The following is a 55881-nucleotide window of genomic DNA, read 5'->3' on the forward strand; positions in this document are numbered from 1 at the left end:
GGCGAAGTTCCAAAACATGCCTGACCCGGTCTGATCTGTTACCGATGTCCTGAGACACCGAGTGTTACCGATGTCCTGAGACAGAAGTGTCACCGGTGTCTTGAGACATCACACAGTTAAACAGAAGGTGCAGTTCCAATTTTCCTCGGAACTGCTCATTTCACCATCCGAGGTAATTCTTAGCTATAGATTCCGATCGACAGAAAGTATGACTCAGACCCTTCCGTCCGGTTATGTCTACTCGTGATAGTTGCTCTTGAACCCCAGCGAATGACGCTGGTCTTGATTTGGTTTTTTTGAACTGAACATAGCTGGATCTAGCATAAACAGTCCTCCGGCCACTGGCAGGAACATCAATGCAGGTAACCAGTTTGCGAAAGCCAGCAAACCGAGGGCAACCAGTAGGACCACAAGTGCGGAGATCTTAGTTAGGTCCTTCATCAGTCTGTGCTCCAAACAATGCATCGCCGGGGAATCATCGAACCATATTCCTTATGGCTCGGAGTCTAACCCCACAGATAGTGGGAAGCAATAGTTAGTAAATTGGGCTACCAAATTGAGCCAGCCAATTTTCATAGATACAACCTTGCTCTGAATCGGCGGCATACAGTGGTACCCCGGGCTAAGTTCAAGCACAATCCCCGCTCTATCTCCATCGAATCCCTTCGGGGAAGTCGCCGCTCTGCATCGGTTGCACACAAAATCTCATTGCCGTCCCGCAGAGGGTTCCCCCAATGGACTAAATTCATGGCTCAGGAATGAGTGCAACAGGGTATTACCCAGCTTGAAGCAGCCCCAGCGGACAAGAAAATTGAAAGCTACGAGCCACAAAGACGGTACTGAGGTAGCCTTTCATTAACATCAGCTGAAGGGTTCAAACATGGGTATCCGCAAGGTTTTCGCAGCAATGATCTTTCTCGGTGCGATGGTGTCGATCAGTGCATGTTCAGGACATACAGGAATTCAGGCATTGGAGCGCCAGGCCTCTCCCGAGGACATCCTTCCCGACGCTATCGAACTCGCTGACCCCATCAACAGGGAAAGCTCACGATTACTAACCACCCACGAACAAGTGCAGTATTTCGTTGCCACGGCCAATGATTCCGCGGACGGTTGCATCATCGTTGTTCCCCAAGGAGCAGACCCCGAATGGTTCGCCGGCTGTGGCTTGCTGGGGGCAACCGACGTGATTGTCACCGCGTCGACAACACCCGGCAACAAGGCGGCGACTCTGGTCAGGGATGACGCGGACACACGAGCGCTGGAATCCGAAGGATGGACGAGGATCCACGACAATATCCTCATCCCCAGCCCGTAGCCAAGATCCTTGGACTTCTGGGCTGCCATGCTGACGCGGACACCAGCCGAAGATCTTGACCTGTTGAGGAGAACAATCGATCGGTGGGCGCCGTCAAATTTGCCCAGTAGGGGTTCCTCTTGCGGGCGGCTCGGCGCAGTGCTGAGGACTACGGACAAAAGTGCTGAGGACTTCGGAAACTGACAGAACCCCGGCGACACGCCGGGGTTTTTTGTTTCAGAAACGTCTTTCAAAACTGATTCATTGCACAACCTGGCTGTGTACCGTTTTTGATATGGCAGTCATTGGATATGCGCGAGTTAGTACGCGCGAGCAGAACCCGGAGTCGCAGGCGGCCGAGCTGCGCGCGGCCGGAGCAGGGCAGATATTTACTGACCGTGGGGAGTCGAGCAGGGAGGCTGCGCGGCCGCAGTGGGTGGCATGCAAGGCGCAATTGAAGCCGGGGGATACGCTGATCATCCGCGCCCTGGATCGCGTGGCCGGTGAAGAGCGAATGGCCATTGAGATTATCCGCGAGCTGGGGGAGCGTGGCGTGAGGATCAAAAGTCTTACTGAGCCGTTTTTTGGACGTGGACATATCTACGCCGATGGGCGAAGCCATTGTGGGCATCATGGCGGTTATGGCGCAGCTGCGCGTTTCTATGATCCGGGAGAACACCCGCCGGGGTTTGGCGCATGCGCGCGCCCAGGGCCGGGTAGGAGGCCGGCCGCGCGTCATGGATGCAGACCGCATCGACACGGCGCGGCAGCTGCGCGAAGAGGGGAAGAGTTATGCGCAGATCGGCAAGATTCTTGGTGTCAGTGCAGCGAGTATTTACCGTTCGTTATCGAGCGAAAATCGTTGATTCAGAAATATAACTAATGTTATATTGGAAGTGAAGGAATTTCTATTTTGAGGTTTAGGAGGTTGTTATGAGCCAGCTGATGGAACGTCCGCAGCATGATGAAATGCGTGCGCGGCTGCTGAAAGCTCGGCAGCGTATGGAAGTTGATTCGCTGGACTATAAGCGGACTTTGAAGGCTGCTGCGGGCGGCATGACTCAGAAAGAGATGGCGGCGCTGCTGGGCATGTCTCAGCCAGCGGTGGCGAAGGCGTTGCAGCGTGCCCAGGCGGTACCGGAAGTGGTGGGCGAGTTCAACGCTGCAAGTCCTTATGAGGTGTGCCAGCGGTACGCGGCCGGGTTTATCGACCGTGAGGAGCTGGTGCGTGTGCTGGTCGCGTGGCCGTACAAGCCGACCCCTTGGGCGAACGAGTATGGTGAGTACGAAGAGAGCCTGGACGGTACGTGGGAAGAAGTAGGCGACGCACTGCGGCATGAGCTGATTGATGCAGCTACTTACGATGAAGTGTTGACGAAGACGGCCGATTAGGCGGCGAGCAACCGAAGGGCGGATCGTTGGCTAACGACGAATCAATAGAACGACATTACGCGGCCCTGCGCCAGGTGCTGGCTGATCCTGATATGAATCCGCGCGGGGCATACTCGACGATCAGACAAGGGCAGTATTTCATCCAAAGCGGATCGCGGCCTCGTGCCACATCGGAACGGGAACTCTTGCACAAGAAGTGGATGCAAGAAGTGATTGAGGACTCTGCTAAGCGCGGAGAAATCAAGCACGAGGGAAAAGCTATTGTGATGGCTGGGCCGCCCGGAGCTGGCAAAGGCACTGTGCAGCGCGAACGCTTGAATGATGTTCCTGGTTACGTTCAGTGCGACCCGGATATTTTCAAGGAGAAGATCATCCAGCACGAGCTGGATAGCGGAAACCTGGATCGTCTGAAAACGCCATTGGTGAAAGAGCTTGAAGCCCAGGGGCACAAGTTCGCTCCAATGGAGTTTGCTGCGTTGGTGCATGAAGAATCGTCCATGCTCAGCGCCAAGCTACAGAAAGACTTGCGCAAGGACGGCACGAACTATGTCATTGATACGGTGCTCAAATCGCAAGGGTCGGCGCAGGAAGTTGCCGCTACCTTGGACAAGCGCGGCTACACCTACGATGTGGTGAGCGTGCAGGCCTCATTCGAGGAGTCCAAGGCCGGAATTTATGGCCGGTGGCAGGCCGGGCGCGATGCTTTTGAACGCGGAGAGAGTCAGCTTGGCGGCCGTCCGGTGCCATCTGATTTTGCGAATAATTTGGTCACGCCGGAGGGCAAGTCTGCTACCGAGGAAGCGGCAAGGTGGTTGGCTGAGAATGGCAAGGGGGTTGCCAGTTTCAAGCAGTTCCGTCGAGGTTCTGCGATCCCTGAGATTGATCAAGTGAAGCAGGATGGCAAGCTCATGGCGCGTCGTGCAGCGACGGCACGGCAAGGTTTTCCCAAGGGCCACGGGGTGCCGAAAACTATCGGGAAGTCTAATCGAGCCGGTCGGGATCGAGGTACTGGAATCGGAGAATAAAGTCCGATCGATTCAGGGAGCTTTATCCTGGCGGGTTGCCATTACTAGAGGCCGTGCACGGGCCGCGATCACTCGTCGTAAGTGAACTCAGGTACCGCAGCTTGTGGCTTGTGTGCGGGCGGTCGATTGGTTCCTGCTGTCCATCATGTGTGCGAAAAAAGCAGCGGAGCGGGAGGGCTTTTTTCGTGCCCATGTGGGCAGGAGGCTACCTAACGTAACCAGGTTTAAAAAGTGGGCCGGTACTCACCTTTGGGTGAGTGCCGGCCCATTGCTATGTGCTCGTTCAGCTCTCTGCTGGTGCAGTCGTTTGGTCGGCCTTTTTGCGAGGCCGGCGACGGGACGGCGAGCCGATTTTGTTCAGCTCGGTTTGCGTCCATCCCTTCTTCAATGCAGCGGCGAAAGCTTGCTTTTCGGCGGCCTTGGCTTGCTCTAGCTGCTGCTCGGCTTCCACACGCGCGGCGACGGCTTGGGCGATGTCGTTGGCGGCTTGCATGCGCAGGTCGTTTTGCGCTTGGAGCTGTTCGAGGATGCGGCTTGCTGCGTCACTCATGGCTTGAACCTTCCGATAGGACTGCGCCACCTCGGCTAGGCCGATCTGGCGAACTTGTGATGCTTCCAGCGTAGCGCGGGCATCTTCTGATGCCAACGCATGTTGCACCCGCTAGAGACGAAGTGCCCCGCCGAGAAGGCGGAGCAAGCTATAAACTTAGGTGCCCTAAGTTGCTTGTGTCCTTGAACTGTGGTTCTGCGGGTGGGACAATCGACCTATTGGGTCGATTGGTGTTGCACTGGGCTGGGAGGTTGATTCGCATGGCTCGCTTCGATTCGCGCAAGCGTCAGCCGAACGCGACTGGCGGCCGTTCGGTGCGCCGCGTGGTGAAGCTGACCCTTGAGCAGAACCTCGCGTTGCAGGTCATGGCCGACGAGCTTGATGTCTCTGTTCCGCGGTTGTTGGTGGAGTCCACGTTGTCGCAGTCCCGTGGAGAAACTGCTGCCGAACGCCACGAGCTGATCACTTCCTTGTTCTTGTTGCAGCGTGGACTTGCCGCTGCGGGAAACAACATCAACCAGATCGCCAGGGCGACGAATGCGACCGGTGAAATCAAGGGCGAGCTGCACGATTCTTTGGAACATCTGCGCGCGACGGTGGCGCGCATTGATGAGGTCTTGGAGTCGTTGAAGATCGTGGGGGAGCCGGCATGATCCCCAACGTCACTCGTGGTGGTCGCATGGCTGGTTTGATGAACTACCTGGTTGGCCCTGGACGTTCCAACGAGCACGAGAACCAGCGGTTCATTGCCGGAGATGATCGGGTGACTTTCGCCTACGCGCCAGGTGCTGAATTGTCGAAGTACGATGCGTTTGAAATTGCCGAGATGCTGGATGCTCCACGCAAGCTGCACGGCACCGAAGTGACCAAGCCGGTGTATGCGAAAGACGAAGAATCCGGCGAGTTCTTGAAGGATGAAAACGGCAAGAAGATCCGCACCGGGTCGAAGGATGCGCACGTATGGCATTGCTCCTTGGCTGTTGAATCCGGGTACGGTTCAGTGCCCGATGAGCAATGGGAAAAGATTGCGGCATCCTTCGTGGAAAAGATGGGTTTCATTGACCCGGACGGCGCAAAATCCTCGCGCTGGGTTGCGGTACATCACGGCGCATCGAAGAACGGCAACGACCATATTCACGTAGTGGTGTCGATGGTTCGCGAGGACGGAACCAAGGCGAGCACGCACAATGATTTCCACCGTGCCCAGGTCGCGTGCCGCGAGCTCGAATTAGAGTACGGATTGCCTCGGTTGGAGTCCCAGGAACACGGCAAGGGTCTGGCGGGGGAGAAGCCAGCAGAGCGTGCGAGGGCCGAGCGCGGGAACAATGCTTTGTCGGATAAGTTCGAGCTGCGTCGCCGTCTGCGTGCAGCACTCTCCACAGCGAACAGTGCCGAAGAATATGTGCGCCATGCGCAGGATCTGGGCGTGCGTATTGCTCCGAGTTTCAAGGCCGGATCGAACAGTGAAGTGCGTGGCTATCGGGTGTCTTTGGGCGAACGCGGCAGCGACAACAAAGTGATTTGGTACGCGCCATCAAAGCTGGATTCCACTCTTGCCTGGAATGATATTCACGCCAGGTTCGGGAACAAGGATCGCGTGGCCGGGGATGCCTATTTGGTGTCCTTGCATTCATCGAACCAGTCCCGGGAGCACCGCAAGGCAGTAGCTCGTCCGGTGTCTGTTCAGCAGTTGGAACGGATGATGAGCCACAAGACCGGGCCGGATACGCTGGCGAACATTTACGCCCGCTTGTCGTTGCAGTTCGAGCGCGGCAAGCCAGCGACGTTCCAGCAGCTTTCCGAGTCTTACGCCCGTGCTGCCCAGGGTGGAGGTAACGTGCGCTACGCGGCAAGGCTTAACCAGCGATTCAAAGCTGGCAAAGGTTATGGCTGGGTGGCTTTGGCGAAGCAAGCTGGTCGTTTAGGCCGCGTCATGATGCAGAATCATATGGCTGCTGATCGGCCTCGTTTTGCTTCGGGTGTTGATCGCTTGATCAACGATGCCGAGAACATTGTGAACGCGGAAATGAAACGTATCCAGGCACAGGAAGCGCAGAAAGTGGGTGCGCCGAAGGCACCGCATGTTCCGTACCGAGATTGGAACGCCGGGGCACGTCCTGTATCGGGTACTGACCAGGGTTACGAACGATAGGCCCAAACCTAACGAGAGGAAGCACCGTGGAAAGCCAAGAAGAATCAGAGATGATGCAGGACTTCGGCAGCATTGTCCGAGCTGTCATGGGTTCGGGAATGCAAATGGCCGAGAACGCCCAGCGCCGAGCACAAATGCGGCTGTCTGAGGTCAATGCGGAAGCAGAGCGTGAACGCAACGTGGCTCAGATGGTTCACCGAGATTTATCCTCAGCGCAGTTCTGGAAGAGTGCTGGCAGCGAAGCGATTGCCGACAGGATGATCGTGGCCAGCGAACTTGCTGGACGCCATGAGTCAGCTTCCCAGGCGTTCATGGCTGGTGCTGACCGTATCCGCAACCAGTTTGGCATCAACGTGGAGGACATTAACCGGGATCACCCCACGGCAGCCACTGACCGCCACCAAGCCTTGCGTGATGCGCTGGATGACTACCTGGCCGGCCAGCGGGAGAACGCCGAAGGCAACCCGGTAGCAGCCGAGCGGGCGCAGGAGAACGAAGAAACTCACCAAGCAGTGGCAGAGCGTGCAACAGGTGAAGAACAGTCTGATGAGGCTCACGTTGACGCGGCCGAGCGGCGCGCCGAGCAAGAGCCGGTGCTTGGCGGAAAAGAACAGGGGGAGGCAATTGAAAATTCTGCGGCTCTCGCAGCTCCTGGTCAAGCCGATGGGGCGAAACCTGGTTCTGTTGATGCAGTGCAGAACCAGAACAGCCCGGCTGCGCAACGGCTGCTGACGGTGTGGAAAGAGAAGGGCGGCAAAGACGCTGATTTCCCGCTGGCACCAACCACCGCTAATCCCCAGACAGCCATGAAGAATCGCAAACGAGTCATGGCCGGGGCCGCGTCCGCACGGACTCAGGGACAGGAGCTGTCGCGATGATTGGCATTCCCCCAAATGATGATGAGCTGGATCTGGACGGCGGGGAGACGAACGAGCCAGAGCAGCAGCAGTCAACCGCCCAACAGCCGGAGAACGGGCAAGAAGCGGACGAACGGCCCTTCGTTTACGAAGATGCCGAACAATGGCTGCACGGCTATGCTCTGCCCCGCTATTTGCGCAAGCATGGCCCCTCAGGTCATGCGTGGGCACCGAATTGGTATGAGTACCCGGAAGTGTATTCGGTGATCACCGCGTTGTGGGAGACATGGGAGCAGATGCGGTGGGATGGCCCGCAGCAGATCCTGGTGTTCTATCGGGACTACTTCTACCCGCTGATGGACAGACTCACCGCGCTGGACGGCCCGTTCCATGCGTATGACAAGGTGATGCATCCAGATCTTCCTGAGATGTTCCCAGTGCACGAGGCCCCGGACGGATATTTCAGGAATGCAGATTCCACCGTTTCGATTGCAAGTGATTAGCCAGGAACTTCTGCTATTTTTGTTGGCACTATGAATAAGCACGAGTGGGGTACTAATCAGCTTCGTAGGCTTGGTGAATCCATCCGCGACGAAACAGAACCTAGGTCAGGCACGCCTGATTATGTAGATGTCATGTCGTATTTCAACGATTATGCAGATGAAATTCGACAAAAAATCCAGGTTCTTGATTGGACTACTCTACTTTCAGATAGAGAGTATGAGGTCTCGTCTAGGCCCAAAACCATTGATACGCTCAGACAGAAGCTCCAGCGTGACAGACGAACGCCGTTACAGAGCATCCAAGATATTGCGGGCATCAGATTTGAAGCTGAAATGACATTGCTCGAGCAGGATGCAGTTGTTACCGCCATTGCGGGGATGTTCGATGAGAATGAGGTGCAGATCCGTGATTTGAGATCAGAACCCCATAGCGGCTATCGGGCGGTTCACCTTTGGTTGAAAGAGCCTGCACGTGCCGAGATCCAAGTTCGCACTCAACTCCAAGGTAAGTGGGCGAATATGTATGAAGCAGCCGCTGACGTTTTAGGACGAGAGATTCGGTATGGAGTTATGCCGACACATCCGAATGAATCGCGAACGGTCTTATTTCTGCATGCCATCTCGTCAGCGATTGCTGAACTTGAACGACGGTATAGTGTTTTTCACGTCAAGGACCTATCAATAGATCAGCGTCCAAAGTTTTCAACTCGCTACACTAGGATGAGGAAGAAAGACTTGCGTAGACGTAATCGTATTAACGATATATACGTAAGACATGAGAGAGAACGGCTTCTTCTGAAAAGGATGGAAAGCCGTATCGCCTTGGACTGTGACGAAATTAGAGAGCAGTTCGAAGGTCTACGAAGGATGGAGGAGGGAAAGCCATGGCTGGATTCGTAATCCAATATCATCGGTTCTCTGGTGACCGTATCGTCAAAGAATTTGACGGTCCAGAGGGTTCTCGCGAAGCGTTGCTTGAACGGCTGAAACTCGAAACAGAGCGCCCTAATTCGGATTGGGAAATCGTGTCCTTGAACAGCGACTCACTGGAGACCATTAAGAAGACCCACTCTCGTTACTTTAGCGGCCATACTGTATCTTCCATGGCTGTCTGATCTTCATCTTTAATCTGAAGCCCTCGACAAGAGAACTTGTCGAGGGCTTCATTCCGTTAGTTGAGGTTTCGTATAGTCCCCACATGTTCGTAGTACCTCTGCGAGCCCTGTACATCCTGGGCATACGGTTTGGCCGAGTAGTGCTGCAGCTCGATCAATCCCGCGGGCAGGCCCGAGCTGGTGAGGATCGCCCGGCCCCGTGGCAACGCCGCCAGGTCGGCGACATCCAGGATCTTTTCGCGCTGCATCGAGCTGGACACTGAACGACCTGTGCGGCCGCTGGTGCTTGACGAGCGTTTGAGCACGTCCCGTTCCCCGATCACCTGGGCGAGGAACGGCAGGAACTTATCGTCAGATAGGCCAGATCCTGCCACGCGGATATTGGCTGCACCCCAAAGCTTGTTCATGCCCTTCTCGCCGTAGGCTTCCACGCCCTGGCTATAGGACTGGAAGAACGTGGACACTACGATGCCTCGCGAGCCGTAGTGCGAATACACATCCGGCAGCTCGCGCCAGCGAACGACATTCGCGGCCTCGTCCAGCACGGCTGTGAGCGGGGTTTTCAACCGGCCACCGGGCTGTCTAGAGGCGGTCTTTTCTGCCTCGGTCATGACGGCCATGACCAGGGCAGCGGTGATCGCACGAGCTGATCCGCCGCCTTCCTTGGAGATGAGATACAGGGTGTCTGTTCCGGTGGCCAGCTTGCGATGATCCAATTCGGGGCGATTGGCCCCATTATGGCGAATCCAGGGAATCACCTTGTCGTAGGACAGGACATTCACCCAGGGGCGCATCGTGCCATACACGCCGTCACGCTGCTTCGGGGTGAGCTTCTGGATCTGCTCTAGCGAACCGGCCAGGGCGACGTGGCCCTGGTCTTTGAGCAGGTCGCGGGCGTTGAAATCCTCGGGATCTTGCGCCCACGAAAACACATCGGTAATCGGACGTCGGCCCACAGCAGCGGCAAAAAACAGGTGCGAGAGCAACCGCTTACCGTCAGACTCGAAATACGCGTCCTGCTTCGCGCCTGCGTCGGTGGCCGAGGCCAGGAACACGTCAGCGAGCTTTTCGGCTGTTTCCATGTCGGTGACGAATGACAGCGGGTTCCACCACCAGGAACGTTCTTCACCGATGATGCCCTGCACGTCGTGAACCCAGACGGTGCCCACGCGGGCGCGTGGGCCACGGGTCATGTCCACAATGTCGCGCTTGTTGGAAGTGGCCAGCACCGGGCCGCCGGTTTCCAGGATCTGTGGGACGCACACGCACGAGGTCTTACCGGCACGTGGCCCCATCAACCAGATCTGCACCCACTCATAAGAAGCAAACAAGGGCTTGCGGTTGTTGACCAGCTTGGCCAAGGGCGAGCCGATCCCGGCTTTCTGGGCACCGAGGCGTTCCGCGTCGGCACGGGCCGCTGGTTCTTCCAGGCTCTTGAAATCCTTGGCATGGCCCATCTCCCTGGCCAGGTGATCCACGCGCGAGCTGGTGCCCCGGCTGCGCCGCCACACGATCAGCAGCATCACGAGAACTGAGAGCAACAGCAACAGGCCCAGGATGAACACAGCGATTTGGATGCCGCCGACCGGCGCGTATCCTCGGCCTTGATCCATGAGGATCTGCACCGGATTATTCGACGTATTTTCCACCTTGGGATCGAGGATTGCCCCGAGAGTCCACAGCAACACCCCCAAGATGCCTAAGGTGAGAATGCCGCCGCCGACCATCCACAGCGCGTCATCGTTCGCTGGCTGGTTCTTGCGCCCCGAGCGCGGATCTGAGGAAAACATTATTTGACCATCTCCCAAGCCCGGTTGGTATCGCTGATTTCAAATTCCAGATCAGTAAGCTGCGTGACGAACGGGGTGCCCGGGTTCTTGCCCACTTTCATGATGAAGTGACCGGCACCAGGGCGACGGGAAGCCTTGTTGGTTTTCGGATCAACCACGGCTTCACCGGTCCAGTCGGTCATCAACGATTTTTCCTTGGAGGACAGGGCGAACACTTCTTCCAGATTGCCCATCTCCGAAGGAGCCAAGCCGCCAAGGAACACGAGCGCGGAGCGTTCCACGAACCCCCAGGCGGTGGCCGTCAGGTGCTCCTTGGATAGCCTGAGGTCGTTCATGGTGTGGGTGATCATGACCTGGCCAATGCCGCGCCCACGGTTCAGACGCGTAATGGTGTCAATGAAGTGCACCATGTCATCGCTGGCGCGCAGGATGCGCCACAGCTCGTCCATGACCAGGAAGTAGGTGCGGCGCTGCCGTTTGCCCGCTGCCGCCAGGTGCTGTTCGGCCGAGACGGTGGCTGATCCGAGGTTCCAGCACAAGGACTGCACGGCAGCGACCAGAACACTATCGTTTTCGTTCACGCCGGAAATGTCGAATACCACCGGCACACCGGGGGTGATATGAGCATCCGAAGGCTTGGCGAACATGTCCCCATACGCGCCGGAAGGGCCGAGGTTGATCAACGCGTCCAGCAGCGCTTGAAGGCGCTGGTCGTATTCGTGGTCATCATCGTAGGCCAGGACGTTTTGGCGCAGCACCTCGGGCCGGGAACGAATGAAGTCCACCAGATCCCCGATCAATGGTGCCTCGGTCAGATTCGGGTCAAGTTCATTGATCGCCACCGAAAGGCACGTGGACTCGTGCGGTTTCAGCGGCCGGCCCAGCATCATCGAGGCGATGCCTTCCATGAGCGAGCGGCGGCGGCTGATCATCTCCTGAATTGCAATGTCCCGCGCCTTCTCGTTCTCAATCTCGTTCAAGCTGGCCACCAGCGGCCCCAGATCCAACGGATTCAAATGCCCCTGGCCAGGGGAGAAGGTGATGACCTGCCCGCCCAGAGCGCGGATATGCGGCACGTAATCGGGGCGTGAGTCGGCCAGGATCATCGGCACCACGCCCCAGGCTGAGAGCACGGCCAGCAGGCGGTGCACCAGCGAGGTCTTGCCTAGTCCTGGCTGGCCGAGGATGAAGGCGGAAGGGTTGGAAATGATGCCGTTGAGGAACCAGGAAATAGGATCGCCGGTCACGAGCGTGTTGCGCAGCAGATGGCGGCCCAGAGGTGCGCCAATGGTCGGCAATCCGGCTCCGTTGACGAAGGGCCAGAACCCGCACACCTGCACCGCTGAACCTTGAATCTCGACCGGGTTTTCGATGTAGTTCACCGGCCCGCCGCCACGGCGGTTCCACCCTGCATCGCCTGGAACATAGCGCGATTGGGCGCCCTCAGCCAGCAGTCGGGAAAGCAAGCCTGGTTCCTTGGCTGGCTTGGGGGCTGCCTTCTTCGCAGAGCGTTCCAAACGGGCCACGTCGCGCTTGGATAGCGTGAGGCTGTGGGACTGGGTGAGATGTGAGAGCGCCAGATCCTCAGGGCTAGTGTGCTGGCGTTTCTTCGAGAGTTTCAGGGGAGTCATTAGAACCACGTTTTAATCTCGTCGGGGATCATCATGTGATCAGGTACCACCATGCCCAAAGGCAAGCCAGACTGGAAGGTCACTGCCTGGTTCGCCAACGCCTCGCGTACCCGCAGTTTCGCGTGGGACACCAGGCCGGGAACGGTGCGGTCGAACTTCTTCAGTTCCGCTTCATCCTTGACGCTGATCGTTATGATCAGTCCGAAGCGGGTCAACCCGGAACCCAAGGCTTCTTCCTGGGCGGTTTTCTGCGCTGCCGCCAAACGCTGGCGGGCACGCACGGATACGCGCTGCTGCGAGCCGGAGAACATCGCATCCTTCTGCTCGTTCTCCACTACCGTTGAAGTCTGATCAGCCGGGATCGGACGATACAGCAAGGTCACGCGCTTGCGCAGCGCGCCTTCACTCGGTGCAGTCAAGCGGGCCAGTGAGTTGGACATGAATGCGCCGCGCGGCCCTTCATACATCGTCCAGGACTTGGACACCGCACGGTCGTGCCGGTAGTGATCGAACGCGTCCAAAGCGAAGGACGGCCCCGCATCCTCCCAGGCAAGGCCGGTGCCGCCAGCGGCTTGCGCTTCCTCCACTGCTACAGCGGTGGTCGGGTCGTAGGCAACACGGGTGAAGTCGATGATTTCCTGGGCGGTGTTAGGGCGTACTGCTCCGGCCCCGGTGTTCGCCAGACCGGAGATGATGCCGGGGAGCTTGTTGCCGATTTCCTCGGCCATTTCTTCCATGCCTCGATCCCCGGCCTTCCCATCGAGGCGGCGGCCGTCGAAGGTGAGGGTAATGCGGGCCACGACCTCAGGAGCGGTGGAGTTATCAGTCTGCGCGATACGTTCAACGACACGCTGGGCGAATTCGGGAGCGTCCTCGCGGTGGTTATCCGCCAGCAGTTTTTGCAGACGCAGGCCCGAGTCCTGGGACGATTCGATGGTGACGGAGGCACCGCGGATTCCTTCATCCAACCCGCGCTGGGTCAGCCAGTTCGCCCAGTGCGCTACCTGGTTATCCACGTCGGCCTGGTCAATGAGGTTATCCCCGTTGGGGAAGCATTCGAGCACCACGGAGTAATTGTGGTGGCCACGGGATGAGAGGCGGATCAGGCCGAACGGGTTGCCGTAGGAATCCATGGATTCGGTCAAATGCGATTTGGCCATCAGCCCCGGCAAGCGCACTTGCCCGTCGGGGGTGAACCCGGTGGGGCCGGAAAGGTATACGTGCTTTTTGGATGCGACTTTCTGCCGCTGCGCTAGACGTAGCATGAGTCTCCCGTAGATTGATCGGCCTTGTTTTTTGGTGACCAGCAGCAGCATGGCACCGAGGATGGTGGCCAGGGCGATGATGACGGCGGCCATGATCCAGCCGCGTGCTGCGGTGACGATGACGATCAGGACGATGGGCACCAGCATGAGGCTTTGGCCCATGGACAGGCCCAGCAAGCCTGAGCGGCGCGGCACGGTCAGGTTGCCGAAGGTGTTCGGTTCGATTCGCGTATCTGTGGTGGCCATGATTATTCGCCGTCCTCGTCTACGAGCTTGCTGGGATTCGCGCCGTTGGCGATGCCTTTAACATCGCTCATTTTCTGCATGGCTTCGTTGAGCTTGTTGGGTGCTTTCGCCCCGGGCGGGCCACCAACAGACGGTGTGTCTTGGCTGTTTGACGTTCCTTGGCCGGTATTGGAGGCTTGGGCCGCGTCCCCGGACTTGGAGCCGGCCCCCGAGGGAGACGAGCTGGAACCCGTGGAAGCCGACGAACCAGAACCGCTCGAAGTACCTGCAGTAGAAGTACTTGATCCGGAACCGGTGGAGCCAGCACCCGAAGATCCTGAACCCGTCGACTCAGTGCTGCTGCCGGTGGCTGATCCGCCCGAGCTGGACCCAGTGCCAGAACTGCCCTCGCCTGAGGATGTTCCGGAGGCCGAAGCCCCGCCGCCCGTACCACCGCTGCTGATCGTTTCTGACGCGCCAGAACCGCCACCGGTAGATCCAGCACCAGTGCCGGTATCGCCACCAGCAGAGGAACTGCCAGTGATTGCTGATTCCGCGCTCTTGCCCGTCCCAGTCGTGGATGTTGTGTTGCTGGCACCTTGGGGCATCGCTGCTGCTCCCTTGCCGGCTGCTGCTGCACCGCCAGTGCCCGCCAGAACGGCGGCGCCGGCTGCGAGGGTGACACCCGCGCCTAAGGCTGCGCCGCCGGAGAACGCGCCAGCGCCGACCCCGGCGGCAGGAACGATGAATTTGATCAACGCGGGCAACGCCAACGCCGCCAACAACAGGATCAACAATGCAATGAGGGTGGCGTGCATCGCCTCGGGAACTGATGGTTCTTGTCCTTCCGGGGTACCGGTAGGGGCGAGAATGCGCAGGCCCAGTGAGTAGATTCCCGCCGCCACAGGTTTGAACAGCAATAGGGCGACTAGCCAACCGTTGGCTTTACGCCATGCTTGGCGGCCCTGTTCGGAGCCACTGGCCGCAGCCAGCACGACGATGAATGCTGAGAGGATCAGGAACATCACGTCGCGGAAATACATGAACAGTAGATTGATGATGGAACCTAGAAGCAACAGGATATACAGCAAGAAAGCGGTGCCGGGGCTTGCGATGAGGGCCGAGACGGCGGGGAGCATTTGGGTGAGATCCACTTCGCCCCCGGTGGATCGCTGCACGATCCATTTGGAGAACTCGTCCGAAGCCGTCAATAGCACTCCGATGCCGACTGCGTAGGCGGTTGCGGCGAGAATCAGGTTCACGATCGGGGTGGCCAAGCCGATCAGGCTGTTCTTCACATCTTGGGACATGACGAGCTTGATCAGGCCGAGGAAGAATCCCAGGACGGCGAACCCTGCAACGTACCAGGACATATCTTCTCGAAGGCTGATGACTGCCGCGTTGTTCACGTCCGGGCTGGGTGAGTCCATCCAGAATGTGGAGATCTGCGACATGAAGGCCACCGCGCCATCAAACATGGACTTGATGAACTCGGCAATCGCGCTATCAGCAAGGTTTTTTATCCCATCGCCAATTTGACAGCCAAATTCGAATGCACCACACCCCTCTGTCTGAGCCATATTGATTCACTACTTCCAGTCGGTGAAAGTGGACGTGTCGTTGACCAATTTCCAATCAGCAATTCCGGAAGAGACGTCTAAACGCCAATCATGCTCTTTGTCGCTCCACACCATGTCGATGCGCAACGAGCCGCTTTGTCCGGCCTCGGTGGCTAGGTATTCGATTGATGCGGCATCATCGCTGCTGTTCATGACTCGGTATCCCTCAATAAGCGGATAGTTTGAACCTTCAATGCTGTTTTCTCGGTCAAAAATTTCTTGCCGTTTTGGAGATTCATGGGCCGCTTCTAATGCTCCTCCAGCAGTGAAACTGAAGCCCAAGGAAATGCCTGCATAGAGGGCGCCGGACGGCGTGTGGCTAAAGCAGCGCCAGAACTCACCGTCCACCTTCGCCGGCCCATGCTCCGCCGAGACCGGCAGCAGCATCCCGGCAGGGTGACGCTTCCACTCCGTAGCCGGGGCATCGTTCGGGAACGATGTGTCAGTGCTCAGCGCAGGACAATCCCCAGTCGTTGGCTTGGACGCCGAGGCCGAGGGGGAATTAGAAGGTGGCGCGGTTTCGACCGGCACCGAAGGAGCTGGCGCGGTCGGTGTTGCTTCTGGCTGCGGTGGGGTGCGGGGGAAGAAAATGAGCCCGAGGATCACTACCGCAGCGATGAAGGCGAGGATACCGCCCCAGAGCTTCCAGTTTTTACCTAATGGATCAGTTTCAGCCATGAGGATCTTCTCTTTCTCTTAGACGGTTCACCGGTGCTTAGACGAAGACGTTGATGATCGTTCCCGCGCTAATGGCCAGGATGCAGACGATCAGCGAGATGACCAGTCCCTTGAATCCGTTGATTTCCCGTCCGGTGAAGGATGCGAAGGCCAGGAAACCTGCCGAGGCGAGGAATCCGGCTACTCCGAGCAGGATCACGGCCCAGGCGATCCAGTTCAGGATCGTGGTGAAACCTTCGGTGCCTGGTGGCTGTTCTGGGGTTGGGTTGGGGATGCTGGCGGCCAGGTCGATAACGAAGGCCAGGGTTTGCAGCAACATGTGTTTGCCTCTCTATTTGGTGGGAGTGTTCAGGAGTTTGATGATTCGCTTGATGCGCCCGGGTAACCGGGCCGGATCGGGTGGGGCATCCAGCCAGGGGTCCATCCAGGGGATATGGGTGCCTCGGGGAACCATGCGCAATAGGCGCTTGGTGGCTTTTTTGCGGGCGTCACTGGTGCGGGGCCCTGCTCCGATCAGCACCAGGGCTGAGAGCTGGGAACCGCTCAGTTGTCCGTTGGCCCATGAGCGGACGAACCTGTCCGCGGCAGACAGCCCGGTGTGGTCGGTGCGAGCGACTGCGATCACCGGAAGCGGCCAGGGGGCTTGAGTTCGGGTACTTTGCGAGAGCGGCCACGCTCTGCCTACGTCCAGGGCGGATTCGCCAAGGAGGGTGCTGAGGGTGGTGGCGCCTGCTCCGCCGTGCAGTCCCATGACGGCCAGGCCTTCGAAGGGACCAATATCCGTGTGCGGCCACGGGGAAGATGGGGCTTCCAGCATGGGGGATAATCCTGGTGCAGTGGGCCCGGTGACGATGAGGTCATGGCCGAGAAGGTCATCTCGGATGTCATGACCGCTATTAGGCGTCTTATTTGGTCTTGTAGGCGCAAAAGGGTTTGGGATCCCTGACATATGCGGGTTCACCTCAGTAAAGTAATCAACCGTAAGTAGCGATTCGTTATTTACGCTAACTCGCATAGAAAACAGTGTCAATGTTGTAAAGCGGTTACATTGTGAAAACATGTAAAACATCGTTTTATGGGGAAACATGACGTAACAGGGTTGACGCGGTTTTCGTACTCAAGCACATTTGGAGTGTGACCATGAACGACCCAGAAGCCGTTGAAGATCTCATCGCGGATTTGCCGGAATGGGCAACGACTGAGGAGATCGCAGACGTGATGCGGGTTAAAGCGCAGACCGTTCTGAAATGGAACAAGGAATACGGCCTGAAATCGGTGTCTATCGGATCGAGGGTACGCCGGTACAGGAAGAAAGACGTGCGCGACTTCTTGCTGAAAAGCGATGAGGCCGCCGACTAACCCAAGGAAGCAACGGGTGGCGAAAGAGATGGCGCTGATCGATCCCCAGAAGGTCCCGGCCTTCCCGGTCTATACGCTGCACATCAGCGAAGACCGCCACAGGCTGACCTTGGATGGGGCACCGGTCCCCGTGCTCGATGAGGAAGATTTCATCGAGGCAGGGAAAAACGCGGTCATCGCCAAACTCGCCACCCACCACTTCGGGGCTGTTCGTGTGCGTGCTATTGATGCGTCCACGAACAGCTCCTGGGACATGATCATTTCCGTTGATGGGGAAGTGCTCGATCTCTCCGCGCAACAGGAAGCCGAACAAGCGAAGATTGAACGCGCGCAGCGCACGAAAAAACGCTTGTTCATTGCTGGGGCGAGCACCCTGGCGGTGCTCGCCCTCGGCGGCATCGGCACCGCCGTGGTCATCGCCAACCAGCCCGCAACGACCGCTCCGGTCTATACTCCGCAAGGAGTCGGCGCCACACTGCCAGCCGCGCCGCCGCCGCAGCACTCGGCCACGGCCGCGTGGAGCCATCCCACTCTCGCTGATGCTACGGTCAACCAGATCAGCCCCGGCCGGCTGCTCACCGCCGATCCAGAAGGCACCGTCACCGGGCGCAACCCGGTCACTGGGCAACCGGTCTGGCGCGGGGACAAAGCCCCAGAAGACCTGGCCAGCATCCATCAGGGCACCTGGGCCGGCAAGCCCGTCTATACGGCAGCAGAACGCAACGAACTGCGCCTCTGGCCAGTAGAGATGCCCTACGACACCCCGAGCGTGGCGCCGACCAGCATCGGGCTGGAACCAGGGCAAACAGCGCGCACCGACACCCACACCCCCTACATCGAACTGGGGGACTGGTATATCCGTGTCCCCGATACGGCTGGCACGCTGCACGATGTGATGATCCCACCCGGATCGACCGTGCTGGACGTGGCGGCCGATGGAACCATCACCACGATCAGCGCCACCACCATCTACACCCTGGATAACACCGGGAAGATCCTGGAAGAGAAGAACTTCACCGCGCCAGACGGTGCCACGAAATACCCGGTGCGAGTGTGGTTGCTCGACGATACCCACGCCCTGCTGGCGTGGGATGACACCGAACGCGTCATGGGAGTGCTGAACACCAGCACCGGTTCAATGCTGTTCTCCGGCACGCCACGGGCAATTCCCACCGCCACCGAACCCCTGCTGGTGGACAAGGAAGCGAAAACCGCAGCTATCGGAAGCGTGGGAATCAGCTACAGCGACCAGGCAGCACTCGTAGACCTTCCTACCGCTGACCTGTCAGCAATCCACGGCAGCCTGATCTACGCGAACACCAGCAACGGGCCAGTCACCCTGGACCTCGCCTCCCCGGAGCCCGAGCCGCAGTCGTGGGCGAACTACCGTACCGAAGATCCAGCCCCGGCACTGGTCACCGATGACGCGGTGTATTTGGTGGCAACCCAGTTGGAGAACACTACCGTCTACCGATCCAACAAGACCAACGGCAGCACACGCCAGTAGGGAGGTCTGGTCATGGAAGAACAGGGTGGCGGAGCCAAAATCGTTCTGGCAATCCTCGGTGTCCTTCTCCTTCTGGTGATCACCCCGATCATTCTGTTCATGGGTGGAGGCGACAGCGAGGAATCTGATCCCAATGCCCCCTGTGTCATTGAAGGCACGCCCATCGGCAAGGGCAAAGACGGAACATCCACGGTGAAAATTCCCGAACAGTACCGGGACGCCGTAGAGCAATCAGCCAAAAGCGCAGGACTGCCCGTAGGGATCATTGCCGCGCAAATCCAACAAGAATCCGGCTGGAACCCCAAGGCAGTCTCCCCGGTAGGAGCACGAGGTATTGCCCAGTTCATGCCCGGCACATGGGAGGAATGGGGCAACGGTAAAGACCCGTTCGATCCTTTCGCTGGCCTTGATGCCCAAGGCCGCTACATGAAACATCTCGCCGGACACATCGCGGATCTGGCCAGCAACGAGAAAGAAAAAATCCAATTCACCCTGGCCGCCTACAACGCCGGAGCAGGCAACGTCCAAAAATACGGGGGCATCCCGCCCTTCGAGGAAACCCGCCACTACGTGGAAATCATCATGGGCAACGCCCAGATGGACTATTCCTCAACCTGCGAAGCGCCCGGTGGCTTCGACTTCGGTGACTTGCAAGCCGATGAATGGGCACACCCCATGCCCAATTCACGCATGACCTCGCCGTTCGGGCCACGCGCCTGCCCGCTGGCCAGCTGCGCGGGCATGCCGTTCCTCTTGACGCACGAAGGCATCGACCTGGCCGGATCAGACCCCTACTTCTACGCTCCCACGGACATGAAGATCACCTATGCCAGCATCGGGAACATCGACAAGCTCTACGGCTCCTACGGCAACTATATTTTCGCCCAGATGACCGAAGCCCCTTACCTGGTCTTCGAATTCCACGAAGCCCAAGACAACTCCCTGCTGGTAAAAACCGGCGACGTAGTGAAGAAGGGAACCCCGCTGGGCAAGCCAGGAGCTACCGGCAATTCCAGCGGCATCCATGTCCACTTCCAGATCAACAATCCGAAAACCAGCGTGTTCGACCGCCCAGCAATCAACAACGGCACAACCTATGACCCGGTACCGATCCTTCGACAGCAAAAGGTGAACATCCAATGAAACACCCCACAATCCTCACCCTGGCACTGGCGGCAGGACTCGCAACAGGGATAGCCGGATGCACCCCCGCCAGCAACGAGACCGAAGCAAGCAGCATCCCGAGCGTTGCCCCAACCACAGCCAGTCCTACCACGCCTGCGCCCAGCAGCAGCCATGAGCACGGGGATGCTGTGGATGACCCAGCCAAAATCGAATTGGCTAAGCAAGCGGCAACGATCATGACCACTTGGAACCCGAACAAGGACTTCAACCGCACCGCCGCCGAAATGCGCGCCAGAAAGCTCATGACCAGCGAACGAGCCAAGCAAGTCATCGCGCCAGAGCGGCCCGCGACCGGCGTTGAATGGCTGACCGCCGCAGAGAAGAAAGCAACCAGCAAGCCCACGGTGAAGCTCATGACTGATCACCATGAACAGGACACGGTTGCGGTCACCGCCACCTGGCAATGGGTCACCAAGGACGGGGAATCCTGGGCAGGGGAAGGGAAGCAGACGTTCTTCTTCACCTTCACCGACACCGAACCGTATAAGATCCGCGACTACGTTTCATCTATCCAATAAAAGCCCTTAAGGCGCAGCCGATTTCCTCTTGAAGAAAGCGAGCACACCATGAGCACCACCGAAGAACTCATTAAGGCGACCGTCAACGCAGACGGCAGCGCAACCGTGATCATTGAGGGGAAAACCCACGAATTCACGGCAGATAATGAAGCCGCTGCACGAGCACAAACCGTTGAACTGGTCAGTTCCCACGCAAAGAAAGAAGGCAGCGTCGTACGCGCCGTCATGCACGATTCCCAAGGCTCTTGGCCTGTGAAAGTACACCCGAATGGCACCGTGGAGACTGACACGAGAAACCCGCCGCAGCGCCGAGAGAAACCAGCTCGCCGCCGCGCTGATAGCCCAATAACCCATGTGGCCACCACCGAACCCCTCTTTGACCGTGACATACGTCTGAATCGCCAGATCACATAAGTATGAGTTCGTTTACATATACCTTTTGGATAATTTGTGTGGTAACTTCCTTCTTATAGTCACGGTCTAAGGCATCACCGCGTTGAAACCAGTGACCAATTAGCTCATTCAGAACTGAACTTTTTAGTCAGTGTCGCTAGACGCAAGGTGTTGTCCATGTCTTCATTTCGCATGTTTCGTTCCGTTGCTGCCGTTACGACCGCAGCGGTGGTCAGTACGTTGTTGGTCGCCACTCCATCTCACGCTGACGAAGAGCAACTCAGTGCTTCTGAGTCTTCAGAGTTGGCGCTAGATACCGCAGCAGCTCTTGATGCTGGGCTCACGGAAAGTTTCTCTTTTACTGAGTCGGGGGAGGGGTATCTAGCAGCTGAATCGGGTGTTGCTGTTCGGGACACCGAAGTGCTGATGGGCAAGGACTACCCAGATATCTCGCTGCCGGTTGAAACTGGTGAAGGCATTGCCACCGATGATGGCACTGTCGTCTTTTCCGATGCTGCCCCTGGCCTGGATGTGATTGTCGAAGCTGGAGACGACGGCTTAGGGCGAATTCTCACAGTCGCGCAAGAAGAGTACAGCCCCTCAACTGAGCATCGATACTCCTATGAACTTGATCTGCCCACCGGTGCAATTCTCGAGCAAAGCGATCAAGGCACTGTGTTTATCCTTGCTCCCACCACCCCGGTGGTCGATGACCAACCGGTGAACTTGAGCGAAGTTCTTCCCGAAGCAGATGTAGAAGTAGCACCGGTCGAGGAAGTTGCTGGCGAGGGTATCGCGACAGAAGAAGAACTCGCGGGGGATTTCGATGTCGCCGAAGGATGGCAGGTGCTTGGCGCCTACCAAACGGCTTGGTCAGCTGATGCCAACGGAACGGTTCTTCCAACTCACTACGAACTTGACGGCAACACCATTACTCAGGTTGTTGATACAACCGGAGCGCAGTTCCCTGTCGTCTCGGACCCGATTCCTTTGGTAGCTGTGGGCCTTCTTGCCGCCGCACGTGCGCTCTTGCCATTGGTTTTACGTTCTAGCGCGCGGGCTCTGGCAACCCAAACCATTCGGGCCGGTGTGCGTCCGACGATCAAGGGCGGTTACACGAGTTTTTCACGCTTCAAGGCAGACATTGCAGGATCTACCCCAAAGAACAACCAATGGCATCACATCGTGGAGCAGTCCAATATCACTAAGCGTAAGTGGGACGCACGGTGGATCCACAACAGAAATAACCTGGTGAGCATTCCTAAAGAAGTACACCAGAAGTGCGTGAACAGCTGGATGGCGAAGAAGAACGTTCGCAACTTCGGAATAAACTCAGGTAGCAAAACTATGCGACAGACCGTGCACAGCTTGAGCTTCTCAAAGCAGCACGAGATCGGTATAGCTCTGCTCAAACACTGCGGTGTAAAGTTCTAAATTCCCCTGTGAACGGATTGCTTGAAAGGACCTAAGAGTGGTCAAGCTGCCTCGTACTCGCGTCACTGCGACTTCCCGTCAGCGGATTCTTCAGTGGCTCGATTCCCCTGAAGTTGACGCCGCGTTTCTGCGCGAGGATTTGAAGTTCTCTTTGCTGCTGCTAGACCAGTACGAGGCCGGTGTCGACCGGATCCTTGCCGAGCGGGCCGAACTAGGGGAGCTGTCCTGGCTTGGAGGACCGGCATTAGGCCCGATGGAGCAATGGCCTCGTAACGCGGACGGGGAACCGCTGGCGCATATCGCAACGATTCAACTTGGTGAGGCCCAAGCACTGATTGAATCCCCGGATTTCACGGAACCCGACTGGCCCGAACCCACGGCCCGTTTACCGGAATCTGGCTATCTTGAGGTATTCCATCACTTGGGCACCTACGGGAACCCTGAAGACGAAGACACCGGCGGATGGCTTGTTCGTCATGTGCCGCTAACCGGTGAGCATTTCCCCCCATTGGTTGATGGTCCTGAGGATTTGGAAGTCCCTCACCCAGTGTGCCAACCAGTCCTGCTTGGGACGGGTTTCAGCCTGCCGCGCGCTGTGGAGTTCATAGATGATGCTGCTGCCTTCGAGGCTGCTGAGCGGGTTGAAGAAGAAGCTAACGCGACCTGGATGGCCTGGCGGCAGGGAGCTGATTCTGTCACCGGCCCGGTCATTCCCACCTCGCACCTGTACGGCCACAGTGACTCAGGCGATACCTACGCTCACGAAATCCTTACGGCAGTTCGCCCACTAGAGCCGGGAGATACCTACGTTCTGATCCTTAGTGTCGAAAGCTGGACGCATTTTGACGGTTGGTTCGCAGACGCCGGAAACTTCGAAGTATGGATGCGCGCCAGCGATCTTAAAGCGCAACGTTTCAACATGGCTTGGTGCATGATCCGAACCGATCACTAAATTAATGGCGGCCCCCTCAAAGAACACAGGGGCAACATCGGGTTAGCGACACCATTTGGCCGCAACAGCAAAGACTGGTCTCCTCGGCAGAAATACTCTTCTCACCGTGTCTAAGGAGCTCTCGCAGCTACTTCTACTCCCGTAAGTTAACTGGCATGCACGGTTATTCGTTAGGCGCGTGTAGGCGGTAATCCGGGCCAGTTGGGCACCTTGACCGTCAGGTTCAGTGCGCTGCGATGTATTGAGCCTAGGGTACGGCTGCCACCCATCCAGCATGGCAGTGAATACCCGTTGGTCTGCCCGGAACGGCCCAATGTCCGGATCCACCAGCATCCGCGGGACGAAACCAGGGACGTCATCACTTACGACGACCCCTAAACCATGGAAACATGCATTAGATGCAGGAAGCCTACGCCCGCAAGAGCGCCAAAGGCAAGAGCAGCCGCCGGCCATATGAGCGACGAAGCATGCAAAGTCCGCCTGACATGCAGATACGGTGGATTCGCTGATGGACGGGAGTTCTCGCAGCTGCTTCTATTCCCGTAAGTTGTTGGCCGATAACCTCCGTTATGTAAAGTAAAGGATTTTCGGGAAATCAGATTTCTGCAAGCCCATACATAAATATTCGATGATCAATTATCTATAGCAAGACGACGTGCGACCTCGAAGCGCGACCACACCCGGTATTGTCGATTCGTTGTGATCTCGGAACTCTTCGTTTCCGAGCTCCCTGCATCTGCTCCCGGTGCGTCAAAAAGAATTTCCGGAGGAGCATGCCGATACCATGAAGTATGGGATATCCGTACGAGGACCTCGCAGAGGCACAGTTTGAGGCACTCGTGGTGCAGGCCGCAAAGCTTCTGCTGGGCAAAGGCGTCCAAGCTTTTGCGACCGGTGTCGATGGTGGTCGAGACGCGCGATTTGAAGGACTCACAAACGGCTTCCCCAGCTATTCGCGCCCATGGGATGGCATCTCGGTAATTCAAGCGAAGCACACTTTCTCGTACGGCTACTTTAGCGACGCCGATTTCAGTGGCGACGCGGCGAGTTCGGTCTTGAGCAAGGAAATGGTGCGAGCAAAGAAGCTCTATGAGGAGCGCATGCTCGACAACTATCTCCTGTACTCGAATCGTTTTTTGACAGCCAATGCGAACGAAACCATAGTGAATACGCTCGCATCCGGCATAGGTATCCCAACCGAGAAAATTCATCTCTGCGGTGTGGAAGCGCTTGACGAAGCTTTTCGTGAAGAACCGAGATTAGCGCAACTTTCCGGCATCAATCCTCTCGACGGCCCTCTGATCGTCTCCAGTCGCGAACTGGCCGAGGTGGTCGAGGCAATTGCCCAAGGCATCGATTTTGAGTTTGGCTCACACGACAGCCGACCCGTGGCACGTACCTCGCTGGCAAAGAAGAACCAACTAAACTCGATGACCGAAAAGACCTCAGATCGCTTGATGAGGAATTACGGGCACCTGTTGCGACAGATTCAGAGCTTCCTGGCGGACCCTGGGAATGCGAGAATCCGTCAAATTTACGTCGACTGTGCAGAAGATTTCGATCTGAAGATCGTCGCCCAAAAGGAAGCGCATCATACGTTCGATGCGGTGTTCGGGCGTTTGGTTGATATCTTAGTGAGCCGCGACTCGCTACTCGGTCGAAACAGAAGACTAACGAGAGCAATCGTATTTTACATGTATTGGAACTGTGACATTGGCGACACCGAAAGTGATACGGATGCTATTCCCCGGCAAGCATGAGCACCCAGACCATACCGTCGTCGCTCTCGCAAGCACGATGATTAAATATCTGGCCCGCCATCGAGTTGTAAAATACGATGCGCTGTTTGAACATTGCAGGAGCAGGAGCCAGCAAATCGACTACCTGTTTTCCCCAGCGATTGGCCTGCTCTATTTACTCGGGATAGTTGAATACTTGCCCAAGTCCGATTCCTTTGAATGGCTCAAGAAGGCCGCAGGATGAAGCTTCTTAGATTGTATTCAAATAGACCTGATCTTTTCGAACCCATTCAGTTTAACGAGGGCCTTTCGGTGATCCTGGCAGAGGTCAGACGAACCGAGAACCGAGGTAAGACTGTGCATAACCTCGGGAAGAGTACAGTAGCCCGTCTAGTCGACTTCTGCCTTCTTAAGGGGAGGTCTCCCTCTTTTTTCCTTTTTAAACATGAAAAGCTATTTTCTGGGTTCACTTTTTTCCTACAACTGGAGCTTGGGGATGGAAGTTATCTAACCATCTCCCGGTCGCTGGAATCTCGTAGACCAGTGTCCATTCTTACTTCAAACGTTGACGTCCCGAATGCAACAGAGGTTGAGGCGGACCAGTGGGCTCATATTGGTCTGGGGATAGCCCCCGCTAAGCGTCTGCTCGATGGTCTATTTGGATTTTCTGTAATTTCGCCGTATGACTACCGCGCCATTATGGGGTACGTACTCCGTGAGCAGGATGACTACGGAGACGTTTTTCACCTTAAGAAATTCCGTGGGAAACACCAAGACTGGAAGCCTTTCCTTGCCCATCTTCTAGGTCTTAATGCCGATCTCACCGTCGAACTATATATGGAGATCGCTCGCGCAGATGAGCTAGAAAATTCGATAGTCCACCATAGAAGAGAAGGTGGAACCGCTGGAGACTCCGAAGTGGTCAAGATAGAGGGGATCATTGGGATCCGGCAACGTGACCTCTCCGAGCTCCAGAAGACGTTAGATACTTTCAATTTCTCCCGGGCCGATGCGGAAGCCAACCAGGAGCTAGTGGAGCGAGTCGAGGAGGAGATCTCGAAGCGCAATGAAGAGATCTACCGGCTGTCCCAGCTTTTGCAACGACTCGATGAATCTCTTCGGGAAGATGCGATTCTTTTCAGTCCTGAACAAACCGAGGAGCTTTTCTCTGAAGCCGGTGTGGCTTTCGGCGGACAGATCAAGAAGGATTTCGAACAACTTGTTGCGTTCAATCGGGCGATCTCGGACGAACGACGGGAGTACTTGATCGCCGATCGTACGGAAGTTGAGTCGAGGTTGAATCAAATACGCCCTGAACTGGAAGATTTGCAGCGCGAGCGAGCAGCGCTGTTCGACTTCCTTGAAGGCTCTGACACTTTGAGCAAGTACAAGGAAGTGTCGGCGCAAGCGGTCACGCTTCGCACGGATATTTCCTCTTTGGAACGACAGCGCGATGCGCTGAACGAAATCGAGCGTTTGAAACAGATGCAACGCCAAATCCAAGAGCGCAAGAATCAACTGCAGACCGCTATTGAACAGGATGTACGGATACAGGCAGAAAATTCTTCAGGTCGATATCGCGAGATCCAACGATACTTCGACGACATCGTACATGCGGTGCTCGACGAACATGCGCTCCTCTCCGTTTCAGTGTCCTCCACTGGGAGTTTGGAGTTTTCAGCTGAAATTGTCGATTCGACGGGCAGCGCAACGAGCGCAAGTCGTGGATTCACGTTCAAGAAGCTGTTGTGTATTGCTTTTGATCTAGCTGTCTTGCGTTCGTATCAGGGTCAGAATTTTCCGAGGTTTTCGTTCCATGACGGTGTGTTTGAAAGTCTGGAACCACGGGCTAAACGGCGACTCATCGAGGTTCTTCGAGAGTACTCGGAATTAGGCTTACAACCGGTGATAACCACGCTCGATTCGGATCTTCCAGATGTCGTTGGATCAAGTGAAAACACCGTCGCTACAGATGAAGTGGTTCGTAGATTACACGACGATGGTGACGCTGGCAGACTGTTCAAGATGAGATCGTTCTGAGTGCGTCCAATCCGCCAATCCAGCAATTTTGACGGGCCGCCAAAACTGTTGGCCACCATGGAAGAGCAACACGTCTGGATAAATTACAGCATCGGCAACTCATAGTTGCATTTGTGAGTCACCACGGATTGGAAACTAGACATCAGTGGTTCACTCTTCATTCCCGTAGGTCGGACTATTTCCATGTCTGGGCCTTCGTCGCCCCGGGCGTGAATAGACGTTTTCCGACTCGCGGCCAGCGCAGAGGACTTCAGACATTTGGTGCCTACCACTTCTGAAACTTGTATCGACCCCGGCGGCATACCGGGTCGAATCGTGTCTTAATCCTTGCTCAAAACGGAACGGACCAATTTTGATGCGGCACACCGTCGCCATTTTCAAAGCCGACTGAACTGGCCATTCAATGTCGTCTGCTTCGCCCGGGGCGTCCGTGAGAAGACTGTCTTACAGGCGCGTGCCGAAGAAGATTTCCCAGTGTCAGCAGGCGGCAGCGAAGGATAGGCTTTGAGTATGTCCACAATCCCTTCTGACGTTCAAGAGAATGCCCGCCGCAAACTTTCAAAGTTCCTCAAGCGCTCCAGAGCTGGATTGGGTGAGCCAATTACCAGCCTGAGGGACGGGAGCGGCCGCATCCCGATTCTCGAACTCACCTGGATCCGACTCGACGACGACACCTGGCGCATCAGTGGGATGGAAGACCATCGACTCGATAAGCGGCTAGTGGACTCTACGATCGTTGAGTGCCGAGTGTTCTTCACCCAAGGCGAGGACTGCCATCTGCCAGGGATCGTCACCGCGCTTCAAAGCCTCGTCACGCCCGAGCAGGCGAAGGCTAGACGCTCATTGAAGCAGCATGTCGCCCAAGTAGTCACAGATTCGCGGATTGGCGCGTCAGGTCCGATATTTCATGCGGGCCGTCTGGAGATGGACAATGGATTGGGTCCCGGCATCTTGCTTGGTAGCGATTTGATCGCGATGGATTACATCTACGGGATTGCCCTACATGAAGACGACGAGCGTCTATCGCGCATAAAGAACGTGAGTATCGAATCAGCGTTACAAGCTGTCGTCTACCACTTCAACGATCTCCTGCACGTGATCGCGAACCTTCGCGCTCAGATTGAACATGATCTTCAGATGGGCTACTTCGAGCTCGAGACGTAAGCGGAGGGCTCCAGACCGTATTATAAATTTGGACAATCACCTGCCCGTTGCGGGGCGCTATACGGGGCACTCAAACGGCTTACTTAAGCGGTTTTGAAACTTCGAGTTCTCTATGATCTTGGATTCCGGTAAATCCTGCTTGAGAAAAAGCAAAGTGAACGGGCAGCGGACCTTCTGCGGACACGTTTTGGGGTGATTCATCGCAAGACGCTCGAGGTGCCCACTGTACAAAAGGGCATGGGCCGAATCACCGATCCGAACCATTATGAGAATGGTGTCAAAAACGTTCGTTTATGACACACCATCCTGCCATCTGGGCTGAAGTTCCTTCACAGCTGAAAACTCAATAGATTTTCAAGTTCGTTTGGTCGCAAAACCCAGTGTCACAAACTATGTGTTGAAACATCGCCTATCCCACGAGTATTGGTGCATTGGACGCATGGGACACCTCCTCGGTTACGCCAGAGTCTCCACCGGCGACCAAGACGCGCAACTTCAGCTCGATGCATTGACTAACGCCGGCTGCTATCGCATCTTTACAGACACTGCCTCCGGCGCTCTTGAGTCACGTCCTGAGCTCGATAAGCTCTTGGACCAGATTCGCCCCGGTGACACTCTCGTAGTCTGGCGTCTGGACCGTCTCGGCCGGTCTATCCGTCACCTCATCAATCACATGGACGCGTTGCAGCAACGATGCATCGAATTCAGATCCTTGCAGGAGAATATCGACACCAGTTCTTCTGGTGGGCGGCTCGTATTCAACATCTTCGCCTCCCTTGCGGAATTTGAGCGCGATCTCATTCGCGAAAGGACTAAAGCCGGTCTAGCAGCGGCTCGTGCCCGCGGCCGCACCGGCGGACGGCCATCTTCCCTCTCCCCCGATAAGTTGCGTACCGCGAAGAGGCTTTACGAACAGCAGGACATGACTGTGGCACAGATTGGCGAAGTCCTGGGGGTTAGCCGCAGCACCGTGTATCGAGCGTTGCGAAAAGCGGATAGAGTGAATGAATCCGCCTGACTAAGGATTGAATGTGGAAGTTGTTTCGTCTGTGCCGCCGCAGTTGGGGGCAAAAGCGATCATGAGCCAGCGGTGGAGCGATGCTTCGTTCCTGCATTGGCGTGTCTCCCCTGATCAAGTCGCCGAATATATGCCCGAAGGCTGTGTCCCGGACATCGTTGACGGTAGCGCATGGGTGGGGCTGATAGCGTTCCAGATGTCGCGTAGCGCGTTCTTCGGTGGGCCTGCAATCCCGTGGCTTGGGGATTTCCCGGAAGTCAATGTCCGGCTCTACTCGGTTGACCGGCAGGGCCGGCGCGGCGTCGTATTCCTCAGTTTGGAAGCATCGCATCTGCTGCCCGTGCTCTGTGCGAGGGCCGTGTTTGGCTTGAAGTACCAGTGGGCCTCGATGGCCATCGAGCGGCAGAATGGTCGGATAAGCTATTCAACACGCCGCCATGGGAATAGAGAAGCTCGCTCGAATCTCATCGTCGAACCTCAAAGTGATGGGATCGAATCCCTGCCGGAGAACGAGCAAGCAAGCGCCGTTGCTCTGACCGCGAGGTGGGCATTTCACCAACGTCATCTGGGTCGGACTTTGTATTGCCGGAACTTCCACGAGCCCTGGCCTTTGAGGACCGCGCGACTCGTGTCGCTGGACGACCAGTTGCTGGCTGCCGCCGGATTTGAAGGACTAGCCGCCCGGGCGCCGGACTCGGTGCTCTATGCACACGCCGTTGATACGGTCTTCGCCGCGCCTATCAGCCTTTGAATCGTCCGATCGTTCGGGCTAGCGCCAGACCGATGTCCTCCCCAGGGATGAGAATTTCTGTTTGTGGTTCCCACTGGGATCCGATGGATCGAGGGCTCCGCTTCCGTAGGCTCGAGGTGTGAGATCGATAAAAAGTACTGCTGTTGTCCCTTTGCTCCTTTTGCCTGTGGCCTTGCTGCTTGCCGGTTGCGATGTTGGTGAAATGGCCGCTGACAGCTCGGATCAATCGACAGAAAAATCTGCGAAAACTTCAGAGAAAGCGGTTGAGAAAGGCCTGCTTCCTGAGTGGGTCCCAAGTGGAGGAACCGGCGTGAAGCTGGTGCAGCGCAATAGCGGCCCTGAGCGTATCTTCATCGTGGATTATCCCGTCGAGATCGATGTGCCGCAGTGTGTCCCTTTGGATGATTCCGGTGAGCCCACGGACCAGGAGCTGGCTCGTGCTTATGCTTCTGACTCGCGGACAAGGAACTTTGATCCTAGTGAGATGTCTACGACTCGGACTTTGGAAGCTGACTGGTGGCCGGCAGGTGCGGAGTCGAGGACGACTGATCTGTGTGGTCGTTTCTGGGTGCATCAGGCGGATGGCCGTTTGTACGCTTTCACTCCGGATACGAAGGTGCAAGTAAAAAGCGTGCTTGATGAACGTGCCCGCCAGGAAAAAGAAGGAAAGTAAGTCGGCCTCGCCTATGGGCGCGTGTGCCGCTATTGTGTTTCCTCGGGCGACAGGGAAGTTGGACGTCTACCTGCACGACCACGGGCATGAGCCGTGTCCAAGCCGGTACTAGTGACAGCTAAATGGGTGCGAGTTGCCGACTTGAGCATACTGGCATTTGTGCAATTGCCTAGCGAGATGCGTTTTGAGATGCCTCGATGAGTATCACTGCCGCTCGGCGGGCTGCCTCGGCCGACGATACGTCTCCCGATATAGCAGCGGTGGTCTGCGCGCCTTCTGCGAGAAGCGCTAGTTGCGTCCCCAGCTCCGCTGGCCATCCGGCTTGTTCAACAAGTGCGGTGACGTAGTCCTGAAAGGACTTCTTATGTGCCCTAACAGCTTCAGCCACTCGTTTGCTGGTTGCGCCAAGCTCACCGAATGCATTGATGAACCCGCACCCCCGAAACGTTTCCTCCGCGAACCAGGAAGCCAAGAAGTCGTATACCGCAAGGATCTTCGCGTCGGGTGAGCCCCAACGCGCAGCTTCCCGCTGTACTCCCTGGAGCGCAACGATGTTCTTTGTGCTTAGCGCAATGTTTGCATGGCTGAGGGTCATCCGTTCGGAAAGGAACGCGTAGCCATGGATGAATATGAGATTTCCCTTCTCTTTAGGCGTGAAACACCGACTGAGCGGTCATGTCATGATTGAACCTATGAAGGAGCCAGGAGCGTTGCGGGAATGGCAGCGGGGAGTACTTTCCCCAGGCGTGCTAGCGACGTTGGCTGATGGGGCAGCGCATGGTTACGCCATTGCTCAATACTTGCAGCATATGGGCATCGGATCACTGAAAGTCGGAATACTCTACCCGGTGTTGAACCGTTTGGAGGCAGACGGGTTAGTCAATTCTCACTGGAGTGAAGGCGACCGCGGCCCGGGGAAGAAAGTCTTCGAAATTACCGTCCTAGGGAGTCAGCAGTTGCAATCGATGCGCGAAGAATGGCCTCGGTTCGCCACTGCCGTGGCGAACCTTCTAGATGCTGACGTTGCTAGGCCACAGAACTAGCTTTCAAAGCTTTCAGAACCCAGGGCGTGCTTTCAGATTGAGACATCAATTCCACTGCCTCCATGTCCTAGTCTTGCAACCTAAGAGTTGCAAGACGCCTTGTTGGATGCCACTCCCCTGAGGAAAATCCGTGAGAAATCAATGCTCCACTATTCTTATAACTATGTATTGCAACTAATGGCGTAAAATCGTGTCTTCTTCCTTAGGTGCGAGACACTTTTAGTGGGCCACTGCCGGTACGGATCAGTTGTGCTGTGTTTCGGCCAAAGACCAAACACGCTCAGGGAGACCCTGAACCCGATCGTGGGCGTCGTCCTGCGCCATGACCCCGCCGGCCACGGCCAGCTAGTAAGCTGACCTGTGCGGATTGAACAACATACTTATCGCTCTGTACTCGGACGATACCTTGGTGATTCCGACCTTTGACCGGCACGGGCGGTGGCCTCACAAAATGCTCGATCATACTGGATTTAGAGACCTCGATCATACTGGATTTAGAGACCAAGCATGAACAATGGCTGGAATTAGCTGGTAGCTTCCGAAAATTTAAGAGTCACGACCGAGAATTATGTTCTTTTGAGCCTCAAACTCGGACTCGCTTAGGTGTCCAGCTTCTTTCATTTTTATCAGTCTTTCCAACTTGCCAAGCAAGTCGTTATCCGAAGAGCCACTCAAATTCTTTTGCGTTCCCTGCGTTGGAGTAGCAGTAGGATCACCAGAGGGTGTTGTAGTTACCGGGGCGACTGTTTCGCTGCTGGCACGTACTGCTGATTCGATTTTCGCGCACCAGCCGAACGCATCGGTTCTCGCCTTGAGGTAGGCAGGATTATTTTTAGGTAGCCCACTGCCAGGAGCATCGAGAAAAGTTATCTCGATCAAGGACCATCGGGCATCGTTAAGGCTGAGGCGCAATAGAACTTTGTTCACGTGCTCCTGACTTGTCTTAGAAGTACCTAAGCCACCGATGACGGCTCCTGCCCCTCCTGCGATTGCTCCACCTACAATGGCGGAACCGATCTGACGACCACGCCCAGCAGGCGTTACCGTAATTCCGTCTTCAACTACATCAACGCCAATTACGGAGGCATGGTCTAAGAGCATCCCTGAGGTATACGAGGGACGAAATAGATATGCCTGCCCTTTGCTCCCCTGCCCCAACACATGACCATCACTTGCTTGGCTGAGGATCGGCCCACTCACGCCTTCGTCAAGAAGCCACTTCACACGAAGAGGGCGCATCTGATCGATATTGCTTTGCGTTCTGACTTGCTGTTTAGTGGGCTTCCCAGCCTGCATAATTAGGCCAACGACCACAAAGACTACGAGTAGAGCAAGAATAATTTCCAATGACCGATCCTGACTGGCAAAAGTTCCAGGCGTAGGAACTTTGTGAATAATCAAAATCTGATTATCCCTGATCATGCGATGAGTTTTTTGAAACGACGGCAGGTCAACAAATTTAGAGTAGACGCGTGTCGCACCTTCCTTAGGGTTACTGATAACCCTTAGACTGCTGTCATGACTATCAAACGGCGACCTCGTGGGACGCTCCATGAGCCTACATCCATTGGGTGGAAGGTTGAGAAGGCCAGCAAAGATCGTTTTGCTGAGCTTGCTGAGAAGTCGGGATATACAAGCGCCGCTTTTTTTGACCTCATGGTGAAAACAGTCGAACTTGATAGCCGAGGTATCCCAACGTGGGTTCCTCAGGAACTCGAAAAGGACCAGCTGCCTATCGACAAGCCTTAAACAGAAAAGCCCGCGCAAAGCGCGGGACTGAAATTCTGAATCCGATCTGAACACTTTGCCGAGTACAGCAGATCGTGATTTACCACGAAGCTTCCGGTTACCAAGCCGGACGCTCCCCTTCCTTTACCCTCCAAAGAGAAAAGGACTTATGTGTCTATAGTAGCGCCTTCGCGCGCCCAATCAAGCACCAGCACCCCCGAAACGCCGCAAAACGAAGCGATCCACGCCACGAACCCACGCTGGTGCACCCGCCCCACCGACGGGCGCATCGCCGCAATCCTCGCCCACACCGCCAAAGGACACCGCCCTTTCACCAAGGCTGAAACCCCCCAAACCTTCAGCGCCAAAGGCAAAACACAGTTCAACGCGGCCAAAGAAGCAATGGCCACCAAACACGCTCACACCCCCGCACCCCTGCACATCAAGCGTGTCTCACGCACCCAGGAAACCTCTCCCCGCGCGATTGCCTGGGCAATCCCCACCGGCAGCAAGAAAATCGACCACACCGCCCAAGCCTGGCGCGCCACACGCTCCCTCGACGAACTGCTATGCCGCCGTGCCGACTGCAAACGAAACATCCTCGCCGTGCTCTGGGTACTGCTGCGCTACACCGACCACGACAGCATGACCGTGCGCATCACCTGGGACACCATCGCTTCTAAAGCACGCGTATCACGCGCCACCGTAGGCAACGCCCTGCGCTTCCTGCGCACCCACGGCATCCTCGGCATCGTAGCCTCAGGCCGCAGCGCACAATACGCCGCCAAAGCTGGCCAACCAGCCGAAAACGAAGCCCCCGTCTACGTCATCTGCCGCCCCATCGGGCTCGGACTCCGCCCCCAAGACACACCAGACACCACCACAACCCGCCCAACCCACCAAACCCCCAACAACACTGCCTGTGGAAATAACTTAGAACCCCTCCCCGTAGGGGGGTTAACCACTTACGAAGTAAGTTCCTACACGCGCACGCGCGAGAAAAACACTCAAAATGAGCCGCTACGCGGCACTGAAAACCTTTTTGGGCACGGCTCCGCCGTGCGAACTCGCCACAGCGATGATCGACCAGTCGAACTGTGGCCAGCTCACAGAACGATCAGCTCTAGAGGACAGGGGTTATCGGCTGCCGCTGAAATCTTGCGTCGGATGCCAGATTTTGCCCGTTTTTCCAAGAAAAACGTGCTCAACATGTTCAAGCCGTTCTTCAATGCCGGATGGACAATCTCAGATATCCAGCACGCCCTCGAATGGCGCAGCACACCAGGCCTGCACGGCAAGGAAGCCTGGGGAGCACTCCCCCAGCACGACCGTGAAACCCAGTCCTACATCGACTACTGCCGGATCTTGCGCGCAGCGATCCTGCACCGCATGAACCAATGGCGCACCGCCACCGGAGAAATCATGCTTAGCCGATCCCAGCGAGCAGCAGCCGCCAGCAGCCACGCGCGCGCCGCCGCCCGAGCCGCAGCCGAACGCCGCGCCCAGCAAGCCGCGCAGCGCCCGCAACTGCGCACCACCGCTTCCCGAGGTGCCGCCGCCGCACGCGCCGCCCTGGCAGCCGCACGCCGAACCGGGTCATGTTCCTAGCCTCCTGCCCACATGGGCACGACAAAAGCTCAACCGCAAGCGGCTTTTCTCGCACACATGATGGACAGCAGGAACCAATCGACCGACCGCACACAAGCCACACGTTTAGTACTCGAGTTAGCACACGACACGCGAGCATGACATGTGCACGGATCTCTGACTAGGCACCACTCACCAATGAACAGCGAAGTCCAAACTGTCCGACGATACACCTAGACTTGCCATAAGCCCGAAGGAGAAGCAATGACCCCCTACGCAGCAGACGAAGCAGCGCCAAAGATGCGCGAACAACGCCCCCTCTTTTTCGCAGCGCCACTGGTCCCCGTCCTGTTGATCCTGGGCGTGATCGTCTCAGGATCGCTCACAGTACTTTTCGGAATTGCACTAGCAGCAGTAACCGTGGCTGTAGCCTGCTTGATGCGTATTATCTGGCAGACAGCGCACTTCCAGGACTACAAGAACACGACCGAAAACCGAGCACTCACAATCCTGGGATACAGCGCAGCTCCCATCGTGCTTATTGCGCTCATACTCAACATCTTCATCTAATCAGCACACCAAGAAAGGGCCGGCCGCAAGGCCGGCCCTTTCTTGCATCTACGCCACGTCTCGCACAGTCCAGGAACCATCCCGAGGATGCTCTACCAGATCCCATGTCAGCAGATCCGAGCGGGGATTAGAGCCTAAGCGCACCTGCACCCGCCACACCGCAAAATCAATAGGATCAGCAGCACCCTTCTTGATTCTGAACGAGTGGTCTTCCCACCAGTTCACCCGCTCAAAATGACGGCCCGGCTCGACCGCGACTTGCCAGAGACGGCCGCCGCGCCTAATCTTCCACGGCACACCGGCCGCCGTAAAACGCACCTCTGCAAATTCGTCAGACATAACGTGCCAAGGCTACTCCCCCGCTCCGACAGTTAGATCCGCATACAAAAATCTTGCTAGCTATTTTGAAAAATAGGTTGCAAGAATGCTAGCAAACTAGTACGCTAGAATTCGGATAGAATACTTGCAAGCTAGCTTGCGATTTTGTGTTATTGCATGCAAAATATCTTGTGTGCAAATGATTAGGAGGCGAAAATGGCAACAACCATTGCACTCGTGCAAACCAAAGGTGGCGTAGGCAAAACGACCAGTGCCATCTATCTCGCTTGTGCGCTAATTGCCCTGGGCTTCACTGTCGAGCTCTGGGATACCGACATGCAGGGTTCTGCCACTGAATGGGCTGAAGACGCTCAGGAGGCTGGCACACCACTGCCGTTCCCGGTCGAGATAGTGAACATCGCCAAACTGAAGCGGCTTGCCGGCAAGAGCACCACGGATTTCGTCATCATCGACACTCCCCCAGGAGATCCGGCAACTATCGATGCTGCAATCAAGATTGCTGATGTGGTCATCATGCCAACAGAGCCAGCGGTCATGGATCTACGACGACTGGTCGCCACGAACGCAAACTTGCCGGCCGACACCGCGCGGATTGCCCTTTTCACCAAGGTCAACGAACAAACTGTCGCACTCAGGGATAGCTTAGAGTTCCTGGAAGGCAGCGATCTAGCCCTGTTCGACACCCGAATCAAGCACCGCCAGGCATTCAAGACTATTCCAGGCGAAATTCCTACCGACCTGATGGGCTATGAAGAAGTGGCCAAGGAACTAATGGAGGCACTGTCATGAGCAGCCTTAAAGACAAGATGAAGCCAGCTGCGAAAACTTCAACCGAGAAGACTGCCTCGGTGAGCGAGAGCTTCAGGACCCCAGAATCAAATGAGCCGGAGATGAAGCCGCTCAACGTGCGGATACCAAAAGAGCTGCATACTCAGATCAAGCTCTACGCTGCGGCTAACGACATCAAACAGCAGGTTCTCGTGGCGCAAGCTCTCCAAGAATTCCTCGAGAAGCGTGCTTAAGCCGCCCGTGAGACAATAGATTCACTTCCTTTCCTTGGAAGCAAACCGAACCCGACCGCCTTCCTATGCGGTCGGGTTCGCCTTTTGGTACCCGAAACCTGGTACCGGTTTCCCTTGCCCCGATGCCCGATTGTTGCACGTCTGAAAGCCCAGTCAAGGGCGCTGCGCGTCGCTACGCGATGGACTAGCACCCACCCCTGACAGAACTTTCAGGCGTGCATTTTGGCATGTATCGGAACAAGGGGAACCCATGCAATCACGCGTAAAAGTTGCGTTGACCTGTTAAGCAAGTTTTCTAGGATGCTTGAAAGATAGCAAACATCTTTCAATAAAAACAGCAAACTAGTTTGCTAGCAAGATAGCAAACTGTTAGAATTGAAGTATCAACAGGGGATAGGAACCCACGCTGGAAAGACCAGCTCGGGCCTCAGTTGAGAACCAAGGAAAGGTAGTCACAATGACTAGCATCGAATTCGCCGGCCCGCAGTTGCCACTCGATGACTGCGCAGGAGACGGCTACGACTACATCGAAACCGCCGAGAAAGCAGGCTGGACGGTCATCTCGCAGTGGGGAGGTGAAGGCTACGACTTCGGCGCATGGCCCTACATCATCGGTTTCGCCCGACAAGCCCAGGATGCCAGCGGACAGCGCCACTTCGGATACGGCCTCTACGTTGAAGGCGACACCACCACCAAGTATTTCGACAACTTGGAAGCGTGCAAGGAAGCCATAGACCGCGACGCGCACTTCTTCTGGAAGACCGGACAGAGCGACGGCCCTGAAGGAGTCCCCGAGCAATTCGAGAAGCTACCCGAAAAATATCGCGGACTACCCAACGACTAGCCAACCGCCCCGCCGAAAGGCGGGGCACCACGCCCCTGAAAGCAGGTCACCAATGACTACCGTTGCCCCTTATGTCGTGCTGAACTGCCCAGTCACGGAAATTCTCGGATTCTATGACATGGAGGAAGAAGCCAGCGCAGCAGCGACAGCATTCGGACAATGCAGTTTTGCCTACAAGCTCAGTCCCCAAGAAATCACCGCCCTGGAAGCCCAGGCCTAGCACTAGGGAGAAAGCCATGAAAACGACTGTCACCGTCTACAGCAAGCCTTCTTGCGTCCAGTGCAACGCCACCTATAGGGCGCTAGACAAAAAGGGCATCAAGTACGAAACGATCGACATCAGCCAGAACGCAGAAGCGCTCGAATATGTCCGATCGTTGGGATACGGGCAAGCCCCTGTCGTGGTCACCGATCAAGATCACTGGTCAGGATTCCGGCCGGATAAGATCGACATTCTCTAAGCGGGGTTTTCCTTGCCCGGTGCCCGATTGTTGTACGTCTGAAAGCCCAGTCAAGGGCGCTGCGCGTCGCTACGCGATGGGCTAGCGCCCACCCCTGACAGAACTTTCAGGCGTGCATTTTGGCATGTATCGGAACAAGGGGAACCCATGCAATCAGGCATAAAAGTTGGGTTGACCTGCAAAGCAAGTTATATAACATGCTTGAAAGATTGCAAAAAATCTTTCAATAAAAACAGCAAACTAGCTTGCTAGCAAGATAGCAAACTGCTAGAATTGAAGTATCAACAGGGGATAGGAACCCACGCTGGAAAGACCAGCTCGGGCCTCAGTTGAGAACCAAGGAAAGGCAGTCACCATGGCTACCATTAATGACAAGGTAGGGATTGCGAGCCTCGTGCGCTCAGCCCTGCACCTTGACCCCACCGATTCCGTCGTGCTGGTACTCTGCGCCAACAGCTCGGTACTGGCCACCCTGCGCATCGACGCACACCCTGAGACCGAAGCTTCGGAGTTCGCCTCGTCAGTGATTCGGATTCTCGCCTCGATTAGCGAGCCGATCGATGCGACCATTCTGGTCAGCTACGAGGGCGACAAGGCTATGACGTTCGCCCAGTACGACGAACTGAGCCAGCGCCTTGACTCAGCAGGCGCACCCATCGCCAAGGCTGTTCTGGTCACCAACGGGCAGATCATGGACTATGACGGGGACAGTACCGACGCAGTGGATTACGCCGAGGTCTACACCAACCCGTTCACCCTCGAAGCTATGCTGGCCACCGGATCGCTTCGGCTGGCCGAGGATACACCGCAGTGCACCGAAGCCACCGAGGCCACCATGGATGCCAAGGTTGACCGCATCGCGCAGATGGCGGGGGAGGACTACCTGAGCATTCAAGCCCGGGGTATTATTGGCATCGCTCTTCAGTTCGGCAACGACATGATGCACCAGATCGCCCGCTACCTCGATCACGGGAAAGTCACCGAGGACATGGCCGGCTGGATCGCCGGAACCTACGCCCTGCGCATGGGACGCGACACCGCCACCGCATCACTGGCCGGAACCGCCAGCACCGAGCAGGAGCTGGCCGAGCTGCTCATGGGAGATACGTTGATCGCTGATCGGAAGATCTTCGATGCCGGCGCAGCGATGCTCTACGAGGCGCTAGAGTTCCTGGCCGGCGATGACCGCCCTAACGTTTTGGCAGCGCTGGGATGGACTCGCTGGATGGCCGGACAGGGCACCGAAGCGATGAAGTTCTTGGATCAGGCACTAGCCATTGATCCGGAACACCGGCTCTCACACTTGCAACAGCGACTGTTCACCAGCGGGAAGCTACCGAAATCGGCCAGCACACCCGATAAGTAAATAACCGGCTAAGTGAGGGGCAACCAAGCCCCTCACTTAGCCATATCCCCAGCACACCAAGGACAATAAAACCTATGACTAGCGACCCCAGCATCTGGGAAAGAAACCTGCAAGCGGACACTGAGCGGTTGCAGAAATCGGGCGCGGCGGCCTCCGCCGCCAGCTCCCCCGGCCGCCGCGCTCAAACCTCACCCCCGGTACCGAACCCCTGGGACGTTTTCACTCACCAGAGCAAACCCTATCGAGTGATGCGGCTACAGCCCGGAGACTACCCAGGCCACCCCATCCAGCCACATCAAGCCGTAACCGCTCTCATTCATACGCCCACCGGAACCCCACAAATTCACGGACAGGCCACCGCCCGCACCCCGCACTTAGTGCACGTGGTCTGGGAGGACGAGAAAGGGGAGACCTACGGGACGTGGCTGCCGCACTTGTCGGTCACGTTCGATAATCTTCCTCCGTACCCCACCACCGAAGGACAGCAACCATGACTCGCAACGCCTCAGAGATTTTCGATGACCTCAAAGCCCTGGCCAACGAGCTGGAAGACCTCGCCGCTACCGGACGCATCACTATGAGCACCGACTCATGGAACAAAGACTATCCCGACACGAAACCAGCCGTCGCCCAAGCCCTGGCAGCGCTACAGGTCGCGATCAACGCGACCTGCTGGATGGAAACCCTACCCGCCGCCGGCCCAACCGACACGAAACCGGGGCAACGGGGTTAAGCCTCTTGCCCACCTGTGCACAGCAAAAGCCCTATCCGCTGCGCTGCTTTTCCTGCACCCACGTGGACAGCAGGAACCAAACGACCACCCGCACACAAGCCACAAGCTGCGGTACCTGAGTTCGCCTACGACAGGGGATCATGGCTCATGCACGGCATCTAGCGATGAGCACGGAAGCGACAAGAAAAATGGGAGGTACGCAGAAGATGCGGCAAAGTAAAACAGGCAGAGTCAGCGAAAAGCACGCGCGCCGTACTAACCAAGAACTCCAAGCGCTCAGCGAACCACCGATGAACGATCCCTTCGAACACCTCATTGCCAAAACCGAATTCGACTCCGGAGCTTATGACCAAATAAGCAAAGCCTTCACCTTGATTCTGGCCGGGGTAGCAATTTTGTTCGCGGGCGGAAGCCTCGCTGGCGTGGCTCCCAGTATTTGGGTTTTGGTGCTGTGGTCAGGGCTGGTTGTTGTGCTAGGGGTACTGGGCTTCATGGGACTCGGCGCAAGTATCAGTGCAAAGCGCGCGGCCATAGCCGTCTATAAGCATCGCTACCCTTAGGCAGCTTTCACTGTCAACAGCTCACGCCAGTGGGTCGTGTACCGCGGACTCATCATCCCCCGCCGCATCTCCTACGCCGGCCCCCGCTGTAGCCCAGCACGACCTAAACCGATGGACTTCACACCGTGTTCAGAACGGATCTGCTGAATCAACGGGCCAATCTGTTTCGCCTCATGCGCTGACACGAACGGATCAAAAGTTTCCTGCATGGCTAACGGTTGAAGATCCATAACCACCACCCCCGCCCGCGCATATTTCACCCCGACCAATATCTGGGGGAGCAGCTGCTTCGCTGCGCGGGTGAGCACCACCGGATCAGCCGTTGGCCCTGGCAGTTTCACCGTGATCGCTGGCTGGTGATCCTGGTGCTGGTTGTAGTAGCTGGTCATCGCCCACGCAGAGAGGATCTTGGCCTGTTTCTGGTGCTTATGCAATCTGGCGGAGGCTTGCTGCGCATAAATCCCCATCACTTGCTCAATGCCCACCCGGTCAGTGATCGGATCGGAGAAGCTACGGGAGAAGATCAACTGATCCTTGATCACCCGTTCTTCCTCCATCGGAATGCAGGGAATCCCGCGCAGCTCTAGCACGGTGCGCATCTGCACAATGGAGAACTTATCCCTGATCCGCACCTCATTCGCATCGCGCAGGTCTTTAGCCGTCCAGATGCCCAACCCGCGCAGCCGCTTGGATTTATGCACATGCCCATGGTTTCGTGAGCTACTTGACGTAGGAGAATACTCCCATCATGCCGCGTTCCGCATGATAAGCATTGTGGCAATGTGTGAGCCATTGGCCCGGGTTATCGGCATCAAATTGGACGGTGACAGTTTCCCGTGGACGGACAATCACGGTGTCCTTTCGTGCCCCGGACTGCCCGATTTGGAAGGTATGGCCGTGGATGTGCATCGGGTGCCACATGTCGGTGTCGTTGATGAATTTCACTTCCACGCGCTGTCCTTCTTTCAGATCAAAGGTATGCTCAAATGGCTTGGCCATGTCGAAACGATGGCCGTTGATGCCCCAGTCGTAGTTCTCCATTCCGCCGGTCAACCGCAGCTCGTGGACTTGGTCCGGCGTCTTGACCGCAAGATTCACGGAAGGGTCGGCGGTGAGCTGTCCACCGTCAACGATCTCTCCGGTCAAGGCCGTCGGGAGATCACCCTTTCTTGGGGCCGTACCTGTCCCGGTTGCAATGAGACCGTAGGCCATTTGGGCTTTCCCTTCGGCCAAGGCCAACAACGGTGTGAAACCATCTTGGATCGTCAAAAGCGCGTCGATGCGCTCTCCCATGCCCAAGACGACGGCGTCAACCTCAGCGTGAACGACCGGGAATCCATCGGTATGGGTCACGATAAGTTTCTGTTTCGGAACTCCGACCCGGTAGGCAGTGTCGCCCGCGGCGTTGATAATACGCAATCGAACTCGATCCCCGGGTTGTGCCATAAAAACCTCGGGGTTTTCGATGGTGGTGCCGTTGAACAAATGCAACGGATAGGCCACGTCACCGGCATCTCCGCCCAAAAAATCGCTGGTTGCACCCATGAGCATATGGCCCATCACCATGCCGCCGTCTTCGCTACCGTGGCTCATTCCACTCATCGGTGCCATCCCCTTAGCGAGCTCCTTCATCGCTTCATCAGGCGTTCCGGTGACACCATCAAGCCAGTCATCCAAGACGATCACCCACTCCTTGTCGTACTGCAATGGTTCTTGCGGATCATCAATGATCAGAGCGCCATAGAGGGCGCGTTCGCGCTGCATCTCGACGTGGGAGTGATACCAATACGTGCCGGGATGTGCCAGCTTGAAGTCATAGGAATAACTGGTCCCAGTCTCCACTGCCTCCTGTGTGAGTCCAGGCACGCCGTCGGCGTTGTTGCGTAAGGCAAGACCGTGCCAGTGGATGCTGGTGGATTCAGGAAGCTCATTGGTGAGGTTCAGGTTGAGCTGGTCACCGACCATGCCACGTAGTGTGGGGGCGACCAGCTTCTTGTCGTATCCCCATGTAGTGATCTTCTCTCCGGCCATTGCCGTGCTTATCGACTCTGCCTTCAGCGTTTTCGTGACCGTCTTTCCGGTACTGGGGCGCAAGTTTTCGACTTCTGCGATGAGCGGGTCGGTGGGCAGGACTCGGGACACCCCGGTGGAGTTCTGGGCCTTGGGTGCGCAGGCGCTTAGGGCAGCAGCTGCGGTCGTGGCAATGGACAGTCCAAGGAAGGAACGTCGGTTGAATTGGTAAGTCATGAAGCAGTCCTTTATGAAGTGTGAGTCTTGGGGGAGCATAGGAAAATAGAGGATGGCGGCCAGCTCGTGGCACGCAGTCAATCCAACGGATTACGGTTTTTACGCAGCCTCATGCCGCTTTGGCGGTCCGCCGTGTCTGCAATGCCGCTGGCCGCCGTCTGGTATTTCGACTCCTAGCTCTCTGATCTTGGAGGAACACGGTGCCTAAGAGCTAACCTGCGGTGATTAGAGATCGTGACCGAGGTTCGGCGGGTCGTTGATCTGGCCGAAGCCTACATTTCCGGTTACTGAAGATAGCGGTGGTAGATACTGGTTGCCATTCCATCCTTGGAGAATCGCTGCTCGACGCATGTCCAACCGTGCTTCTCATAGAATTTACCTGCCCCGTTGGCACCGGCCGCGGTGGCGAGCTCGGCCAACCTAGCATGGTCCGCTGTTGCACGTTTAAGGAATGCGTCCATCAGAAAAACGCCTATTCCTTCACCACGCCGATCTGGCAACACCACAAGTGATGTAATGACAGCAGGCGACGGTATCACTCTGTCGCTGGATACCGGGCTAGCGGTGCGTCCTAGCAGACGACGGGCATAGGGACGTGCGCGGGTGCCCAGAAAATGAAGAAGTACACGTGGCCGGATGGAGAGCGCCGCGAGACCCGAGAGGAGAAGTCCCCACTTCTGGTTGGCAAGTACGTCAGCGATGTGGCGGACTTGGTTGGTCGAGCCAATTAGGAAGCCTATTGGCTGTTCATCGTCACTCACGGCGACAAGGGCAATCCCGAATCGTTCGGTGAGGAACGTTTTCATCCAACGACGTACGAAGTGGTTTCCTAAGTGGGGGAATAATCCATCTGGAAGGTAGCGGATCATGTCCGAGGCCATCCTGCTCAGGTCTTGTTCTGTGGCATCTCTGATGACGACAGGTGAGCCGGTGCCGGGATTCTTTGAGGTTATTCGGCTCATGGGGTTTTCTCGGTGAAAGTCGCTCCGTCGTCCGTGGAGTGTGAGATGCCCGTACTGGTGGCCACCCAGATCCGCACCTGTCCGCCATCGTCGCCGGTGGCGGCAATGGCAGCCGGTTGCCCGGTGACGACTCCACCAGTCTCTTGCCAAGTGCGTCCGGCATCGCGGCTGAGCTGCACCGTACCATCCGGTTCCACTCCGACGGCGACCGATTTGCTGGCAACAGCGGTCAGCAGCAGGACCGGAGCGTCTTGGGGTAAGGTCCAGGTTTTCCCGCCATCTTCAGAACGGTGTACTCCTTGTTCGGTGGTGGCCAGCACGACTTGGGACAGCGGGCTTCCGGCGAGATGATAGGGCTGGATGCCGGCATCTATGGTGTTCCATGTGACCGTGTCATCGGTCACCCGCAGTGTGCCGTCAAAACCGATGACGCTCTCGCCGGTGACGGCCAAGGCGTGGAAATCGGATTTGCCTTGAAGAGAGAGCGGTTCCCACGTGGACCCGCCATCAGTTGATCGGATCAAACCCGCCGGGTCGGGCAGACCGGTCTCAGTCGACGGGTGCCCGGAAGCGTAATACTCGTCTTTTCCGGCGGTGGCGAATCCCATCAGGTCAATGGCGGGCCCGATTTTCTGCGGTGCGTCAGCTGTGGCATCGAAGAGTCCCTCATGGGTGGCCAAAAGGATGCGCCCGGAATCCGGGTCAACGCTCATGCCGTGGACGTGGCTGAAGACTGCGACGCTGGCAGCTTCTTGCGCAGCGGGTCCTTCGCTGATTGACTGCGTGCAGCCCGTGAGTAGGGCCATAGAGAGCGCGGCGACGGACAAGACTGCGCGTTTTTGAGCGCGCAAAAGTGAGTTCTGTGTAAGCATGGTGGTTCCTTGAATCAATCAGAAGTGCTGCTCAGATGGGTCAGGGGAGGCGGCACCCTAGGCAGCAGCGGCAACGTGGAGTCTTTAGAGGTCGGCTAGCAGGGCCTTCATGGCCTGAATTTCGGTTCCCTGGCTGGAGACAACATCCTTAGCCAGCTCGACGGCTGCAGGATTCGATCCGTTGGCGACTTCGTCCTCAGCCATAGTGATGGCCCCCTCATGGTGGGCGATCATTTGGGTCAGGAACAACCGCGAAGCTTCGGTGCCCTGGGCGGCTTCGAGGTTGGAAAGGTCCTCCGGGGTCATCATCCCGTCCATCTCATGGCTTCCGGACATCTTCATAGGCTCGCCCCAGGTCTGGAGCCAGTCGTTCATTTTCTTGATTTCCGGCCCCTGGGCGGCTTTGATGTCCTGGGCAAGCTCGGTAACCCGGGGATCCAGGTTTTTCTTGGCCAGCATGATGTCGCTCATCTGGACAGCCTGTTCGTGATGAGGCGTCATCATCTGCGCGAACATGGCATCGGCACTATTGTGGTCGGCTGCAGCATCGGAGGCCGACGGCGGCATGCTGCCATGATCCATGCCGGACATAGTGCTTTCAGGTTCGGTGGTGCCAGCGTCCGTGGAGCATCCGGACAGGACGAGCGCTGCTGCAAGAGCGGTTGCCGAAATGGAAGTCAGGCGTTTCATGTGGGTATTCCTTCAAAGTGTTCTCAAACGGGGTATCCATCAATACCCGGCCAAGACGGCACACAGGGGTGAGCACGAATAGCCGGAGCTCTCCCCGGTATGGGGAAAGCGGCCGGCGTTTTTATGTGCGACTGATAGAGAGTTCGATGAGTGAGGGAGTCCACGGCAACCGGTTTGCCGGTGCAGGCATGACTGGCGGGGCGCGCAGCCCCTTGCCAGGAATAATGAACCAACGCTTAGGAAGAAACCACAAGACGGCCAGGACAATGACTATGAGTACGCACATGGCAGCCATGAGATGATGTTCGCCATTGCATGGCCCGTAGCAGGTACTATCTGCCTCGCCACCGACCGTCCCATCTGTGGCCATTACGGGTGGACCGTGATCGTGGGAGACTGCTTGGTGCGTAGAGGCCGCGCTCAGACCAGCAGTATCTGGCGCTTGGTGGGACGCTCCTAAGACATGCATCCCCAAGATTCCGAGGATGATTCCGGCCAAACCCAGCATAAGAATAACCGGGCGGCGGCCAGCAGGATTGCCCGGCGCAGGGACAAGCAGAGACAGGAAACGACGAGGCGTCATAACCTGATTCATCGCATCCTGCCTTTCCACCTGAGCGAAGGTTTTCATCTCAAGGGTACTGGCGCATCCTGTGCCCGGCAAAAGAAAGCGCTTGAAACTGGTCTAGTGTGATTAATGTATGGTGTCTGGATCGAGATTGATGCGTCGCAGCAATTGGGCGTTGAGCGCGACCACGATGGTGGACAGGGACATCAGGATCGCTGCGATGGCCGGAGAGATCGACACCCCAGCAAACGCCAGTGCTCCGGCAGCCAGCGGGACCGCAATCACGTTATAGCCGGTGGCCCACGCCAGGTTCTGGATCATCTTGCGGTAGCTGGCTCTGGATAGTTCCAGCATAGACATCACCGCCCGCGGGTCGTTGCCGGCCAAGACAACCCCCGCCGATTCTATTGCCACATCGGTGCCGGCACCGATGGCAATGCCAACCTCGGCCCGAGCCAGTGCTGGGGAGTCGTTGACCCCGTCCCCGACCATGGCCACTTTCAGGCCGCGGGCCTGCAGCTCGGCAACCTTCTTATCCTTGTCCTGGGGCAGGACTTGGGCGAAGACCTCGTCGATGCCCAGCTTTCCAGCCACTGCTTCGGCGACCTGCTGCGCATCACCGGTGATCATCGCGACTTTGAGGCCCCGGGACTGCAACGCGGCAACGGCCTGGCGGGAATCGGCGCGGATCTCATCTTCCAAACTCAGGGCACCAATCACTTGCCCAGCACGAACCACGTGGAGTACGGAGGCGCCTCGCTCGACCCAAGGCTGAGTCTGCTCCTGCAGTTCTCGCGGGATCGTCAGGGCTTGGGCGTCAAGCAAGTTCGGTCCGCCGATCATGATGTCGGCTCCATCGACGTTGGCGGTCACGCCACGCCCGGTCAGCGAGGTAAATTCGGTAGCAGTCGGAATCCGGATGTCTCGGGCCCGGGCCGCTGCGACGATAGCCCGGGCCGAGGGATGTTCGCTGTCCGCCTCAACTGCGGCCGCCAGTGCCAGCAAGTCGTTATCGCTGAGACCAGGGGCTGTGGCAATGCCGGTCAGAGCAGGCTGGCCCAGAGTTAGAGTGCCGGTTTTGTCGAAGAGGACCACATCGATGGTGCGCATCCGTTCCAAGGCCATGCGGTTCTTGATCAGCACTCCAGCCCGTGCCGCCCGTTCGGTGGAGATCGCGATGACCAGTGGAATGGCAAGGCCCAGTGCGTGCGGGCAGGCGATGACCAGAACGGTGACGGTGCGGATAACCGCCTCGTTGGGACTGCCCAGGAGCACCCAGGTGAGGAAAGTGATGATGCCGGCGCCCAGAGCGAAGTAGAACAGAAAAGCCGCTGCACGGTCCGCTAGCGCTTGGGCTTTCGAGGAGGAGGCCTGGGCCTCAGAGACCAGACGCTGGATTCCGGCTAGAGCGGTATCTGACCCGACGGCTGCCACCTTGATGCGCAGGGAGCTGTCCGTGGCCACAGTGCCGGCCACTACGCTGTCTCCGGGACCTCGCGGTACGGTCTTGGATTCGCCGGTGATCATCGATTCGTCCAGTTCCGCTTGGCCTTCGGTGATTTCCCCGTCAGCAGGCAGCCGGCTACCGGAGCGGACCAGTACGATATCGCCGACGGATAGATCGCTGATTCGTACTGTGTCCGTGCCCTCTGCGGTGACGCGTTCGGCTTCATCAGGTAGCAGTTCTGCCAGAGCATCTAGTGCGCCGCGCGCCGAGCCTAGGGCGCGCATCTCGATCCAGTGGCCCAGAAGCATGATCACTACCAGCAGGGCCAGTTCCCACCAGAAGTCGAGGTTGAAGTTGCCGATGCCTAGCGTGGTGATCCACGAGGAGAGAAAGGCGATAGTGATTGCCAGCGTGATCAGCAGCATCATTCCAGGCTGCTTGCTGCGCAGTTCTTTCCAGCCGCCCTTCAGGAAGGGCAGTCCTCCGTAGAAGAAGATCACCGATCCGAGCACCGGAGCGATCCAGGCGGCGCCGGGGAAGTCCGGGATCTGATAGCCGAAGAGGTGGGCGAACATCGGGCTGAAAATTACCACCGGGATTGAGAGTGCCAGGCTCAGCCAGAACTTATTCTTGAACATCGCGGTACTGTGTCCTGCGTGCTCGCCGTGGCTGTGGACGGCGTGTTCATCGTCAACTGCCGAATGCGCATGGCCAGCCGGCGTCGCCTGGCCATGAGTCGGCTGTTCAGACATCGGGTGTCCCGTGTGACTGTCTTTGGATGCGAGAGTGCGACCCTCGTGTCCAGGGGAGACTGAGTGGCCGTGTTCCCGGTTCTCCGGTGCGTGGTTCATGATGGCTTCCCTCCTGGACCCCCGAGGGCGGCCTCGAATTCTCGTCTGAATACGCCGGCCCGAACACTGGGGGCAACCGCCCGTTAAGTCTCGCGTAGGTTCAGAATATACCCCAAGGGGGTATAAATCGAGTTTTCTGGCAAGACTCATCTGTCCACTCGTGCACGACAACAGACGATTAGCCGATGGCCGCCAACAGCAGGGCACAAGCTTTTTCGCACCGGCGGCAAGCTTCAGCGCAGACCTGGCAATGCTCGTGCATGCCAGCATGCTTCTCGCATTCGGTGGCACACTGCTGGCAGGCTGTCCGGCAGGCTTCAAGCATTGCCTTGACTGCCGTTGGGTTCTGGCCGGTTTGGCGGGTCAGCACGTTGACGGTGGCGTTGCAGATATCGGCGCAGTCGAGATTGGTCCGGATGCAGAGACGCAACTCGGCGACCATGTCTTCGGCCAAGCACGCGTCGGCACACGCGGTACAGCTCTGGGCGCATTCGAAACAGGCGGCGATACAGTCCGCAAGCTTCTGAAGGACCGGGTCATTGGGTTTGTTGGGGTGGGTTTTCAGCATGGAGATGATGTGACTCATTGATTTTGCTCCTTAGTCTCGATGGATACCGCGGACGCTACCACTTTGAGATCGTGAACTGAAGCCTTTAAGTAACTCGTACAGTAGCGCAACAAACACGACCCCGCATGAGCGTCGGATATACAAATTTCAGCGATGGCGCATAGCCGTTTCCTTACCGTTAATGCAGCATCGTTTCCAAGAGTGAGTATGTCTGCTGCCGGGGTATCGGAAAGGTTATGGATCGAGTCCACGAGCAGTACCACCGGTCAGCTTAAGCACCGCCAAGAACCGTAAATCTTGGTGCCGAGGAAGAAGAAATTTGCAACTATATAGCTTCTCGGGTCCAGGGTCCGGTGACTGCATACTTGGAAGCCCAGCGGGAGAAGGAACTGGGCGAGATCATCGCTGCGGAGAATTTGAAGCCGGAAGAAACAGCCCAGTTCATCGATGCTGCGTTCCGTGAGGGAAGCATTCGGGCCTCGGGAACAGCGATCACCAAGGTCTTGCCTCCGGTGTCTCGTTTTTCAAAGGAGAAGAACCATGGGGAGAAGAAACGGCGGGTGGTGCAGCAGCTTGGGGAGTTCTTTGAGAGGTTCTTTGGGTTGGTCTCGAAAAGATAGGGATGGCTGAGGTCGGACGGTGGCGCACTGACCGTCCCATAATCGATTGTTTATGACACGAGATCGTCTATACATTATCTACTGTATAGTACAGTTTATGATGAATATTGAATCGCGGATCGAAGCGATGAACCGGCTCGGCCGCGCCATGGCCGACCCCACACGTTCGCGTATCCTCCTGTCTTTGCTGCATGAACCGGGATACCCTGCGCAGTTAGCCGAGAACTTAGGGCTGAGCCGAACGAACGTCTCGAATCACCTGACCTGCTTGCGAGGGTGCGGGATTGTCGTGGCGAAACTCGAAGGACGTAAAACCCGCTACGAAATCACCGACCCACATCTGACCACGGCACTCAGCGCACTCGTCGATGTGACATTAGCCGTCGATGACCAAGTACCGTGTGTAGATTCTTCCTGCCCGGACTGCACTACCGATAGTTCACGAACAGTCGAGGACAAAGCATGAGTTCCGCGTGCGGTTGCGAATCACCAGAAACCACCGACGAAATCAAGGAAGATCTGCCCTGGTACCGGGATTGGCATGTGCTCATTCCTATCACCTCTGGTATTTCCTTCCTCGCCGGCCTGATCCTTGAATGGACCACCTCAAGCGATACCGCTGAAGTAGTAGCCCTAGTCTTCTTCTGGATCGGTCTACTGCTCGGCGCATATACCTTCGTTCCTGGCGCCCTGCGCAATCTGTTCTCGAAACGGAAAATCGGCATCGGGCTACTGATGACCATCAGCGCGGTCGGTGCGGTCATCCTGGGCTACGTTGAAGAAGCAGCCGCGCTGGCCTTCTTGTACTCCATCGCTGAAGCCCTCGAAGATAAGGCCATGGACCGAGCACGGTCAGGACTGCGATCCTTACTGAAACTGGTCCCAGAAACAGCAACGGTCATCCGCAGCGGCATGCCCGCCGTCGTCAGCGCATCAAAGATTCGGATTGGTGACCTCCTGCGTGTGAAGCCAGGAGAACGCCTAGCTACTGACGGGGTGATCAGCCAAGGATCTAGCAGTCTAGACACCTCGGCAATTACCGGTGAATCCATTCCCGTGGACGTGTCCGTAGGTGACCAGGTCGCCGCCGGTTCAATCAACACTTCAGGATCCATAGAAGTGACCGCTTCAGCCAACGGCACTGATAACTCATTGACTACGCTGGTGAGCCTGGTCGAGCAAGCTCAGGCAGAACGCGGTGAGCGAGCGCGTCTAGCCGATCGCATTGCCCGCCCGCTTGTTCCTGGGGTGATCGTCCTAGCCGTCCTGGTAGCCACCATCGGATCACTTTTTGGCGATCCGGAAACTTGGATCACCCGCGCCCTGGTTGTGCTGGTTGCCGCATCACCGTGTGCGATGGCGATCGCTGTTCCCGTGACCGTTGTTTCCGCGATCGGTGCGGCCAGTAAATTTGGCGTCATCATCAAAAGTGGTGCAGCGTTCGAACGCTTAGGTTCACTGCGCCGTATCGCAGTAGATAAAACGGGCACACTCACCCGTAATCAGCCAGCGGTAACCCAGGTTCACGCTGTTGACGGTGTGAGCCAGGATGCTGTGCTCAACGTGGCCGCAGCTCTGGAACAACACAGCACCCACCCCTTGGCTAGGGCCATTAGCTCAGCGGTATCCTCGACCCCTGAAGCAACCGAGGTTGCTGAAGAACCCGGACACGGCATTACTGGTGTACTCAACGGTGAGCCAGTCGCGGTGGGTAGCCCTCGCTGGATCACCCCGGGAACACTCACACCTGCCGTGGAAAGCATGGAAGCATCGGGGCAAACCTGTGTGATGGTGACCCGTGCAGGGCAAGTCATTGGTGTGATCGGTGTGCGCGATGAACTGCGCCCCGAAGCACCTGAAGCGGTTCGCCACCTGCGTGATCAGGGAATCGACGTGCTCATGCTGACCGGTGACAACGCGCGTACTGCCCACGCGTTGGCTGCTATCGCAGGCATCGACACCGTTCATGCCGAGCTGCGTCCTGAAGATAAAGCCCGTGAAGTCGCTGCGTCGGTGCAGCAGGTTCCAACAGGGATGATTGGTGATGGAATCAACGATGCCCCCGCTCTGGCTACTGCCACGGTAGGTATTGCGATGGGAGCAACCGGTGCTGATGCGGCCATAGAATCGGCTGATGTTGCTTTTACCGGTCATGATCTGAGGTTGATCCCGCAGGCTTTGTCACATGCTCGACGGGGCCGAACCATCATGAATCAGAACATCATTTTGTCCTTAGCAATCATCATCGTTCTGCTACCGCTGGCAATTACCGGTGTGCTGGGATTAGCAGCCGTAGTGCTCGTTCATGAGGTAGCCGAGGTCGTGGTGATTGCTAACGGTTTACGCGCGGCTCGTGTTCACCGAGCACAACTGTCCCGACAACCCGATACCGTTTTGGCCTAAAGCTATCGTTAAAGCTGTTGATGGCGGTGCACTGTTCCTATGTGGAAGAGTGCACCGCCATCAGTTCCAGAAATCAATGTCATGAGTACCGATCGATACGTCAATTCTTGGTGTGAAAAGCCGCCATTCGAAGCTAACAGTCACATGTCGCCGGGTTTTACTGATCATTTCAAAAATGATCGTTTCTGAGAACCTGAAAAGCGCATTCCGAGCATCAGTTCGAAGTGCGCTTTTTCAATGTTCTTGGATTCCCAAAACCTGGTACCGAAAGTCGACCGGGCTTGAAGGGGCACGGAAGGTTTTTGGGATGTTTAGTGGTCTAACTCTTTAATTCTGCGGTAGAGGGTCGCTCGGGACATTCCCATATCTTTGGCGACTTGGGTGGCTGGATCGCCTGCCTGGATGAGCTTGGCTGCGGTTCGGATCTGGGATTCGGTGAAGGTAGGTCGGCGACCGCCGAGGTCCCCTCCGGCGGTGCGGCGTTTGGTCACAGAGTCGTTGATGCGTTCACGTTTGATCTCCAGCTCCATTTGCGCGAGTGCTGCCATGACAGTGAAGACCATGGCTCCCATGGGTGTCTTGGTATCTACATCGCCGCCGCCGAGGTTTAGCACTCGCAGTCCGATATTCCGTTCGCGCAGTTCTTGGGCGAGTTCGAGCATTTTCTGGGTGGAGCGTCCGAGCCGGTCCAGGGTAGTAATCACCAGGGTGTCATCTGGGTAGAGTGCTTCGAGGGCTTTATCGAGTCCAGGACGTTTGGCCAGCGCCCCGGAGAGTCCATGGTCGGTGTAGAGGTCATCGCGCCGGATGCCAGCCGCCAATAGGTCTTGGATTTGCCGGTCGGCGTCTTGGGCTTTGGTGGATACGCGAGCGTATCCGATCAGCTTGGTCATGGAACCCTTGAAAGTGTCTCGCAACTAATAGTGTCAATATGATTCTACGACATTGGTTGTGACACATAGTTGCGAGAATTTAGAACCGTTGAGTTTTCAAGGATTTTCAGCTGGGGGAGCGGCGCTCGGTGAGACGTCTTGCAACCCATGAGTTGGAAGACTTAGAATTCCCGAAATTTAATGAATTAGTCATGACGCATAGGAGGATCTGTGTATTTCCTGAATGCGTTCTAAGCGAATTGTGAGATTCAACTGGGGAAAGATAGGCTCATACGGTAGGTATAGGAGTGTACTTGCAAGCCTCTCGTAGTGCGGGGCATCTAGTCGGAGATTGGCTGATGTCCCGTTCTATTCTTTTCTCCACAACCGGGCTGTCGTTGGTGGGAGTTTCTTTGCCTCACCGAATACAGGGCAATGTGCCGTGGAAACTACCCGGAGCGTCAACCTAACACTTATGGTTTACGCCGACTGGACGGTGGATCGGATAATAGTCAGCGAGCCGGTGCACGAGTAGAGATGACCGGCCAGTTCTGCGCGGGACTGCATGACACCGTCCGCGTTAGCCAAATATATGCCTCGGTTGGTACTCGAAGATCCAAGGGTAATATCGCCGGTGCTACGCCAATACACGTTGGCAGCTTTGGTGCCCCGCGTGAGGGCAATGGTGCTCCCGCTGGCGGAAGTGATGGTGCTGGCGCGGAAAATGAATCGTGCGCTCGGGTCGCCTTGTCCATCCAGGGTTACCGTGCCGTTGATGGTGAAGCGTCCGGTGGAACTCGTATACACTCCAGGTTTGATAGTCCCAGAAAGTACCGGGTCTCGGGTGGCCGTCGCGGGGTACTTATTCAAAGCGGCATACAGAGCCAGTAGGTCTGTTTTTGCGTTGCGTGCGCCAGTGGTGTTGCGGTCGGTGCTTCCCGAAATGTCCCAAGGCCAGAACCCCTCGATTTTCGTTCCCGGACTCGTGGCAACACTGCCAGAAATTGTGGTTCCAATACCCAGTGCAGGGCTATGCTGGATGCTTTCATGTGCCATGAGCAGGTATGTGGCTGCTCTGCCTAGTGTGAGTTCGGGCAGCTTCGCAACGGACCAGCTCGCCTTGGTGCGGGTGCTGGTGCTGAACGCGGCAGTCGAGGCAGGTATTTGAGGGCCAAAGATGCTTCCAGCGGCGGCTAAACCAACAAGCGTGAGCGCGGTACGCCGGTCAAAACGCCGTGGCGAGAGAATTTCCGCGACGCCCACACGCTCTTCAGCCACTTCTTCTTCGGGTAAGTCCGCATCCCCATCGGAATCATCCTCAATGTTCGGGCGCCGCCCGGGGCCTCTGAAAGCCAATATCAGAGCCGCTAAAGTAACTAGACCCCAAAGAATCAACGGACCGAAGTTGCCTGTGTTCAGCCAGAAGCCCGGAAGTCCGATCATCGGGATCAAAATGCGCGCTTGCCCAATAATCTGAGATCGTGTCAGCGAGCTGCTGTCGACATCCTGATTCGCATCGCCTGCGGTGACGAATGTTCCGTCGTCGTTAGCTTCCACGATGCGGTGCAGACGCAGCCGTTCAATTCCGTCGGGTTCGGCCGCTGCTGGGCTTCGATACTGGACGACGCCGCCCATGGGCACTGGATCGCTCTCATCCCAAGGAGAGGCAACAGCCACATCGCCCGGACTGATGTGTGGTTCCATCGAGCCTGTTTGGATCACCGTCGCGTGCCAGCCGAAGAGCACCGGGACGAAGGCGATGGCCGCGAGAGTGGCTAAAGCGACGAGGTAGCCTTCGGCTAGGGTAAAGCCGATTAGCCTGCCCCACCCCGGTGTTCGGGGTGTTGCAGGTTTTCGGTGTTGTTTTCTATTGCTCACTCAGTGCGATGGAATTAGTTGGCTGGCGCGTCGCTCTGCAGTTCCCAGACGAGGTCGATGCTGGTGCGAGCGCCTTGCAAGGCGTCGAGCTGCGACTGGCTCAATCCTGCAGCGTCAAAAGTCCAGGTGCCGCGGTAGGTGGTTTCCTCACCTGGGGTGCCTTCAGTCTCCCACGCAGTGGCTGTGCCGCCGGTGGCGTAGTCGTGGTTTGCTGTGGAGAGTTCCTTGAGGGAGTAGGCTTCCGGGGCGCTGCCAATGGGGGTGAACCCGGTGCAGTCGTTGAATGTTCCGCCGGTGCCGCGTTCGACATTCAGTGTGATGTGGTCTTCTAGACCTACTGCCGAGGTGGCCAGGTTTTGCACGTAGGAACGCACTTCACCGGGAACAGTCGAGTTTGAAGTGACCACGATGCACTTGGTGCCAGTCTGCCCCGGAACGAGATTTTCGACGGTGAACGCTGCGGTGCCCTTGTCATCATCGGTCAGTGCGACCTGACCCGTGGCCCAGGAGTTGCCGGAGTTGCGAGTGGTTGCAGTGAACGCGGCGTTGGATGCCTGCCAGACCATGGCACCTGCGAGCAGGATGGCTACGGGAGCGGCGGCGAAGCCGACAATTTTGGTGGTGCGAGCAGATGGATTGCGCATAGGGATACCTCAGGGTGTGGGAGTGGTGGGATGGGCCGAGGATAGGTGCTTCGTTCTCCGTTGAGGAGCTGTGGCCGTAGCTATGCTCGCCCCAAACCTTTTCTCGTTATTGGAAAGTATAACGAACGGATGTGAATCGTGGGTGTGATTTCTTTCATTGATTTTCCTCTAGAA

At 56.9% G+C, this 55881-nt stretch carries 62 protein-coding genes and 1 pseudogene; 40 read left to right on the forward strand and 23 right to left on the reverse strand.

Features of this window, described 5'->3' with window-relative positions; genetic code table 11:
- Positions 1-880: 880 nt before the first annotated feature.
- The 5 genes and pseudogenes from EKH49_RS15215 (at position 881) to EKH49_RS15230 (ending at position 3714) form a co-directional block, all read left to right on the forward strand.
- Entirely contained in the window at positions 881-1318 is a 438-nt protein-coding gene (locus tag EKH49_RS15215; RefSeq protein ID WP_128471517.1) for a hypothetical protein, read from the forward strand.
- A 274-nt stretch (positions 1319-1592) separates the two neighbouring features.
- Positions 1593-1808: pseudogene (locus EKH49_RS17070) on the forward strand (recombinase family protein); the annotation flags it as partial.
- Positions 1809-1905: 97 nt separating this feature from the next.
- Positions 1906-2163, forward strand: coding sequence for a recombinase family protein (locus tag EKH49_RS17075; RefSeq protein WP_269088449.1), 258 nt, complete (start codon positions 1906-1908; stop codon positions 2161-2163).
- A gap of 67 nt (positions 2164-2230) precedes the next feature.
- Positions 2231-2689, forward strand: coding sequence for a hypothetical protein (locus EKH49_RS15225; protein WP_128471518.1), 459 nt, complete (start codon positions 2231-2233; stop codon positions 2687-2689).
- A 26-nt stretch (positions 2690-2715) separates the two neighbouring features.
- On the forward strand, positions 2716-3714 hold the full coding sequence (locus EKH49_RS15230; protein WP_128471519.1) for a zeta toxin family protein: 999 nt from the start codon (positions 2716-2718) through the stop codon (positions 3712-3714).
- A gap of 283 nt (positions 3715-3997) precedes the next feature.
- Here the strand turns inward: EKH49_RS15230 and EKH49_RS15235 are convergent, their stop codons facing one another.
- Complete coding sequence (locus EKH49_RS15235) at positions 3998-4264, reverse strand: hypothetical protein (protein ID WP_128471520.1); 267 nt, start codon at positions 4262-4264, stop codon at positions 3998-4000.
- A gap of 260 nt (positions 4265-4524) precedes the next feature.
- Between EKH49_RS15235 and mobC the strand changes: the two genes are divergently transcribed.
- Genes mobC through EKH49_RS15265 form a run of 6 tightly spaced genes read left to right on the forward strand, consistent with a single transcriptional unit; the run spans position 4525 to position 8891 of the window.
- On the forward strand, positions 4525-4917 hold the full coding sequence (gene mobC, locus EKH49_RS15240) for a plasmid mobilization relaxosome protein MobC (RefSeq protein WP_161567541.1): 393 nt from the start codon (positions 4525-4527) through the stop codon (positions 4915-4917).
- Positions 4914-6416, forward strand: a complete 1503-nt coding sequence (locus EKH49_RS15245) for a relaxase/mobilization nuclease domain-containing protein (RefSeq protein WP_128471522.1) — start codon at positions 4914-4916, stop codon at positions 6414-6416. The genes mobC and EKH49_RS15245 overlap by 4 nt, the downstream gene beginning before the upstream one ends.
- A gap of 26 nt (positions 6417-6442) precedes the next feature.
- Positions 6443-7294, forward strand: coding sequence for a hypothetical protein (locus EKH49_RS15250; protein ID WP_128471523.1), 852 nt, complete (start codon positions 6443-6445; stop codon positions 7292-7294).
- Positions 7291-7776 (forward strand): DUF4913 domain-containing protein, encoded by a 486-nt coding sequence (locus EKH49_RS15255; RefSeq protein ID WP_128471524.1) that lies wholly within the window; start codon positions 7291-7293, stop codon positions 7774-7776. The genes EKH49_RS15250 and EKH49_RS15255 overlap by 4 nt, the downstream gene beginning before the upstream one ends.
- Positions 7777-7806: 30 nt before the next feature.
- The gene (locus tag EKH49_RS15260) at positions 7807-8676 is read left to right on the forward strand and encodes a hypothetical protein (protein ID WP_128471525.1); all 870 of its coding nucleotides are present in this window, start codon (positions 7807-7809) and stop codon (positions 8674-8676) included.
- Positions 8661-8891, forward strand: coding sequence for a hypothetical protein (locus tag EKH49_RS15265; RefSeq protein ID WP_128471526.1), 231 nt, complete (start codon positions 8661-8663; stop codon positions 8889-8891). Before EKH49_RS15260 ends, EKH49_RS15265 begins: the two co-directional genes overlap by 16 nt.
- Before the next feature lie 56 nt (positions 8892-8947).
- Here EKH49_RS15265 and EKH49_RS15270 read toward each other — a convergent pair whose 3' ends face one another.
- The 7 genes from EKH49_RS15270 to EKH49_RS15300 all read right to left on the reverse strand — a co-directional run bounded on the left by EKH49_RS15270 (position 8948) and on the right by EKH49_RS15300 (position 16916).
- Entirely contained in the window at positions 8948-10681 is a 1734-nt protein-coding gene (locus tag EKH49_RS15270) for a type IV secretory system conjugative DNA transfer family protein (protein ID WP_128471527.1), read from the reverse strand.
- A complete protein-coding gene (locus tag EKH49_RS15275) occupies positions 10681-12312 on the reverse strand; it encodes a hypothetical protein (protein ID WP_128471528.1) in 1632 nt (543 codons plus the stop codon). Before EKH49_RS15275 ends, EKH49_RS15270 begins: the two co-directional genes overlap by 1 nt.
- Complete coding sequence (locus tag EKH49_RS15280; protein WP_128471529.1) at positions 12312-13823, reverse strand: SCO6880 family protein; 1512 nt, start codon at positions 13821-13823, stop codon at positions 12312-12314. The genes EKH49_RS15275 and EKH49_RS15280 overlap by 1 nt, the downstream gene beginning before the upstream one ends.
- Before the next feature lie 2 nt (positions 13824-13825).
- A complete protein-coding gene (locus tag EKH49_RS15285) occupies positions 13826-15280 on the reverse strand; it encodes a hypothetical protein (protein WP_128471530.1) in 1455 nt (484 codons plus the stop codon).
- A gap of 111 nt (positions 15281-15391) precedes the next feature.
- A complete protein-coding gene (locus EKH49_RS15290) occupies positions 15392-16099 on the reverse strand; it encodes a hypothetical protein (RefSeq protein WP_128471531.1) in 708 nt (235 codons plus the stop codon).
- A 37-nt stretch (positions 16100-16136) separates the two neighbouring features.
- Entirely contained in the window at positions 16137-16418 is a 282-nt protein-coding gene (locus EKH49_RS15295; protein WP_128471532.1) for a hypothetical protein, read from the reverse strand.
- A 12-nt stretch (positions 16419-16430) separates the two neighbouring features.
- The gene (locus tag EKH49_RS15300) at positions 16431-16916 is read right to left on the reverse strand and encodes a DUF6668 family protein (RefSeq protein ID WP_128471533.1); all 486 of its coding nucleotides are present in this window, start codon (positions 16914-16916) and stop codon (positions 16431-16433) included.
- A gap of 323 nt (positions 16917-17239) precedes the next feature.
- Here EKH49_RS15300 and EKH49_RS15305 point away from each other — a divergent pair, with 323 nt between their 5' ends.
- The 14 genes from EKH49_RS15305 (at position 17240) to EKH49_RS15370 (ending at position 30832) form a co-directional block, all read left to right on the forward strand.
- On the forward strand, positions 17240-17458 hold the full coding sequence (locus EKH49_RS15305) for a helix-turn-helix domain-containing protein (RefSeq protein ID WP_128471534.1): 219 nt from the start codon (positions 17240-17242) through the stop codon (positions 17456-17458).
- Between the two features lie 16 nt (positions 17459-17474).
- Positions 17475-18965 carry a hypothetical protein gene (locus EKH49_RS15310; protein WP_128471535.1) on the forward strand — a complete coding sequence of 497 codons (1491 nt, stop codon included), beginning with the start codon at positions 17475-17477 and terminating at the stop codon, positions 18963-18965.
- A gap of 12 nt (positions 18966-18977) precedes the next feature.
- Entirely contained in the window at positions 18978-20108 is a 1131-nt protein-coding gene (locus tag EKH49_RS15315) for a transglycosylase SLT domain-containing protein (RefSeq protein ID WP_128471536.1), read from the forward strand.
- On the forward strand, positions 20105-20668 hold the full coding sequence (locus EKH49_RS15320) for a hypothetical protein (RefSeq protein WP_128471537.1): 564 nt from the start codon (positions 20105-20107) through the stop codon (positions 20666-20668). The genes EKH49_RS15315 and EKH49_RS15320 overlap by 4 nt, the downstream gene beginning before the upstream one ends.
- A 48-nt stretch (positions 20669-20716) precedes the next feature.
- A complete protein-coding gene (locus EKH49_RS15325) occupies positions 20717-21082 on the forward strand; it encodes a hypothetical protein (protein WP_201739630.1) in 366 nt (121 codons plus the stop codon).
- A gap of 156 nt (positions 21083-21238) precedes the next feature.
- A complete protein-coding gene (locus tag EKH49_RS15330; RefSeq protein ID WP_128471538.1) occupies positions 21239-22495 on the forward strand; it encodes a hypothetical protein in 1257 nt (418 codons plus the stop codon).
- 37 nt (positions 22496-22532) lie between these two features.
- Positions 22533-23447 carry a DUF1963 domain-containing protein gene (locus EKH49_RS15335; protein ID WP_128471539.1) on the forward strand — a complete coding sequence of 305 codons (915 nt, stop codon included), beginning with the start codon at positions 22533-22535 and terminating at the stop codon, positions 23445-23447.
- Positions 23448-24238: 791 nt separating this feature from the next.
- The gene (locus EKH49_RS15345; protein WP_128471541.1) at positions 24239-25207 is read left to right on the forward strand and encodes an ABC-three component system protein; all 969 of its coding nucleotides are present in this window, start codon (positions 24239-24241) and stop codon (positions 25205-25207) included.
- A gap of 37 nt (positions 25208-25244) precedes the next feature.
- The gene (locus EKH49_RS17210) at positions 25245-25430 is read left to right on the forward strand and encodes an ABC-three component system middle component 8 (protein ID WP_442903515.1); all 186 of its coding nucleotides are present in this window, start codon (positions 25245-25247) and stop codon (positions 25428-25430) included.
- Between the two features lie 299 nt (positions 25431-25729).
- Complete coding sequence (locus EKH49_RS15350) at positions 25730-27226, forward strand: DUF2326 domain-containing protein (protein WP_161567542.1); 1497 nt, start codon at positions 25730-25732, stop codon at positions 27224-27226.
- Positions 27227-27736: 510 nt separating this feature from the next.
- A complete protein-coding gene (locus EKH49_RS15355; protein ID WP_128471543.1) occupies positions 27737-28390 on the forward strand; it encodes a hypothetical protein in 654 nt (217 codons plus the stop codon).
- Positions 28391-28829: 439 nt separating this feature from the next.
- Positions 28830-29408, forward strand: a complete 579-nt coding sequence (locus EKH49_RS15360) for a recombinase family protein (protein WP_128471544.1) — start codon at positions 28830-28832, stop codon at positions 29406-29408.
- A 13-nt stretch (positions 29409-29421) separates the two neighbouring features.
- The gene (locus EKH49_RS15365; protein ID WP_236641195.1) at positions 29422-30159 is read left to right on the forward strand and encodes a YqjF family protein; all 738 of its coding nucleotides are present in this window, start codon (positions 29422-29424) and stop codon (positions 30157-30159) included.
- A 166-nt stretch (positions 30160-30325) separates the two neighbouring features.
- Complete coding sequence (locus EKH49_RS15370) at positions 30326-30832, forward strand: hypothetical protein (RefSeq protein WP_236641196.1); 507 nt, start codon at positions 30326-30328, stop codon at positions 30830-30832.
- A 169-nt stretch (positions 30833-31001) separates the two neighbouring features.
- On the opposite strand, the gene EKH49_RS17215 is transcribed toward EKH49_RS15370, so the two are convergent.
- Positions 31002-31427, reverse strand: a complete 426-nt coding sequence (locus EKH49_RS17215) for a TetR family transcriptional regulator C-terminal domain-containing protein (protein WP_442903514.1) — start codon at positions 31425-31427, stop codon at positions 31002-31004.
- A 28-nt stretch (positions 31428-31455) separates the two neighbouring features.
- Between EKH49_RS17215 and EKH49_RS15375 the strand changes: the two genes are divergently transcribed.
- Positions 31456-31875, forward strand: a complete 420-nt coding sequence (locus EKH49_RS15375; protein WP_236641197.1) for a PadR family transcriptional regulator — start codon at positions 31456-31458, stop codon at positions 31873-31875.
- A gap of 546 nt (positions 31876-32421) precedes the next feature.
- Here EKH49_RS15375 and EKH49_RS15380 read toward each other — a convergent pair.
- Positions 32422-33297 carry an SHOCT domain-containing protein gene (locus EKH49_RS15380; protein ID WP_128471545.1) on the reverse strand — a complete coding sequence of 292 codons (876 nt, stop codon included), beginning with the start codon at positions 33295-33297 and terminating at the stop codon, positions 32422-32424.
- 96 nt (positions 33298-33393) lie between these two features.
- Here EKH49_RS15380 and EKH49_RS16615 point away from each other — a divergent pair, with 96 nt between their 5' ends.
- The 3 genes from EKH49_RS16615 (at position 33394) to EKH49_RS15395 (ending at position 35760) form a co-directional block, all read left to right on the forward strand.
- Positions 33394-33624, forward strand: a complete 231-nt coding sequence (locus tag EKH49_RS16615; RefSeq protein WP_128471546.1) for a hypothetical protein — start codon at positions 33394-33396, stop codon at positions 33622-33624.
- Positions 33625-33774: 150 nt separating this feature from the next.
- A complete protein-coding gene (locus EKH49_RS15390) occupies positions 33775-35211 on the forward strand; it encodes a hypothetical protein (RefSeq protein WP_128471547.1) in 1437 nt (478 codons plus the stop codon).
- A gap of 243 nt (positions 35212-35454) precedes the next feature.
- A complete protein-coding gene (locus EKH49_RS15395) occupies positions 35455-35760 on the forward strand; it encodes a hypothetical protein (protein WP_128471548.1) in 306 nt (101 codons plus the stop codon).
- 48 nt (positions 35761-35808) lie between these two features.
- Here EKH49_RS15395 and EKH49_RS15400 read toward each other — a convergent pair whose 3' ends face one another.
- Positions 35809-36099, reverse strand: a complete 291-nt coding sequence (locus tag EKH49_RS15400; RefSeq protein WP_128471549.1) for a hypothetical protein — start codon at positions 36097-36099, stop codon at positions 35809-35811.
- 195 nt (positions 36100-36294) lie between these two features.
- Between EKH49_RS15400 and EKH49_RS15405 the strand changes: the two genes are divergently transcribed.
- From EKH49_RS15405 to EKH49_RS15435, 8 genes are all read left to right on the forward strand, one after another.
- Positions 36295-36888, forward strand: coding sequence for a ParA family protein (locus tag EKH49_RS15405; protein WP_128471550.1), 594 nt, complete (start codon positions 36295-36297; stop codon positions 36886-36888).
- The gene (locus EKH49_RS15410; RefSeq protein WP_102599348.1) at positions 36885-37121 is read left to right on the forward strand and encodes a toxin-antitoxin system HicB family antitoxin; all 237 of its coding nucleotides are present in this window, start codon (positions 36885-36887) and stop codon (positions 37119-37121) included. Before EKH49_RS15405 ends, EKH49_RS15410 begins: the two co-directional genes overlap by 4 nt.
- Before the next feature lie 457 nt (positions 37122-37578).
- Positions 37579-37965: a hypothetical protein gene (locus tag EKH49_RS15415; RefSeq protein ID WP_128471551.1), complete on the forward strand. Its 387-nt coding sequence runs from the start codon at positions 37579-37581 to the stop codon at positions 37963-37965.
- 52 nt (positions 37966-38017) lie between these two features.
- Positions 38018-38185 carry a hypothetical protein gene (locus EKH49_RS16620; protein WP_161567543.1) on the forward strand — a complete coding sequence of 56 codons (168 nt, stop codon included), beginning with the start codon at positions 38018-38020 and terminating at the stop codon, positions 38183-38185.
- 16 nt (positions 38186-38201) lie between these two features.
- Positions 38202-38426: a glutaredoxin-like protein NrdH gene (gene nrdH / locus EKH49_RS15420; RefSeq protein WP_128471552.1), complete on the forward strand. Its 225-nt coding sequence runs from the start codon at positions 38202-38204 to the stop codon at positions 38424-38426.
- A 355-nt stretch (positions 38427-38781) separates the two neighbouring features.
- Positions 38782-39792: a DUF4192 family protein gene (locus tag EKH49_RS15425; protein ID WP_128471553.1), complete on the forward strand. Its 1011-nt coding sequence runs from the start codon at positions 38782-38784 to the stop codon at positions 39790-39792.
- 490 nt (positions 39793-40282) lie between these two features.
- The gene (locus EKH49_RS15430) at positions 40283-40525 is read left to right on the forward strand and encodes a hypothetical protein (RefSeq protein ID WP_128471554.1); all 243 of its coding nucleotides are present in this window, start codon (positions 40283-40285) and stop codon (positions 40523-40525) included.
- Between the two features lie 164 nt (positions 40526-40689).
- The gene (locus EKH49_RS15435; RefSeq protein ID WP_128471555.1) at positions 40690-41085 is read left to right on the forward strand and encodes a hypothetical protein; all 396 of its coding nucleotides are present in this window, start codon (positions 40690-40692) and stop codon (positions 41083-41085) included.
- Here EKH49_RS15435 and EKH49_RS17220 read toward each other — a convergent pair.
- From EKH49_RS17220 to EKH49_RS15475, 9 genes are all read right to left on the reverse strand, one after another.
- The gene (locus EKH49_RS17220) at positions 41082-41153 is read right to left on the reverse strand and encodes a DUF4113 domain-containing protein (protein WP_269088450.1); all 72 of its coding nucleotides are present in this window, start codon (positions 41151-41153) and stop codon (positions 41082-41084) included. The two genes, EKH49_RS15435 and EKH49_RS17220, sit on opposite strands and share 4 nt — an antisense overlap.
- A 3-nt stretch (positions 41154-41156) precedes the next feature.
- Complete coding sequence (locus EKH49_RS15440) at positions 41157-41786, reverse strand: DinB/UmuC family translesion DNA polymerase (protein WP_236641198.1); 630 nt, start codon at positions 41784-41786, stop codon at positions 41157-41159.
- A 19-nt stretch (positions 41787-41805) separates the two neighbouring features.
- Positions 41806-43332 carry a multicopper oxidase family protein gene (locus EKH49_RS15445; RefSeq protein WP_128471556.1) on the reverse strand — a complete coding sequence of 509 codons (1527 nt, stop codon included), beginning with the start codon at positions 43330-43332 and terminating at the stop codon, positions 41806-41808.
- A 284-nt stretch (positions 43333-43616) separates the two neighbouring features.
- Positions 43617-44294: a GNAT family N-acetyltransferase gene (locus EKH49_RS15450; RefSeq protein WP_047118363.1), complete on the reverse strand. Its 678-nt coding sequence runs from the start codon at positions 44292-44294 to the stop codon at positions 43617-43619.
- Positions 44291-45166, reverse strand: coding sequence for a F510_1955 family glycosylhydrolase (locus EKH49_RS15455; protein WP_128471557.1), 876 nt, complete (start codon positions 45164-45166; stop codon positions 44291-44293). The genes EKH49_RS15450 and EKH49_RS15455 overlap by 4 nt, the downstream gene beginning before the upstream one ends.
- A gap of 84 nt (positions 45167-45250) precedes the next feature.
- On the reverse strand, positions 45251-45856 hold the full coding sequence (locus EKH49_RS15460) for a DUF305 domain-containing protein (RefSeq protein WP_128471558.1): 606 nt from the start codon (positions 45854-45856) through the stop codon (positions 45251-45253).
- Positions 45857-45977: 121 nt separating this feature from the next.
- Complete coding sequence (locus tag EKH49_RS16970) at positions 45978-46487, reverse strand: DUF6153 family protein (protein WP_330857452.1); 510 nt, start codon at positions 46485-46487, stop codon at positions 45978-45980.
- A 63-nt stretch (positions 46488-46550) separates the two neighbouring features.
- Positions 46551-48623, reverse strand: coding sequence for a copper-translocating P-type ATPase (locus tag EKH49_RS15470; RefSeq protein ID WP_236641199.1), 2073 nt, complete (start codon positions 48621-48623; stop codon positions 46551-46553).
- Between the two features lie 277 nt (positions 48624-48900).
- Positions 48901-49308, reverse strand: a complete 408-nt coding sequence (locus tag EKH49_RS15475) for a four-helix bundle copper-binding protein (RefSeq protein ID WP_128471560.1) — start codon at positions 49306-49308, stop codon at positions 48901-48903.
- 335 nt (positions 49309-49643) lie between these two features.
- On the opposite strand from EKH49_RS15475, the gene EKH49_RS15480 reads away from it, so the two are divergent.
- The 3 genes from EKH49_RS15480 to EKH49_RS15490 all read left to right on the forward strand — a co-directional run bounded on the left by EKH49_RS15480 (position 49644) and on the right by EKH49_RS15490 (position 52313).
- Entirely contained in the window at positions 49644-49910 is a 267-nt protein-coding gene (locus tag EKH49_RS15480) for a type I restriction endonuclease subunit R, EcoR124 family (protein WP_038992385.1), read from the forward strand.
- A gap of 97 nt (positions 49911-50007) precedes the next feature.
- A complete protein-coding gene (gene cmtR, locus EKH49_RS15485) occupies positions 50008-50376 on the forward strand; it encodes a Cd(II)/Pb(II)-sensing metalloregulatory transcriptional regulator CmtR (protein ID WP_038992389.1) in 369 nt (122 codons plus the stop codon).
- Positions 50373-52313: a heavy metal translocating P-type ATPase gene (locus EKH49_RS15490; protein WP_128471561.1), complete on the forward strand. Its 1941-nt coding sequence runs from the start codon at positions 50373-50375 to the stop codon at positions 52311-52313. Before cmtR ends, EKH49_RS15490 begins: the two co-directional genes overlap by 4 nt.
- A 311-nt stretch (positions 52314-52624) precedes the next feature.
- Here the strand turns inward: EKH49_RS15490 and EKH49_RS15495 are convergent, their stop codons facing one another.
- The 3 genes from EKH49_RS15495 to EKH49_RS15505 form a co-directional block, all read right to left on the reverse strand.
- Complete coding sequence (locus tag EKH49_RS15495; RefSeq protein ID WP_128471562.1) at positions 52625-53206, reverse strand: recombinase family protein; 582 nt, start codon at positions 53204-53206, stop codon at positions 52625-52627.
- A gap of 459 nt (positions 53207-53665) precedes the next feature.
- Positions 53666-54889 (reverse strand): ice-binding family protein, encoded by a 1224-nt coding sequence (locus EKH49_RS15500; protein ID WP_128471563.1) that lies wholly within the window; start codon positions 54887-54889, stop codon positions 53666-53668.
- 188 nt (positions 54890-55077) lie between these two features.
- Positions 55078-55707, reverse strand: coding sequence for a hypothetical protein (locus EKH49_RS15505; RefSeq protein ID WP_128471564.1), 630 nt, complete (start codon positions 55705-55707; stop codon positions 55078-55080).
- Positions 55708-55881 lie beyond the last annotated feature (174 nt).

The sequence above is a fragment of the Glutamicibacter sp. HZAU genome, assembly GCF_004100365.1.
GTDB lineage: Bacteria > Actinomycetota > Actinomycetes > Actinomycetales > Micrococcaceae > Glutamicibacter > Glutamicibacter nicotianae.

What these genes read in the sequence shown, in the direction of transcription:
- EKH49_RS15500 (WP_128471563.1), bottom strand. Translation starts at nt 54,889, where the DNA reads ATGGAACCACACATCAGTCCGGGCGATGTGGCTGTTGCCTCTCCTTGG.
- EKH49_RS15380 (WP_128471545.1), bottom strand. Translation starts at nt 33,297, where the DNA reads ATGATCAGGGATAATCAGATTTTGATTATTCACAAAGTTCCTACGCCT.
- EKH49_RS15255 (WP_128471524.1), top strand. Translation starts at nt 7,291, where the DNA reads ATGATTGGCATTCCCCCAAATGATGATGAGCTGGATCTGGACGGCGGG.
- mobC (WP_161567541.1), top strand. Translation starts at nt 4,525, where the DNA reads ATGGCTCGCTTCGATTCGCGCAAGCGTCAGCCGAACGCGACTGGCGGC.
- EKH49_RS15425 (WP_128471553.1), top strand. Translation starts at nt 38,782, where the DNA reads ATGGCTACCATTAATGACAAGGTAGGGATTGCGAGCCTCGTGCGCTCA.
- EKH49_RS17210 (WP_442903515.1), top strand. Translation starts at nt 25,245, where the DNA reads ATGATTAAATATCTGGCCCGCCATCGAGTTGTAAAATACGATGCGCTG.
- EKH49_RS15285 (WP_128471530.1), bottom strand. Translation starts at nt 15,280, where the DNA reads ATGTTTGATGGCGCGGTGGCCTTCATGTCGCAGATCTCCACATTCTGG.
- EKH49_RS15300 (WP_128471533.1), bottom strand. Translation starts at nt 16,916, where the DNA reads ATGCTGGAAGCCCCATCTTCCCCGTGGCCGCACACGGATATTGGTCCC.
- EKH49_RS16620 (WP_161567543.1), top strand. Translation starts at nt 38,018, where the DNA reads ATGACTACCGTTGCCCCTTATGTCGTGCTGAACTGCCCAGTCACGGAA.
- EKH49_RS15450 (WP_047118363.1), bottom strand. Translation starts at nt 44,294, where the DNA reads ATGAGCCGAATAACCTCAAAGAATCCCGGCACCGGCTCACCTGTCGTC.
- EKH49_RS15235 (WP_128471520.1), bottom strand. Translation starts at nt 4,264, where the DNA reads ATGAGTGACGCAGCAAGCCGCATCCTCGAACAGCTCCAAGCGCAAAAC.
- EKH49_RS15225 (WP_128471518.1), top strand. Translation starts at nt 2,231, where the DNA reads ATGAGCCAGCTGATGGAACGTCCGCAGCATGATGAAATGCGTGCGCGG.
- EKH49_RS15460 (WP_128471558.1), bottom strand. Translation starts at nt 45,856, where the DNA reads ATGAAACGCCTGACTTCCATTTCGGCAACCGCTCTTGCAGCAGCGCTC.
- EKH49_RS15275 (WP_128471528.1), bottom strand. Translation starts at nt 12,312, where the DNA reads ATGACTCCCCTGAAACTCTCGAAGAAACGCCAGCACACTAGCCCTGAG.
- EKH49_RS15360 (WP_128471544.1), top strand. Translation starts at nt 28,830, where the DNA reads ATGGGACACCTCCTCGGTTACGCCAGAGTCTCCACCGGCGACCAAGAC.
- EKH49_RS15395 (WP_128471548.1), top strand. Translation starts at nt 35,455, where the DNA reads ATGACCCCCTACGCAGCAGACGAAGCAGCGCCAAAGATGCGCGAACAA.
- EKH49_RS17215 (WP_442903514.1), bottom strand. Translation starts at nt 31,427, where the DNA reads ATGACCCTCAGCCATGCAAACATTGCGCTAAGCACAAAGAACATCGTT.
- EKH49_RS15495 (WP_128471562.1), bottom strand. Translation starts at nt 53,206, where the DNA reads ATGACCAAGCTGATCGGATACGCTCGCGTATCCACCAAAGCCCAAGAC.
- EKH49_RS17075 (WP_269088449.1), top strand. Translation starts at nt 1,906, where the DNA reads ATGGGCGAAGCCATTGTGGGCATCATGGCGGTTATGGCGCAGCTGCGC.
- EKH49_RS15295 (WP_128471532.1), bottom strand. Translation starts at nt 16,418, where the DNA reads ATGTTGCTGCAAACCCTGGCCTTCGTTATCGACCTGGCCGCCAGCATC.
- EKH49_RS15410 (WP_102599348.1), top strand. Translation starts at nt 36,885, where the DNA reads ATGAGCAGCCTTAAAGACAAGATGAAGCCAGCTGCGAAAACTTCAACC.
- EKH49_RS15445 (WP_128471556.1), bottom strand. Translation starts at nt 43,332, where the DNA reads ATGACTTACCAATTCAACCGACGTTCCTTCCTTGGACTGTCCATTGCC.
- cmtR (WP_038992389.1), top strand. Translation starts at nt 50,008, where the DNA reads ATGATGAATATTGAATCGCGGATCGAAGCGATGAACCGGCTCGGCCGC.
- EKH49_RS15280 (WP_128471529.1), bottom strand. Translation starts at nt 13,823, where the DNA reads ATGGCCACCACAGATACGCGAATCGAACCGAACACCTTCGGCAACCTG.
- EKH49_RS15455 (WP_128471557.1), bottom strand. Translation starts at nt 45,166, where the DNA reads ATGCTTACACAGAACTCACTTTTGCGCGCTCAAAAACGCGCAGTCTTG.
- EKH49_RS15305 (WP_128471534.1), top strand. Translation starts at nt 17,240, where the DNA reads ATGAACGACCCAGAAGCCGTTGAAGATCTCATCGCGGATTTGCCGGAA.
- nrdH (WP_128471552.1), top strand. Translation starts at nt 38,202, where the DNA reads ATGAAAACGACTGTCACCGTCTACAGCAAGCCTTCTTGCGTCCAGTGC.
- EKH49_RS15315 (WP_128471536.1), top strand. Translation starts at nt 18,978, where the DNA reads ATGGAAGAACAGGGTGGCGGAGCCAAAATCGTTCTGGCAATCCTCGGT.
- EKH49_RS15470 (WP_236641199.1), bottom strand. Translation starts at nt 48,623, where the DNA reads ATGTCTGAACAGCCGACTCATGGCCAGGCGACGCCGGCTGGCCATGCG.
- EKH49_RS15505 (WP_128471564.1), bottom strand. Translation starts at nt 55,707, where the DNA reads ATGCGCAATCCATCTGCTCGCACCACCAAAATTGTCGGCTTCGCCGCC.
- EKH49_RS15375 (WP_236641197.1), top strand. Translation starts at nt 31,456, where the DNA reads ATGAATATGAGATTTCCCTTCTCTTTAGGCGTGAAACACCGACTGAGC.
- EKH49_RS15490 (WP_128471561.1), top strand. Translation starts at nt 50,373, where the DNA reads ATGAGTTCCGCGTGCGGTTGCGAATCACCAGAAACCACCGACGAAATC.
- EKH49_RS15290 (WP_128471531.1), bottom strand. Translation starts at nt 16,099, where the DNA reads ATGGCTGAAACTGATCCATTAGGTAAAAACTGGAAGCTCTGGGGCGGT.
- EKH49_RS15475 (WP_128471560.1), bottom strand. Translation starts at nt 49,308, where the DNA reads ATGAGTCACATCATCTCCATGCTGAAAACCCACCCCAACAAACCCAAT.
- EKH49_RS15260 (WP_128471525.1), top strand. Translation starts at nt 7,807, where the DNA reads ATGAATAAGCACGAGTGGGGTACTAATCAGCTTCGTAGGCTTGGTGAA.
- EKH49_RS15330 (WP_128471538.1), top strand. Translation starts at nt 21,239, where the DNA reads ATGTCTTCATTTCGCATGTTTCGTTCCGTTGCTGCCGTTACGACCGCA.
- EKH49_RS15320 (WP_128471537.1), top strand. Translation starts at nt 20,105, where the DNA reads ATGAAACACCCCACAATCCTCACCCTGGCACTGGCGGCAGGACTCGCA.
- EKH49_RS15215 (WP_128471517.1), top strand. Translation starts at nt 881, where the DNA reads ATGGGTATCCGCAAGGTTTTCGCAGCAATGATCTTTCTCGGTGCGATG.
- EKH49_RS15345 (WP_128471541.1), top strand. Translation starts at nt 24,239, where the DNA reads ATGGGATATCCGTACGAGGACCTCGCAGAGGCACAGTTTGAGGCACTC.
- EKH49_RS16970 (WP_330857452.1), bottom strand. Translation starts at nt 46,487, where the DNA reads ATGAAAACCTTCGCTCAGGTGGAAAGGCAGGATGCGATGAATCAGGTT.
- EKH49_RS15270 (WP_128471527.1), bottom strand. Translation starts at nt 10,681, where the DNA reads ATGTTTTCCTCAGATCCGCGCTCGGGGCGCAAGAACCAGCCAGCGAAC.
- EKH49_RS15405 (WP_128471550.1), top strand. Translation starts at nt 36,295, where the DNA reads ATGGCAACAACCATTGCACTCGTGCAAACCAAAGGTGGCGTAGGCAAA.
- EKH49_RS15400 (WP_128471549.1), bottom strand. Translation starts at nt 36,099, where the DNA reads ATGTCTGACGAATTTGCAGAGGTGCGTTTTACGGCGGCCGGTGTGCCG.
- EKH49_RS16615 (WP_128471546.1), top strand. Translation starts at nt 33,394, where the DNA reads ATGACTATCAAACGGCGACCTCGTGGGACGCTCCATGAGCCTACATCC.
- EKH49_RS15355 (WP_128471543.1), top strand. Translation starts at nt 27,737, where the DNA reads ATGTCCACAATCCCTTCTGACGTTCAAGAGAATGCCCGCCGCAAACTT.
- EKH49_RS15430 (WP_128471554.1), top strand. Translation starts at nt 40,283, where the DNA reads ATGACTCGCAACGCCTCAGAGATTTTCGATGACCTCAAAGCCCTGGCC.
- EKH49_RS15435 (WP_128471555.1), top strand. Translation starts at nt 40,690, where the DNA reads ATGAGCACGGAAGCGACAAGAAAAATGGGAGGTACGCAGAAGATGCGG.
- EKH49_RS15245 (WP_128471522.1), top strand. Translation starts at nt 4,914, where the DNA reads ATGATCCCCAACGTCACTCGTGGTGGTCGCATGGCTGGTTTGATGAAC.
- EKH49_RS15415 (WP_128471551.1), top strand. Translation starts at nt 37,579, where the DNA reads ATGACTAGCATCGAATTCGCCGGCCCGCAGTTGCCACTCGATGACTGC.
- EKH49_RS15325 (WP_201739630.1), top strand. Translation starts at nt 20,717, where the DNA reads ATGAGCACCACCGAAGAACTCATTAAGGCGACCGTCAACGCAGACGGC.
- EKH49_RS15265 (WP_128471526.1), top strand. Translation starts at nt 8,661, where the DNA reads ATGGCTGGATTCGTAATCCAATATCATCGGTTCTCTGGTGACCGTATC.